Origin of the sequence: Actinomycetospora sp. NBRC 106375 (assembly GCF_030269665.1) — a bacterium.
Taxonomy (GTDB): domain Bacteria; phylum Actinomycetota; class Actinomycetes; order Mycobacteriales; family Pseudonocardiaceae; genus Actinomycetospora.
Map to the genome: position 1 here is coordinate 1 of NZ_BSTS01000016.1, position 57,222 is coordinate 57,222.

A 57,222-nucleotide genomic window follows, 5' to 3' on the forward strand; every position below is an offset into this window, starting at 1 on the left:
GACCCCGACCCGCTGCCTGACCAGCATCTTGACCTGGTCACTCTGGCGACGACGCCACCAAGCCCGAGCCCGCGCATGCCACTACCGCACCCGAGCCGGACGACTACAACTCAGGCTGTAGTACTAGGCTCGCCGCGACGATCACACGCGCGGGGGAGACGACCACATGGGCGACCGGCTGATCTTCCAGTTGGGCACCAACAACTGGCAGCGCGACGGCGAGTTCGCCCCGGGCTCGGGGATCCTCCACGAGGCCCACCACCGCGCGTACAACGAACTGCCCGGGGTGCGCGACTACTCGATGTACCCGTCGCGGGTGCAGCGGACCCGGGCGGGCGAGGACGACGTGCGGGTGTTCGCCCTCGAGCACGACATCCCGATCTGCGAGTCGATCTCGCCGGTCTCGAGCTACCGCTGGCACGCGATGGATCCCGACGAGGTCGCCGCCTACCGGGCGCGGCTGACCGCCGAGGTGACCGCGTTCATCGACGACGTCGAGGCCGCCAGCGGCGAGCAGTTCACGCTGGCCATCGCCCACCACGCGTTCATGAACGCCGTGGTGATGCGCGACGTCATCCGCGCGCGGGTCGCCGCCGGCCGCCCCCGGATCCCGCTGCTGGACTTCGCGCACGGCACCGAGCTGAAGATGTACGTCCAGGAGCAGCGCGGCGACAACCCGGCCGAGTTCCCGTGGCGGTTCCTGCCGTTCATCCAGCAAGAGAAGATCTTCGACTGGTCGGCGGGCCCCGAGCACGGCGTGGACGTCGTCGCGGCGATCTCCTCGGAGCAGATCGACGCGTTCTCGTCGGTGTTCCCGGAGTTCCCGCGCGAGCGCATCGTGCTGTCCCACAACGGCTACAACCAGCAGGCCTTCCACCCCGCGCCGGAGCTCTACGCCGACCGCGAGCGGGCGCTGGCGGGCTTCACGACGCAGCCGCCCGCCGGCTCCGACCGCTCGCCCGAACCGGTGGCGCCCGAGGGCGGGTTCGACGCCGTCGTCGCGTTCGTCGGGAAGTTCGCCGACTGGAAGCGCCTCGACGCGCTGCTGCGGGCCGCCGCGTCCTACGAGCGCGGGGAGCGGCGGGTGCTGACGCTGGTGGCGGGCTCGGGCCCGGTCGAGGAGCAGGTGCGGATGCACGACCTCGCCGCCGAGCTCGGTCTCGAGCGGACCTACTTCCTCGGGCCACGCCAGCAGGAGGAGCTCGCGACGATCTTCGCCTGCGCCGACGTGGGCGTCTTCCCGTCGTACCGGGAGCCGTTCGGGCTCGTGTTCCTCGAGTGCATGGCATGCGGGACGCCGGTGATCGGCGCCGACTCCGGCGGGCCGCGGGACTTCGTCACCGACGCGGTCGGGACGCTGGTGCCCGAGACCGACGACCGGCAGGCGCTCGCGGACTCCCTGACCGCCGCGGTGAACCGGTCGCTGGACGAGGGCTGGAAGCAGACCAAGGGCCCGGAGGCGGCCCGCTACGCACGCGAGGGCTTCAGCGTCGTCAAGCAGGTGTCGGACCTGCTCACCGAGGTGGACCGGCTCACCGCGGGCTAGATCTGGGTGTAGCGGTCGACCAGCGCCGAGGTCGCGACCATGGTGGTGAGCCGCGCGACGCCGGGGACCCGGGCCAGGGTGCGGCGCAGCAGGACGTCGAGGGCCGCGACGTCGGCCAGGTCGACGCGGATCAGGTAGTCGACGTCGCCGGTGACGTGGTGGCAGCTGACCAGGCCGTCGAGGTCGACGATGTGCCGCTCGAACCGGCCGACCGTGTTGGCGGTGTGGTCGACGAGCGTCACCGACAGGTGCACGACCAGCGCGCGGTCGACGGCCTCGGGGTCGAGCACCGCCCGGTAGCCGCGCACGACCTGCTCGGTCTCGAGGCGCCGCAGCCGACGCTGCGCCGATGACGGCGAGATCGACACGGCCTCCGCGAGGTCCGCGAGGCTCGACCGCCCGTGGTCGGCGAGGTGGTCGAGAATCCGGCGGTCGAGGCGGTCCAGCGACGGTTGGGCGGATCGTGCACGCTTCGGCGCGGTCATGACGACATCATGCGCTGCATCGGCGATCGACTCCGTAGATCGCCCGACATCGCCCGCGCCTCCGGGCGCAACGTGGAGGCATGACGAGGCGGATGGCTCTGGCGGCGATGGTGATCGCCGGCGCGGGCTGGGGTGCGGTGTTCATCGCGCCCGAGCTGGCGCCGCTCGCGCCTGCGCTGCTGCTGGCGATGGGTCGGTTCGTGGCCTTCGGGGCGGTGTCGCTGCCCCAGGTGCGACGGGTGCTGCGGGCGGACGTCCCGTGGGCCCGCGTCGTGGCGCACGCCCTCACGGGCTCGGTCGTCTACTACGGCCTCGTCGCCCTCGCCGTCCGCCTGGCCGGCCCGACCATCGCCGTCGCGACGATCGGCATCGTGCCCGTGGTCATGGCGCTGATCTCCGCCCGGCACCGGGGGCGCGCGGGCCTGGTGGCCCTCGCGCCGGCGCTCGTGCTGGTCGGTGTCGGGCAGGTGCTCGTGCACACCACCCCGACCCCGGGCCCGGGTGGGTGGTCCGCGCTGGTCGGCACGGCGCTCGCGCTCGTCGCGGTCGCCTCCTGGAGCTGGTACGGGCTCGACTCGCACCGTCTGCTGCACGACCGCCCCGACCTCGGCCCGGTGCTCGCGGGCGCCCAGGGGCTGGCCGCCGGCGTGCTGGCCCTGCCGATCGGCGCCTGGCTCGTCGCGACCCAGGGCGTGCCCGCCGAGCCGGTGCGCGCGCTGCTCGTCGTGCTCTTCCTCGGCCTCGTGTCGTCGTGGCTCGCGGTGCGCCTGTGGCACGCCGCGGCCGCGCGGCTCTCGCCGGTGCTCGTCAGCCAGCTGATGGCGCTGGAGACCGCGTGGGGCTTCGTGTTCGCCGCGGTGCACGCCGGCGCGATCCCCGGCCCGCTGGCCCTGCTCGGCGAGGTGGCCCTCGTCGCGGGCGTCGCGCTCGCCGTCGTGACCGACGGGCACCGGGAGCGGCGGGCGGAGCGGGCGCAGCGGGCGGACGGGGCTCGCGAGGACGATCAGCCTGGCGTCCACGCTGACACCGAACGTCAGGAATTCCCCCGCGGTCACGAGCCGGTACCCGGCTCGTCGGCGAGCACCGCCCGCGCCGCACGCAGTGCGGCGTCGCGGATGCGGGAGGTGCGCGCGTCCTCGGAGGTCGCGTGCGCGACCGCCTCGAGCAGCGCGCACACCTCGAACCCGGCGTAGTCGCCGGCGAGACCGGCGTAGCGGCCGAGCGCGACCCGCCGGCGCAGCACCGCCGCGGCGCGGTCGATGGTCTCGGCGTCGAGCCGCGCGCGGGCGCGGCGATGGTCGGCGTGGGTGGTCACGGCGGCTCCCCTCGGGCAGGACGGACGCTGCGCCGCGGGGGAAGCGCGACACCGACCAGTGTGCCCGCGACCCCCGACAACGGCGCCCGTTCGAGGTCGGCGGGCGGGGGAGGAGCGAGGGCGTCCCTGGCTGCGTGCGAGGCAGCGAGGGTGACCCTCGCTCCTCCCGAGTCCAGGCGACCGGCGCGGCTCCGAAGGGAGCGAGGGCGTCCCTGGCTGCGTGCGATGCAGCGAGGGTGACCCTCGCTCCCACCACCGAGGCAAGGAGGCGCGTCGCGGGGCTCAGGCCGCCGGCCAGCGCACCACCAGCCGCGTCCCGCCGTCCGGCGACGTCGTGGCCCGGGTCGTCCCGTCGCGGCCCGCCACCAGCCGGGCGACCAGGGCCAGGCCCAGGCCGCTGCCGTCCCCGGCCTCCGGCCGCAGGCGGGTGAAGCGGTCGAACACCCGGTCGCGGTCCTCCGGTGCGATGCCCGGCCCGTCGTCGTCGACGAGCAGCCGCACCCACCGGCCCGCCGGGACCACCGACACGTGCACCACCGTGGCGGCATGACGCCGGGCGTTGGCGAGCACGTTGTCCAGCACGATCGCGACCTCCGCGGGCGTCGCGGCGACCGCCACCGGCATCGGCGCCCACAGCGTGGTCGCTATCGCCGTGTCGTCGGGCAGGCGGGCGAGCGCCTCGCCGACCGCGTCGACGAGATCCACCGACCGGGCCGGCACCCGCTCGCCCGCGTCGGCGCGCGCCAGCGCGAGCAGGTCCGCGACCAGCGCCGACAGCCGTTCGGCCTCCCGGGCGACGGATCGCCAGGTCTCCTCGCCGCCCGCCCGGTCGGGGTGTGCGACGGCCACGTCGGCCTGGGCGCGCAGGGCGGCGATGGGGGAGCGCAGCTCGTGGGCCGACTCGCTGGTGAAGCGCTCGAGGCGGGCCACCGCGTCGTCACGTCGGGCGAGCAGGGCGTTGATCTCCACGGCGAGAGCGGCGAGCTCGTCGCGGGCGGGCGGGACCGGCAGGCGCTCGCCGGGCGGGAGCGAGGCGGCCGCGGCGCGCATCCGGTCCACCGGGCGCAGCGCCACCCGGGTCGCGACCCACGCGGCGGCGCCGACCCCCACGGCGCCGAGCAGGGCCGTGACCACGAGCCCGCGGGCCGCGTCGGCGAACAGGGCGGCGACGCCGTCCAGGTCCCGCGACGCGAGGACAAGGCGCGGGGACCCGTCGGGCGCCGGGACCGGCACGGCGACCCAGCGCCGGGGCCCGGGATCGCCGACGGCCACGACGGGCTCCCCGGCGGCGAGGCGCCGCACGGCGTCGGGCCCCACCGGTCCCGGCCCCCGCCCGTCGACCGGGGCGCCCGCGACGTCGACGACCCGCACGTCGCCCGGCACCGCGGTCCCGGCGGCCACCGCCCGGGCGGCCTCGGCGGCGCGGTCGGTGAGGGCGGCGTCCCCGCTCGAGACCAGCGCGGAGAACAGCAGCCCGCCCGCCACCCGCCCCAGCGCGAGCAGGGCGACGACCGCGACCACCCCGACGACGAGCGTGATCCGCGTCCGCAGGCTGCGCCGCGTCCACCAGCCGCGGACCGACGGGCTCACGCTCCGGCGCCCAGCCGGTAGCCGCGGCCCCGCTCGGTGCGCACGAGGTCGCCGGCCCCGACCGCCGCGAGCTTGCGACGCAGGTAGCCGACGTACACCTCGACGACGTTGCGGCTCGCCGACCCGCCCCCGCCCCAGACCGCGGTGAGCAGCTCGTCCTTCGTCAGCGCGGCGTCCGGGCGCAGCGCGAGCGCGTGGAGCACGTCGAACTCGCGCGCCGACAGCTCGACCTCACGGCCGTCCCAGCTCACCGAGCGCGTCGCGGGGTCCAGGCTCAGCGCGCCGCGCACGATCCGGGCGGTCGCCGGACCCGAGCGTCGCAGCAGCGCCCGCAGCTGGGCCACGAGCACGACGAAGGAGAACGGCTTGACCAGGTAGCCGTCCGCGCCGAGGTCGAGACCGTCGGCCTGGTCGACCTCGCCGTCCTTCGCCGAGAGCAGCAGCACGGGGGTGGTGACCGCTTCGGCGCGCAGCGCCTCGAGCACCCGGTAGCCCGACAGGCCCGGCAGCATGATGTCGAGGACGACGGCGTCGTAGGCGCCGGTCGCCGCCTCGCGCAGGCCCTCGTCGCCGTGGGCGACGGCGTGCACCTCCATGCCCTCGGCGCCCAGCCCGCGGGTCAGGGCGTCGCGCACCCCGGGCTCGTCGTCGACCACCAGCACCCGCGGCACGCCCTCGACGGTAGGGCGTTCCGCGGCGACGGACACTGAGACCGTCTCAGCGGGCCGCGTCCATGATGGAGCCATGGGACGCAGGAGCTGGGTCGGGGCAGGGCTGGGGGCGGCGCTCGTGGGGGCCGTCGGCGTGGGTCTGCTCGTCGCCCCCGCCGGTGCGGCGGCCGCACCCCCGCTGCCGCCGGTCAGTCCGGAGGACCTCGTCTCGTCGGTGATGACGGCGCGGCCGGGCGCGTTCGCCGGCGAGGTCGACGTCGACAACGCCCTCGGTCTGCCGGCCGTCCCCGGGGTCCCGCAGCTCGCGAACGGCACCTCGACGATCCGGGTGTGGTCCGGCGGCGAGGGACGCGGCCGGGTCGCGATCCCGTCGGGCGACAGCGAGCGCACGCTCGTCTCGGACGGGACGACGCGCTGGTCGTACGACTCCCGCGACCGCACGGCGACCCGCGCGCCCGCCGGCGGCGGCCGCGGCGGGCCGCCGGGCGACGCCGGGGCCCAGGACCCGACGGCCGCGGCGACGCAGGCCGTGGCCACGCTGCGCCAGTCGAGCACGGTCACGGTCGACGGCACGGCCGAGGTCGCGGGGCGGGCGGCCTACCAGCTCGTCCTGACGCCGCTGCCCACCGAGCGCACGCTGCTGCGGGAGGTCCGCGTCGCGGTCGACGCCGAGACGCGCCAGCCCCTGGAGCTCACCGTCCTCGCCCAGGGCTCCGGGGAGCCCGCGCTGCAGGTCGGCTTCTCGCAGATCACCTACGGCCCGCAGGACCCGGCGCTGTTCACCTTCACGCCGCCGCCGGGCACGACGGTGCGGGGAGCGCCCGGCCCTGACGGCCAGCACCGCGACGGGCAGCGGCCGGGCGGCGACGGGCAGCGGCCCACCCGCGTCGGCGACGGCTGGGACACGGTCCTGATCGGCCGGGCGCCCCAGCCCCAGCAGGGCCAGCAGCGTCCCGACGGCGCGCCGGACCTCTCGACGCTGGGCACGCCGGTCAGCGGGCCCTGGGGCGCCGGCCGCGTGATCACCACGGCGGTCGCCACGGTGATCGTCACCGACGACGGCCGGATCGCCGCGGGCGCCGTGCCGCAGCAGGTGCTCACCGAGGCCCTCGCCCGGTGACGGCGGCGACCTCGGCCCCGCAGCCGGTGACGGCGGCGCCGGGCGATGCGGTGGCGGCGCGGGTCCGCGGGCTGCGCAAGACCTTCGGCGCGACCGTCGCGATCGACGACGTCGATCTCGACGTCCCCGCCGGGGCGGTGCTCGGGATGCTCGGGCCGAACGGGTCGGGCAAGACCACGCTCATCCGGATGCTGCTCGGGCTGACCCGCCCGACCGCCGGGACGGTCGAGCTCCTCGGGCACACCGGATGGGACCTCGCGGCCGCCCTGCCCGACGTCGGGGCGCTCGTCGAGGGCCCCGGCTTCCACCCGTTCCTCACCGGGCGCGACAACCTGCTGCGCTGCGCGGCCGCCGAGCCCCGCCTGGTCGGCGACGCGCGCGGTCCCGTCGACGCGGCCCTCGAGCGGGTCGGGCTCGCGGACGCCGCGCGGCGGCGCTACCGCGGTTACTCGCTGGGCATGAAGCAGCGCCTCGGGCTCGCCGCCGCGCTGCTGGTCCCCCGGCGCCTGGTCGTGCTCGACGAGCCGACCAACGGGCTCGACCCGGCCGGCACCCGCGACGTCCGGCGGGTCGTCGCCGAGCTGCGGGACGCCGGGGCCACGGTGCTGCTCTCCTCGCACCTGCTCGCCGAGGTCGAGGCGGTCTGCAGCCACGTCGCGGTGCTGCAGACCGGCACGCTGCTCGTCGCCGGCGAGCTCGCCGCCCTGCTCGACGCCGACGCCGGCGGGCTGGTCGTCAGCACCCCCGACGTCGACGACGCGATCGCCGCACTGCGGGCCGCCGGGGCACCGGCGCACCGCGCGGAGGGCGGGGTCGCCGTCCCGCCCGGGCCGCTGGAGGCGCCGCAGATCGTGGCGGCCCTCGTCGGGGCCGGGGTCGCGGTGTGGGAGGTCCACCGCCGACGTGCCCACCTCGAGGAGCTGTTCGCCCGGCTGACCGAGGAGGACGCGTGACGACGGTCGAGCAGGCCCGCACCACGGCGCCGTTCGGCAGGCTGGCCGCCGCCGAGGTCCGCTGGGTCCTGCGCCGTCCCCGCACGCTGGTCCTGTTCGCGCTCCTGGCGCTGGTCCCCGTGGCGATCGGGGTGGGTATCGCGCTGACCGGCGGCCCGGGCGGGGGCGACCGGGACGGCCCGGGCCTGGTGGCGGCCGTGGCGGGCAACGGCCTGGTGCTCCCGATCGCGGCGCTCTCGCTCGCCCTCGCGCTGCTGCTGCCCCTCACCGTGGCCACCGCGGCCGCCGACGCGCTGGCCGGCGAGGCCGCGCACAGCACGCTGCGCGGGCTGCTGCTGGCACCCGTCGGGCGGACGCGGCTCGTCGCGATGAAGGGCGTCGGGGTGCTCACGGTCGCGGTCGTCGCCGTCCTCGCCGTCGCCGTCGTCGGCGTGGTGACGGGATGGATCGTGGTCGGCGGGCCGAGCGGCACGATGATCACCTTGTCCGGCACCACGCTCGGGCTCGGCGAGGCGCTCGGCCGGGTGGCGCTCGTGGCCGGGTGGACGATCGTCCAGCTCCTCGCGGTCGCGGCGGTCGCCCTCGCGGTCTCGGCGTTCACCGAGCACCCGCTCGTCGTGCTCGCCGCGGTCCTCGGCGGGCTGATCGTCTTCGGTGTCCTCGCCGCGATCCCGTCGCTGGAGTGGCTCCAGCCCCTCCTGCTGACCTCGGGCTGGGGCGCGGGCACCGACGCCCTGCGCGATCCGCTGCCTCTCGACGGGCTCGCCTCGAGCACGCTGCGCGCGCTGGTCTACCTCGTCCTCGGCGCCGCGGTCACCGTGTGGCGGATGCGACGGCGCGACGGATAGGGCCCGCCCGTCAGGCGAAGGCGTCGCGGTGGTCGTGCGCCCACTGCGCGAAGGTCCGCCCGGGCCGGCCCAGGATCGGGGTCACGTCGTGGACCGGCTGGGGCACCCCGTCCGCGGGCGCCCACAGGTGCAGCAGCGAGTCGGCGACCCACGCCGGGGCGTACCGGCTCATCCGCTCGCGGTACTCGTCCTCCGCGAGGCCCACGACCTCCACGTCGCGGCCGACCTCGGCTGCGATGGTGGCCACCTGGTCCCGGAACGACAGCGACGCCGGCCCCGAGAGGGTCGGCGCGGTGCCGCGCACGGCCCCGCCGGCCAGGGCCGCCACCGCGACGTCGGCGATGTCCGCCTCGTGGATCGGGGTGACGTGGCTGTCGGGGTAGGGCAGCTCGACGACGCCGGCGCGCACGCCCGCGGCCCAGTCGAGGGTGTTCGCCGCGAAGGCCCCGGGCCGCAGCAGCGTCGCGGTCAGGTCGGCGTCGACGAGGGGCTTCTCGGCCTCCCGGTGCATCTCGCCGATCCGGTCGGCGGGGTCGTGGTGGGTGCTCGACATCGACGACAGCAGCACCACGTGCTCGACACCGGCCGCGTCCGCGGCGTCGGCGAGACCGGACGTGTCGCCCTGCGCGTAGAGGAGCACCTGCTCGACGCCGTCGAGCGCGGGCACCAGCGTGGCGGGGTCGGTGAGGTCCACCGCGACGGGCTCCACTCCGGGCGGCAGGTCGAGCCGGCTCGCGTCGCGGCCCGCGCCGCGGATGTCCCCGGCGGGGACCCCGGTCGCGAGCAGGGCGTCGATGACGGCGCGGCCGACGCGGCCGCGGGCTCCGGTCACCAGGATCACGGGTACCTCCTTGACGAACGTCGTTCGTGACGAACACCGTACGCCACGAACACCGATCGTCAAGCTAGGGTGGTGGCCGTGCCCGCGAGCCCCCGCACCCGCCCCGCGAAGTCCGCGCTGAGCCGCGAGGCCGTCGTGGCGGCGGCGCTCGCGGTCGTCGACGAGGTCGGGGTCGACGCCGCGAGCATGCGGCGGGTCGCCGCGGCGCTGGACACGGGCCCGGCGTCGCTCTACGTCTACGTCGCCGACCGGCGCGAGCTCATGGAGGCCGCGCACGACCTCGCGCTGGCCGGGGTGGAGCTGCCGACCGCGGGCGACTGGCGCGACCGCCTCGAGCAGCTGGTCGCGCGGGTCGTCGCGGCGCTCGCGGAGCACGGCGATCTCGCCATGGCGGCCATCGCCGCCGTACCGCTGGGGCCGCACTTCCTGCGGATCACCGAGGAGATGCTGCGCCTCCTGCGCGAGGGCGGGATCGCCGATCCCGCGTGCGCCTGGGCGGTCGACCTGCTCGTGCAGTACGTCGCCTCCTCGGCGCTCGAGCAGGGCCCGTGGAACCGCGCGCAGCGCGAGATCGCCGACCCGGCGCGGGCCACCGTCGAGGCGATGGGTGCCGACTTCGCCGGCCGGATCGACGCCGTCTACGCGGGCCTCGACCCGGAGGCGTTCCCGGCGATCACCGCGCTCCGCCCGCTGCTGACCACGGGCGGCGGGGACGAGCGTGACGCGTGGAAGCTGCGCGTCGTCGTCGACGGCCTCCTCGCCCAGGGGTAGACGCGCGGGCCGTCCGAGCCACGCTCATCATGGGCGCCATGACGCTGCTGGCTGCGCTGCTCGACGGGGCCCTCGACGAGCCCGAGGCGATCCGGGTCGGCGACACCACGATGTCCGGTCCCGAGCTGCTCGGCGCCGCGGCGGTCGTGGCCGACCAGATCGCCGAGCGGCCCGACGAGGGCCCGGTCGCGGTGCTCGCCGAGCCGACGGCGCAGACGGTCGTGGCGATGGTCGGCGGCCTGCTCGCCGGCGCGCCCGTCGTCCCCGTCCCGCCGGACACCGGACCCGGCGAGCGCGGCCACGTCCTGGCGGACTCGGGTGCCTCGTTGTGGATCGGGGAGCGGCCGCCGGAGATCACGCTCCCGGTCCGCAAGGTCGACCTGACCCGCCGCAGCGGCGACGTCGCCCGCGAGGCCCCGCACGACGGCCCGGCCCTCGTGCTCTACACCTCGGGCACGACCGGACCGCCCAAGGGCGTGCTCCTGTCCCGGGCGGCGATGGCCGCGGGGCTCGACGGTCTCGCCGACGCGTGGGAGTGGACGCCCGGGGACACGCTCGCGCACGGCCTGCCGTTGTTCCACGTCCACGGGCTCGTGCTCGGGGTGTTCGGGGCGTTGCGGGTCGGGTCGCACCTCGTGCACGTCGGGCGCCCGAGGCCCGAGGCGTACGCCGCCGCCGTCCGCGACCACGGCGCCAGCCTGCTCTTCGGCGTCCCGACGGTGTGGTCGCGCGTCGCCGCCGACCCCGACGCCGCCGCCGTGCTGCGCTCGGCCCGGCTGCTCGTCTCCGGCAGCGCGCCCCTGCCGGTCCCGGTGTTCGAGAAGATGCGCGAGCTCACCGGGCAGGCGCCGATCGAGCGCTACGGCATGAGCGAAACGATGATCACCGTGTCGGTGCGGGCCGACGGCGAGCGCCGCCCGGGCTGGGTCGGCGTCCCCGTCGCGGGGTTCGAGACCCGCCTGGCGTCGACGGACGAGGAGACCGAGGGCGAGCTCCTCCCGCACGACGGCGAGACCATCGGCGAGCTGCAGGTGCGGGGGCCGGGCCTGTTCTCGGGCTACCTCGGGCGCCCGGAGGCGACTGCCGCGACGTGGACCGACGACGGCTGGTTCCGCACCGGCGACGCCGCGGTGATCGACGCCGGCGGCTACCACCGCATCGTCGGCCGGCGCAGCGTCGACCTCATCAAGACCGGCGGCTACCGGGTCGGGGCGGGCGAGATCGAGACCGCGCTGCTCGAGCACGGCGGCATCAGCGAGGCGGCGGTGGTCGGCGAGCCCGACGACGACCTGGGCCAGCGGATCGTCGCCCACGTGGTCGTCAGCGGCGCGGCCGTCGATCCCGACGAGATCATCGCCTTCGTCGCCGAACGCCTCTCGGTGCACAAGCGCCCCCGCGAGGTCCGCGTCGTCGACGCCCTGCCCCGCAACGCCATGGGCAAGGTGCAGAAGGCGCGCCTCTAGCCGCCGGTTTCGCAGCGAACGGGTATCTCGCTGCCTCTATGCGTCCGAACTCCCCGTTCGTGCCCTCTCGCCGTCGGTGACCGAGTACCGACGTACTCATGACCTTCCCTTTGCCTTCGCCGATCCTCGGGTGAGATCACCCGGCTCCGGCGTCGAAGGGACCCATCCGTGAGCGAGACGACCGCACCTGCGGAGGAGGGAACGGCCCCCGGCAGCGCGGAGACCGTCGAGCCGGCGCCGGGGTACTGGTGCGCCGACCACCTCCAGGCGTGCCCGCCGCTGTGCCCGACGCTGATCGGGTGGCGGGAGACGCACGGGCTCCCCGACGACTGGCAGCCCGGCGGGGACGACGGGACGGATCCGTGGCAGTGGCACCCCCGGGACAGCCCGCACTGCTGGGAACCGGTGCACAACCCGTGCGGCTACCACCCTGAGTACCAGCCCGACTGCTGGCACCCGGACGGCAACCCGGACGGCTACCACCCGGACTACAACCCGGACTGCTGGCACCCCGACTACAACCCCTACGGCTGGCATCCCGAGGTGCAGCCGTACTGCTACCACCCGACCGCACAGCCCTACGGCTGGCACCCGATCGCCCAGCCCTACGGGTGGCACCCCGTCTTCTCCCCGTGTGGTTACGACCCGCACGTCAACCCGGGCGGCTACCACCCCGTGGAGAACCCCGACGGCGACGCCGACCCCGACGGCCCGTACATGCCCGACGATGCGACCGGGACCGAGCCGCCCTCACCGGAGCCGGAACCCGAGCCGGAGCCGGAGCCGCGGTCGATCGAGGACATCGAGAGCGAGCTCGCCGAGCAGCTGGCGATCGCGGAGCGAGCACGGTCGTACGGGCTCGACTCGCTCGGCGAGGAGACCGAGACCCGGATCCGCGAGCTGGAAGCGGAGCGGCAGGAGGCGCAGGACCGCCAGGCGGCGACCCCGGAAGCGATCCGCGCGGACCTCGACCACCGTCTGGAGGGGCTGGAGCAGGACCGGCGGGTCGCGTCCGACCTCGGGGACGAGGACGCGGTCCGGGCGATCGACGACCGCATCCGCGAGCTGGAGGACCGGGCTCGGGAGCTGGGGCCCCCGGCCGACCCGGCGGACCCGGCCGATCCCGACCCGGCCGATCCCGACCCGGCGGATCCCGACCCGGCGGATCCCGACCCGGCGGAGCCGGAGGACCGGGCGGGCACGGAGGAGGAGACCCCGGAAGAGATCATCGAACGGCTCCACCGGGAAGGCAGCGGCGAGCCCGAGGCAGGAGCCGAGCCCGAAACCGAGCCCGAGCCCGAGCCCGACGCCGAGCCCGATGTCGACGACGCGGCGTCCCAGGTCGAGTTCGCCGGCACGCGCAGCACACCGTCCGAGGACGCGGAGGCCGATCGGAGCGCCGACGACGACACCGCGGGCGACACCGCCGAGGACACGGCTCGCGACACCGACGCTGCCGAGGAGGCCCAGCCCGCGGAGCGCGAGTCCTCCGCGAGCGAGGCCACCGCCAGCAGCGCGGACGACAGCGGCGGCGACTCCGGCGGTGGCTCCGACGGCGACGACTCCGGCGGGGACGACGGAGGCTCGCTCACCGGCTGACATCGACCGCGGCGGCCCCGCCCATGTGAGCCAACTTCGGTGCTGTAGCACCGAAGTTCGCTCACGTCGGACGGCGAGCGCGCAGGACCGCGTCGGACAGGAAGGCGGGGCGGCCGTCGGGCTGGACGCCGGTGCGGGCGCGGCGCTCGGCGACCTCGATGGTCCAGCCGTCCAGGGCGTCGCCGAGCTCGGCGACCAGCTGCTCGGCCGTCGCGAAGAACTCCGGCGGGTGGTGGTGGGCGAACTCCTCGGGCATGCCCTCCGGGTCGTGCCCGACGAGCAGCAGCCGCCCGCCGGGTGCCACGGCTCCGGCGAGCCCGGCGAAGATCGTCGGGCGCACCGCGGTCCACAGCTGCATGAAGTGCGCGGTGACGAGGTCGTAGGAGCCGGGGACGTCGTCGTGGAGGAGGTCGACCACGGTCGTCGTCACCCGGTCCGCGACGCCGTCGGCCGCGGCGCGGGCCTCCACCCGGGAGAGCCCGACCTCCGACACGTCGATCGCCGTGACGTGCCAGCCGCGGGTGGCGAGCCAGACCGCGTCGCCGCCTTCACCGCTGCCGACGTCGAGCGCGGTACCCGGCGTCAGCCCCGCGGCCTCCTGCACCAGCACGGCGTTGGGCTCGCCGCTCCAGAGCTTCTCGCTCGTGCGGTAGCGCTCGTCCCAGAACGCGGCGGTGAACTGGTCGTGGGTGCTCATGCGAGCGCTCCTTCCCGGTGGCGTGCGACGGCGCGGGCGATGTCGTCCTCGACGAGGTCGGCGTTGATGCGCGCCCCCGCGAGGGTGCCCTCGGCCGCGGCGGCGACGACCTGCGCCGACAGGTTGCCGACGTTGCCCGCCACCCACACCCCGGGCACGGCTGTCTGTCCGCTGATGTCGACGGTCGCGACGTATCGCCCGAGGGGGTTGTCGAGGACCTCGACACCGAGATCCTCCAGCACCGCGCTGCGGGCGACGAAGCGCGGTCCGACCACGAGGGTCTGGCGCGCCACGACCCGGCCGTCGACCAGGCGCGCGCCGACCAGGCGGCCGTCCGCGATCTCCAGCGCGGTCACCTCCTCCTCGATCACCGCGACGTCGAGCGCCGCGAGCTGCTCGGCCTCCGCGTCGGTCAGCGCCGGAGCGTGGTGGCGCAGGTAGACGAGGTCGTCGGTGAGCTGCGAGAAGAGCTTCACCTGGTGCAGGGCGTTCGGCCCGGTGCCGAGCACCGCGATCGCCCGGTCGCGGACCTCCCACCCGTGGCAGTACGGGCAGTGGATCACGTCGTGACCCCAGAGCTCGCGGACGCCGGGGACGTCGGGCAGCTCGTCGACCAGGCCGGTGGCGACGAGCAGGCGGCGCGCGCGCAGGGTCGTGCCGTCGTCGGTGTCGACGGCGAACAGGTCGCCCTCGCGACGGGCGGCGACGGCCGTGCCGGATCGGATGCGCCCGCCGTACGACTCGACCTCCGCGCGCCCCAGGCGCACGAGCTCGGCGGGCGGCAGGCCGTCACGGGTGAGGAACGCGTGCACGCCGTCGGCCGGCGCGTTGCGGGGCTCGCCGGCGTCGAGCACGAGCACGTCGCGGCGGGAACGGGCGAGGGTCAGCGCACCGGACAGGCCGGCCGCACCGCCCCCGAGGACGAGGACGTCGAGGGGTTCTGGTGACATGCCACGAGCCTGCTCCGGCCGCCACCACGCGGCGAGGATTCTTGCCAGAATGGCAAGCATGGACGACGTCCTCGAGGGCCTCGGGGTCCGGCTGGCCACCCGGCGGAAGCGAGCAGGCCTCGGGCTCGCCGAGCTGTCCGCGTCGACCGGCATCTCGATCAGCACGCTCTCCCGCCTCGAGACCGGCGGGCGGCGCGCCACCCTCGAGCTGCTGCTGCCCCTGGCCACGGTCTACGGCACCGGGCTCGACGAGCTCGTCGGCCTGCGCGAGAGCGCCCCGGCCCGCGACGAGCCGGTGTCGCGCACCGCGGACACCGTCATGTACCGGCTCTCGCGCAGCCCCGGCCAGCCCGCCGCGTACAAGTTCGTCTTCTCGCCCGCCCGCAGCCGGCCGCCGGACGACCTGCCGACCCACCTCGGCTGGGAGTGGGTCTACGTCCTCGCCGGCCGCCTCCGTGTGATCAACGGCGACGACGACCTCCTGCTGCGCCCCGGCGAGGCCACCGAGATCGACACCCGCCGCCCCCACTGGCTGGGCAGCACCGGCGACGGCCCGGTCGAGGTGCTCGCGCTCTTCGGGCGCCAGGGCGAGCGCGTGCACATGCGGGGAACGCGAACGGGGACTTCGCGCGCCTAGAAGCAGCGAGCGCCACGTTCGCTGCAACCCCGAGGGCGCCTTCTCGAACGATTCCGGTCGCTCGCGGTGGTGGTCTGTCGCACGGAGCGAAACCGGTCGGGGCTGACCGCTCTACGATCCCGCGCATGGCATCGGGCACCACGGATCTGGACGAGGCCCCCGACGAGCTGACCCTGGCGGCCGAGTTCGAGACCCCGACGCGCGAGCAGTGGCGCGAGCTGGTCGCGGGGGTCCTGGCGAAGTCGGGCCGCGAGGTGTCGCCGGACGAGGCCGAGGCGGCGCTGGCCACGGTCACCGACGACGGCATCGCGATCGGCGCGCTCTACGCCGCCGAGGACGCACCGCCGGCCGCGACCGGGGTGCCCGGCCTGTCGCCGTTCGTGCGCGGCGCGCGGCCGGAGGGCCAGGTCGCCGAGGGATGGCTGGTCCGCCAGCGCCACGCGTTCGCCGCCGACACGGACGCCGCCGACGCCCACGACGTCCTCATGGCCGAGCTCGAGGGCGGGGTCTCGTCGCTCTGGCTGGTGCTCGGCGACGCCGGCGGCCCGCCCGTGGCGGCCCTCGACGGCCTGCTCGAGGGCGTGTTCGTCGACCTCGCCCCGATCGCGCTCGAGGCCGGCCGCGACACCCCCGAGGCCGCCGCGGCGCTCCTGAAGATCGCGGAGCAGGCCGGGTCCGGCGCGATCCCCGGGTCGCTCGGCTACGACCCGGTCCTCGACCGCGCCCAGGGTGGGGCGGCGCTCGAGCAGGGGTACACCGACGCCCTGGTCGAGCACAGCCGGACCGCCGCGCAGCACCACCCGCAGCTGCGCACCGTCGTCGCCGACGGGCTGCCCTACCACCGCGCGGGCGGCAGCGACGCCCAGGAGCTGGGCGCGGCGCTCGCCGCCGGGGTCCACGCCGTGCGCCTGCTGACCGAGGCCGGCCTCGGCACCGACGAGGCCTTCGCGAGGATCGAGTTCCGCTTCGCCGCCACCGCCGACCAGTTCGCCACCCTCGCCAAGCTCCGGGCCGCACGCCGCTGCTGGGACCGCATCGGCGAGGTCAGCGGCGCCTCCGAGCAGGCGCGGGGGATGGTCCAGCACGCGGTCACGTCGCCGGCGATGATCACGAAGCGCGACCCCTGGGTGAACATGCTGCGCACGACGGTCGCCGCCGTCGGTGCCGGGCTGGGCGGGGCCGACGCGGTCACCGTCCTGCCGTTCGACAGCGAGCTCGGCCGCCCCGACGAGGCCGCCCGCCGGCTCGCGCGCAACACCCAGGCGCTGCTGCTCGAGGAGTCGCACCTCGCGCACGTGATCGACCCGGCCGGGGGCTCCTGGTACGTCGAGTCGCTCACCGACGCGCTGGCGCACGCCGGGTGGGACCAGTTCACGCGCATCGAGCGCGACGGCGGGATCGCCGCCGCCCTCGACGGGGGCAGCCTCGCCGCCCGGCTCGAGGAGACGTGGGAGCAGCGCTCGCGGCGCCTGGCACACCGCCGGGACCCGATCACCGGCGTCAGCGAGTTCCCGAACCTCGCCGAGGAGCTCCCCCGCCGCGACCCACGCCCGGACACCGACCACGAGGGCGGCCTGCCGCGCCGGCGCTATGCGGAGGTCTTCGAGACGCTGCGCGACCGCGCGGACGCGGTCGCGAGTCGACCGACCGTCTTCGTCGCCTCGATCGGCACGCTCGCCGAGTACACCGCGCGCGTCTCGTTCGCCGCGAACCTGTTCGGCGCCGGCGGCATCGCCACCACCGACGGCCCCGGCGGCACCGACCCGCAGGAGATCGCCGCGGCCTTCCGCGAGGCCGGGACGTCGGTCGCGGTGATCGCGTCGTCGGACAGGAACTACGACCAGCACGCCGCCGACGTCGCGGCCGCCCTGCGCGAGGCGGGGGCGAGCCGCATCCTGCTGGCGGGGACGAAGGACGTCGACGGCATCGACGGCACCCTCTACGCCGGGTGCGACGCCGCCGCCGTCCTGCAGGACACCCTCGACGCCCTGGAGGTCCGATGAGCATCCCGAACTTCGGCGACGTCGAGCTCGGCACGCCCGAGGGTCCGTCGGGCGACTGGGAGGCCGCGCTCGAGGCGGCGACCGGCAAGGGCGCCGAGGACCTCGTGTGGGAGACACCGGAGGGCATCGGCGTCAAGCCGCTCTACACCGACGCCGACCTCGAGGGCCTCGACTTCCTGCGGACCTACCCGGGCATCACGCCGTTCCTGCGCGGGCCCTACCCGACGATGTACGTGACGCAGCCATGGACGGTGCGCCAGTACGCCGGGTTCTCGACCGCCGCGGAGTCGAACGCCTTCTACCGCCGCAACCTCGCCGCCGGGCAGAAGGGACTCTCGGTCGCGTTCGACCTGCCCACCCACCGCGGCTACGACTCCGACAACCCCCGGGTCTCCGGCGACGTCGGCATGGCCGGGGTGTCGATCGACTCGATCCTCGACATGCGCCAGCTGTTCGACGGGATCCCGCTGGACCGCATGTCGGTGTCGATGACCATGAACGGGGCCGTGCTCCCGGTGATGGCGCTCTACGTGGCCGCCGCCGAGGAACAGGGGGTGTCGCCGGAGCAGCTGGCCGGGACCATCCAGAACGACATCCTCAAGGAGTTCATGGTCCGCAACACCTACATCTACCCGCCCAAGCCGTCGATGCAGATCATCTCGGACATCTTCAGCTACACCTCGGAGAAGATGCCGAAGTTCAACTCGATCTCCATCTCCGGCTACCACATCCAGGAGGCCGGCGCGTCCGCCGACCTGGAACTGGCCTACACGCTGGCCGACGGGGTGGAGTACCTGCGGGCCGGGAGCAACGCCGGGCTGGACGTGGACAGGTTCGCGCCGCGCCTGTCGTTCTTCTGGGGCATCGGCATGAACTACTTCATGGAGATCGCCAAGCTCCGCGCCGCGCGGCTGCTGTGGGCGAAGCTCGTGTCGTCGTTCGGCGCGACCAACCCCAAGTCGCTGTCCCTGCGCACGCACAGCCAGACGTCCGGCTGGTCGCTGACCGCCCAGGACGTCTACAACAACGTCGTCCGCACCTGCGTCGAGGCGATGGCCGCGACCCAGGGCCACACGCAGTCGCTGCACACCAACGCCCTGGACGAGGCCCTGGCGCTGCCGACCGACTTCTCCGCCCGCATCGCCCGCAACACCCAGCTGCTGCTGCAGCAGGAGTCGGGCACGACGCGCACCGTGGACCCGTGGGGCGGCTCGGCGTACGTCGAGCGGCTGACCCAGGAGCTGGCGCAGCGGGCGTGGGCCCACATTCAAGAGGTCGAGTCCACCGGCGGCATGGCCCAGGCGATCGACGAGGGCCTGCCCAAGATGCGCATCGAGGAGGCCGCCGCGCGCACGCAGGCGCGGATCGACTCCGGCCGCCAGCCGCTGATCGGCGTCAACAAGTACCCGCTGACCTCGGGCGAGGACGTCGACGTCCTCAAGGTCGACAACGCCGACGTGCTGCGCCAGCAGGTGGAGCGGCTGAAGGAGCTCCGCGCCGACCGGGACGACGACGCCGTCCGCTCGTCGCTGGAGGCCCTGACGAACGCCGCCCGCGCCGCGTCGGAGGGGACCCGAGGCAACGACCTCGACAGCAACCTCCTCAAGCTCGCCATCGACGCCGCGCGGGCCAAGGCGAGCGTCGGCGAGATCTCCGACGCGCTCGAGGAGGTCTACGGCCGGCACCGCTCGGACGTCCGGACGATCTCCGGTGTCTACCGTGACGAGGTGGGCGAGAACTCGGCGGTGGAGAACGCGCGCGCGGCGGCGCAGCGCTTCGAGGAGGCCGAGGGCCGCCGCCCGCGCATCCTCGTCGCGAAGATGGGCCAGGACGGGCACGACCGCGGCCAGAAGGTCATCGCCACCGCGTTCGCCGACCTCGGCTTCGACGTCGACGTGGGCCCGCTGTTCCAGACGCCCGGCGAGGTCGCGCGGCAGGCGGTCGAGTCGGACGTGCACGTCGTCGGCGTCTCGTCGCTCGCGGCCGGCCACCTCTCGCTGGTTCCGGCCTTGCGCGACGAGCTGAAGGAAGCGGGTGCCGAGGAGATCCTCATCGTCGCCGGCGGCGTCATCCCGCCCGGGGACCACGAGGAGCTGCTCGCCAACGGCGCCGCCGCGATCTTCGGGCCGGGCACGGTGATCGCCGACGCCGCGACCCAGCTGCTGGAGACCCTCGCGAAGCGCCTGGGGCACGCGAAGTCCTGACTTGACCAGGTCTGACCAGATAGACTGCCGTCGTGGCCGACCAGGTGAACGTCTACGAGGCGAAGACGCAGCTCTCGAAGCTGCTCGAACGCGTCGAGGCGGGCGAGGAGATCGTCATCGCCCGCAACGGGCGGCCGGTCGCGCGGTTGGTGCCGTCGCAGCGGAGCGGTCAGCAGGAGCCGCGACGGCTCGGCGGACTCGAAGGAAAGATCTTCTACTCTGGCGACATCAATGACGGCGACGACGAGATCGAGGCGCTGTTCTATGCCGAGCCCATCGAGCCGCCCGGCCTCTCTGAATGAGATTGCTCCTCGACACCCACGTGGTTCTGTGGTCGGTGGAGGCGCCGCAACGACTCGGTCCAGCCGTGCGTGCTGATCTCTCCGATCGCTCTCACGAGGTCCTGGTCTCGGTCGTCTCGCTGTGGGAGCTCGCCACGAAGCGCGCGATCGGGAAGCTGCAGGTCGATGTCTCCGAGATGGTGGAGGAACTGCGTTCACAGGACATCGACCTCCTTCCTGTCCGCCCGGAGCACGCCCGGACTGTCGCCGACCTCCCCCTCCACCACCGCGACCCGTTCGACCGGATGCTCGTGGCGCAGGCTCGCCACGAGGGCCTCACGCTGGTCACGGCCGACCGGCGACTCGAGGCCTACTCCGTGGCGGTCCTGCGTGCGGACGCGTGAGGAGGGAGATTCCGTGAGCGACATCGACCTGGAGCCCTACGTCGAGGGCGTCCGGTCCGGGTCGCGGCTCTGGATCGGCCGGGCGATCACGCTCGTCGAGTCGACGCGCCCCGACCACCGCGACGCCGCACAGGAGCTGCTCGTCGAGCTGCTGCCGCACGCGGGTGGCGCGCGGCGGATCGGCATCTCCGGGGTGCCCGGAGTGGGGAAGTCGACGTTCATCGGCGCCCTGGGCTCGACGCTGACGGCGTCGGGGTCGAAGGTCGCGGTGCTCGCCGTCGATCCGTCGTCCACCCGCAGCGGCGGCTCGATCCTCGGCGACAAGACCCGCATGGACGAGCTGGCGACCGACGACGACGCCTTCATCCGACCCTCCCCGACGGCCGGGACGCTGGGCGGGGTCGCCAAGGCGACGCGCGAGACCATGGTCGTGATGGAGGCGGCGGGCTACGACGTCGTCATCGTCGAGACGGTCGGCGTCGGCCAGTCGGAGACCACCGTCGCGCAGATGGTCGACTCGTTCCTCTTCCTGACGCTCGCGCGCACCGGCGACTCCCTGCAGGGCATCAAGCGCGGCATCCTCGAGATCGCCGACGTCATCGCCGTGAACAAGGCGGACGGCCCGCACGCCCGCGAGGCGAAGCGGGCGGCGCGCGAGCTCGGGCAGGCGCTGGCGATGCTCCGCGGGGAGCGGGAGACGTGGAAGGTCCCGGTGCTGACGTGCAGCGCCGCGGAGCGGACGGGTCTCGACGACGTGTGGTCGGCGCTCGTGCGGCACCAGGAGCACCTCGAGGCCGAGGGCGGCCTGGCCGGGAAGCGCGCCCGCCAGCAGGTCGACTGGACCTGGCAGATGGTGCGCGACCGCCTGCTCGGCCGGCTGCAGGACCACCCGGCGGTCAAGGGGATGCGCGGCGAGCTGGAGCACGAGGTCGAGGCGGGGGAGCTGACCCCGGCGCTGGCGGCCGACCGGATTCTCGGAGCGTTCCTCGACGGTGTTTGATGAGTATTGGCTTATATAAGCCGGTCTCGTAGGTTCTCGGGCATGGACGTCCAGTACGAGGTCACCGCCACCCGCCGTGTCGTCGGCACCCGCACGCTCGCGGCCGGGGAGGCGGCCGTCGTCACCCTGAGCCGCGCGTTCCCCACCGACGTCGACGACCTGTGGTCCGCGTGCACCGAGGCCGACCGCATCGCCCGCTGGTTCCTCCCGGTCAGCGGCGAGCTGCGCCTGGGCGGGCGCTACCAGCTCGAGGGCAACGCGGGTGGCGAGGTTACCGCCTGCGACCCGCCGCGCGGCTTCGACGCCACCTGGGAGTTCGGCGGCGGGGTGAGCTGGATCGAGGTGCGGCTGACGCCCGAGGGCGCCGACGGCGCGCGCTTCACTCTCGCCCACATCGCGCACGTCGACGACGACCACTGGCGCACCTACGGCCCGGGCGCCGCGGGGATCGGCTGGGACCTCGGGCTGCTCGGGCTGGGGCGCCACCTCGGGTCGGGCGCCGGCGTCACGCCGGAGGACGCCGAGGCGTGGTCGGCGTCCGACGAGGGACGGGACTTCATCACGCGGTCGGGGCGGGCGTGGGCCGCGGCGAGCGCCGCGTCGGGCCTGGACGCCGCCGACGCCGAGGCCCGGGCGGACCGGACGATCGCGTTCTACACCGGCGCGGAGGTCTGAGACGGTCGCGGGACGGGTCAGCCGAGCTCGCGCAGGGCCGCGAGGACGACGTCCGGCGCCTCTTCGGGCAGGAAGTGCCCGGCGTCGACGGGGCCGCCGCGGACGTCGTCGGCCCACTGCCGCCACACCGCGAGCGGGTCGTACCAGGCCTCGACCGCGCCCGTCGCGCTCCAGAGCACGTGCACGGGACAGCGCAGGTTCCCGGCGCCCCGGTCGGCCTCGTCGTGCTCGACGTCCGCGGTCGCCGCCGCGCGGTACTGCGCGCAGATCGCATGCACGCGCCCGGGGTCGCGGAACGTCGCCGCGTAGCGCTCGCGCAGCCACGGCGGGAAGGCGGCGGGGTCGTCGGACCAGGAGTCGAGCATGTGGTCGACGAGGACGTCCGGGGCGCCGAGCACGAGGCGCTCGGCGACGGGCTCGGGGGCCGCGAGCATCGACCAGACCCAGTAGCCCAGCGCGAACTCGCGGTCGGCGCGGGCGAACGCCTCCGCGGTGGGGACGACGTCGAGCACGGCGAGCGCCGTCACGTGGTCGGGGTGGTCGAGGGCCAGGCGGTAGGCGCAGCGGGCGCCTCGGTCGTGGCCGGCGACGGCGAAGCGCTCGTGGCCCAGCGCCCGCATGACGGCGAGCTGCTCGGCGGCGAGCGAGCGCATGCTGTGGTCGTCGCCCGTCCCGACGCCGCTGCCGCCGTAACCCCGCAGGTCGGTGACGACGACGGTGTGGTCGGCGGCGAGCGCGGGCGCGACGTCACGCCACATCAGGTGGGTCTCCGGGATGCCGTGCAGGAGCAGCAGCGGGGGCCCGGTGCCGCCCACGCGGCCGTGGATCGTCGTGCCGCCGACGGTCACGTCGACGACGTCGAAGCCGGGAAAGAGGGACACGCGCGACCTCCTCCGGTGGACGAGGCCAGGAGGAGCTCTCCGGGACGCGGCGTCCAGCACGCCCGCCCGTGACCTTACGGGAGCGGGGCGTTGACAGGGTTCTCGGCGCGTCCCGACCCTGGTCGCACGCCGCCGCGTCACCCCAGGGGCGGTCGGACCCCCGGGAGGTCGTGCCGATGTCCTCCGTCGCGCCCACCGCCGACTGGGTCGATCCGCCGGCCATGCTGCGGGACCCCTACGAGACCTACGCGCGGTTGCGCGCGCTCGGGCCGGTGGTCCGGGTGCCGGCGATGGGGCGCTACCTCGTCACCGGGTCCGCGGCCTGCCGGGCCGTCGAGGCCGACCAGGCCACCTACTCGGCCGACGTCAGCGGCGGCGGCGCGACGATGGCCCGGGCGCTCGGCGCGAAGCCGATGTTGCGCAAGGACGACCCGGAGCACGCGGTGGAGCGGGCCCCGGTCAACGCGGGCCTGCGCGCGAAGAGCGTCCGCGCCGCCTGGGCGCCGCGGTTCGAGCACAACGCGCGGACGCAGCTCGACGTCCTGCGCGGGCAGGGGCCCGAGCGCGCCGAGCTGAACCGCGACTACGCCGCACCCGTGGCCGCGCGGAACCTCGTCGACCTGCTCGGGCTGCCCGAGGCCACGCCCGAGGCGATGGAGCGCTGGTCGCACGCCTTCATCGCGGGGATCGGCAACCTGCACGACGACCCGGACATCTGGGCGCGCTGCGACGCCGCGCAGCGGGAGGTCGACGACCACCTCGACGCGCTGCTCCCGCAGCTGCGGCGCCATCCCGACGCCTCGATGACGTCGGCGCTGGTCACCAGCGGGCTCCCCGAGCCCGCGGTGCGCGCGAACGTGAAGCTGACGATCTCCGGGGGCATGAACGAGCCCCAGCACATGATCACCAACATGGTCTGGGCGCTGAGCCGGCATCCCGAGCAGCGCGACCGCGTCCTCGCCGATCCGTCGCTCTGGCCGGTGGTGTTCGACGAGGCGCTGCGGTGGCTCCCGCCGATCGGGATGTACCCGCGGGAGACGACGCGCGCGACCGTCCTCGACGGCGTCGCGCTGCCGGGCGGCGCGATCCTCGGCGTCGTGATCGGCGCGGCCAACCGCGATCCCGCCGCGTTCGACCGTCCCGAGCACTTCGACATCGCCCGGACGCGGCGCGCGCACCTCGGGTTCGGGAGCGGGGTGCACCTCTGCGTCGGCCACTGGGCGGCGCGCATCGCGATCGGCGAGATCGCCGTCCCGCGGCTCTACGACGCCCTGCCCGGCCTGCGGACCGACACCCGCCGCGACGAGGCGTGGTTCGGCTGGGTGTTCCGGGGCCTGACCGACCTCCCCGTCACCTGGGACTAGTTGCTGATCGCGGGCGCCGCGCCGACGAAGCGGTCGTCGGTGAGCTGGTCGACGAGGAACGCGGCGACGTCGGTGCGCGCCATCGGCGTCCCGACGCGGTCGCGGCCGAGGAACCCGGCGCGCAACGTGCCGTTCGAGGGGATGTCGATCGGTGCGGTCATGCGCGCGAGCGTCCAGTCCAGGTCCGACGTCGTGACGACCTCGCTCATGCCCTGGACCTCGCGCAGCGCCCCCGGGATGAGCAGGCCGATCCCGACGGGGACGAGGCGGTCGAACAGGCTCGGGCGGTCGCGCGGGTCGGGGACGCTGACGGTGGCGAGCGCGATCAGGCGGCGCACCCCGGACTCGTGCATCGCGTCCACGATGGTCCGCGTCGCCGCCGTGAGCGGGCCGCTGCGCAGGAACGGGTCGATCGGCGGGCCGAGCGCGCTGATCACCGCGTCGGCACCGTCGACGGCCTTGCGGATCGCGGGCGCGTCGTCGAGCTCGGCGACGATCACCTCGAGGTCGTCGTCGGTGACCTCGAGCTTGTCGGGCGAGCGGACGAGCACGGTGACGTGGTGCCCGGTCGCGAGCAGCTGCCGCACCACGTGCCGGCCGATCTTGCCCGTGCCCCCGAACACCGTGACGTCCATCCGGCCGGATACCCCGCGTGCGGGCACCCGGTCCGTGGCGGCGCTCACGTCTCCGCTGCCCATGTGAGCGAACTTCGGGGCTATAGGCCCGAAGTTCGCTCACGTACCGGTGCGGACCCCGCGGGAGAGGGTCGGCCAGAGCGCGTCGGGGCCGCCGGCGGCGAGCGTGCGACCGAGGTCGGTGGCCCAGGCCCGCTCGCCGCCCCACTCGTCGCGCCAGGACCACAGCCGGCGGGTGAGCACGCCGAGCGCGAACTCGCGGGTCACGCCCATCGCGCCGGTGGCCTGGTGCGCGGCGGCGGCGACGAGCCCCGCCGCCTCGGACGCGACGGCGGCCGCCGCGGCGACGTCGAGGGCGTCGGGTTCGCCCTCCCCGGCGCCCACGGCGGCCGACCGGGCGGCCATCGCGGCCATCTCGGTCTGCTCGGCGATGCGCACGAGGTGGTCGGCCACGGCCGGGAACCGCGACACCGGGCGGCCGAACTGCACCCGCTCGCCGGTGTAGGTCACGGTCACCTCGAGGACCCGGCGGGCCGCCCCGGCGATCAGGGCGGCGCGGGCCAGGGCCCCGCGCCGCGCCAGCAGCTCGCGGGTGTCCGGCGGGACGGACGCGATCGCCTCGGGGACGACGCCGTCGAGGTCGACGGACTCCCGGGGCTCGCCGGCGAGGTTGTGGCCGGGGGCGATCCGCGTCGTGGTCGGGTCGACCAGCGCCACCACGGCCCCGTCGGGACCGTCGGCCAGCACGGCGATCCGGGTCGCCGCGGACGCCCACGCCACGCGGGCGAGCTGGCCGCTCAGCGCGCCGCCGGTCAGGGTCACCGCGCCCGTGCCCGTCGTCAGCGGCCCGTCGGGGAGAGGGAGGCCGGCGGCGGCGAGGAGGCGCCCGGCGAGCAGGCCCGTCTCGGCGAGCGGGACGGGCGCCGCGGCCGCACCGGCCGCCTCGAGCACCGAGCACGCCTCGGCCACCGAGCCGCCCGCGCCCCCGGCGGCCTCGGGCACCCCGACCGTCGTGAAGCCCCCGGCGTGCAGCGGCTCCCAGACGGTCGCGGCCCAGCCGTCGCGCTCGGCGGCCTCGAGGATCTCGGGCGTGACGCGATCGGTGAGCAGGTCGGCGACGGCGTCACGGACCTCGGCCAGATCGTTCGTCGCCGTCATCAGGACCCCTTCGTGAGCGCCTTGGCCGCGATCCCGCGCAGCACCTCGGTCGTGCCGCCGCGCAGCGTCCACGTCGGTGCGTTCAGCACGCACTCGGCGAGCAGCCGGTCGAACATCGTCGGGCCGTCGGGGTCGATCTCCCCGCCCGCCGCGTCGCGGAGCGCCTCGACCACCTGCTGCTCGAACGTGGTGCCGATGTCCTTGACCAGCGAGGCCTCGACGGCGGGCGCCTCGCCCTGGTCGAGCGAGCGCGCGACGGCCAGGGACAGCTGGCGGATCGTCCAGAGCTGGGCGCCGATCCGCCCGATCGCGGCGGCGCGGGCGTCGTCGGGATCCCGGCCGTAGACGTCGACGAACGCGCGGTAGAGCCCGAGGATCGACAGGTAACGGTCCGGCCCCGAGCGCTCGTGCGCGAGCTCGGCTGTCACCTGCGCCCAGCCCTGCCCGACCTCGCCGAGCACGCGCTCGTCGGGCACGAACACGCCGTCGAGCACGACCTCGTTGACATGCTCCTCACCGTCGATCAGCGGGATCGGGGAGACGTGCACGTCCTCGTCGGCGAGGTCGACGATGAGCTGCGAGAGGCCCGCGTGCCGGTCGCCGGCCTCGGCCTGGGGCGTGGTCCGGCACAGCATCGCGGCGAAGTGGTTGAGGTGCGCGTTCGTCGTCCACACCTTGGTGCCGGACGCGCGCCATCCGCCCTCGACGGGGGTCGCGGTCGTGCGCACCGAGGCGAGGTCGGAGCCGGCGTCGGGCTCGCTCATGCCGAGCGAGAACCAGCACTCGCCGGCGGCGATCCGCGGCAGGAACCACTCCCGCTGCTCCTCGGTGCCGAAGCGCAGGAAGGCGGGCGCGGACTGGCGCTCGGCGATCCAGTGGGCGGCGATCGGGGCGCCGGCGGCCAGCAGCTCCTCGATGACGACGAACCGGCGCACCGTGCTCGCGCCGGCGCCGCCGTAGCGCGTCGGGATCGACATGCCGACCCAGCCGCGCTGCGCGAGCGTGCGGGTGAACTCCGGGTCGTGGCGGCCGCCGAGGCCCAGACCGGGGCGGAAGTCCGGCGGGAGGGTCTCGGCCAGGAAGCCGCGGACCTCGTCGCGCAGCTTCTCCTCGTCGGCGGACAGGGCCGTGGGTTCGAAGATCACTGGGTCCCCCTGCGTCGCTGGCTCCACATCTGGGTGGCGCGTTCGAACTCCACCGCCGCGTCCCACGGCAGGCCCGGCGGCCCGGTCTCGGTGCGGAACGAGCGGACGGCCTCGCGGGCGAGGTCGGGGTCCTTCGCCGGGACGGCGGCCAGCGCGAGGGCGGTGTCCTCGACCTCGGCGTCGTCGACCGCGCGCCACGCCAGGCCCAGCTCGGCGGCGCGCGTGCCGTCGATCTCCTCGCCGAACAGGCCCAGCGCCGACGCCGCCTCGCGCCCGGCGGTGCGGTGCGCGATCGTGAAGAAGCCGCCGCCGGGGTGCAGGCCGATGCGCAGGAACCCCGCGATCAGGCGCGCGTTGCGGGCGACCACCCGCAGGTCGGTGGCCAGCATGAGGTTGAGGCCCGCCCCGACCGCGGCGCCGCGGACGGCGGCGATCGTCGGGACCGCGAGCGTGCCGACGCGGCGGAAGGCGCCGTAGACCGCGCCGGTGTCGCGGAACGCGCCGTCCTCGGCCTGGTCGGCGCCGGGGTTCCAGGTGCGGCGGTCGGCGCCGCTGCAGAACGTCCCGGCGGCGCCGCGGACCACGGCCGCGCCGACGCCGCGGTCGGCGTCGACGGTGTCGCACGCGTCGGCGAGCTCGCGGCCCATCGCCGGCGTGAGGCCGTTGCGGACCTCGGGCGCGTCGACGGTCAGCACCGCGACGCCCTCGCTGATCTCGAGACCGATGCTGCCCACTATCTCTCCGTCCTCAGCACGTCGACGGCGACGGCGTGTCGCGGATCCGAGCGTGTGGCGATCCTGGCCTCAGACGCCAGGAAAGCCGCATTGCTCGAACTCCCGGGCGGCAGGAGGACCAACGGGTTGACCTCCAGTTCGCCGAGCCCGGGGACGGTGGCCGCCCGGGAGATGCGCACGACCGCGTCGACGGCCGCGTCGAGGTCCACCCCGGGCGCCCCGCGGAGGCCGGCGAGCAGCGGCCAGCAGCGCAGCGAGCGGAGCAGGGCCCGTGCGGTTGCCTCGTCGACCGGGGCGAGGGCGTGCGCGACGTCGTGGTGGACCTCGGTCGCCGTGCCACCGTGCCCCACCGTGAGCACCGGGGGCCAGCCCTCGCGCCCGCCGTCGACGGCGACGAGCAGTTCGACCCCGGACGGGACCTGCTCCTGGACGAGCACCCCGGTGACGCCGGGCAGGCCGGTGAGCTCGGCGTGCACGGCGGCGGCGTCGTCGCTCCGGACGCCGAGGCGCACCGCGCCGGCCTCGGTCTTGTGGTCGAGTCCCTCGGCCTTGAGGACGGCGAGACCGCCGAGCTCGTCCACCGCGGCGGTGACGTCGGGCGAGCGCGACGACCGCGGCCGCGCGACCCCCAGCGCGTCGAGCAGCGCCCAGCCGTCGCCGGGCACGGGGTCGCGGGCGTCGGCGGGAGCCGGGCCCGGCGCGGGCTCCCGGGCGACGGCGTCGAGGACACGGACCGCGAGCGTGATCGAGGAGAACACCGGGATGCCCGCATCGCGGAGCACGGTGCGCGCCGGTCCGGTGCCGTCCTCGCCGGCCATCCAGGCCACGGCGACGGGCGGGGCGTCGGGACCCTGCTCGGCGACGGTCGCGACCAGGTCGCGGGCGAGCGCGGTGGCGGTGTCGCCGACGAGCATGGTCAGCAGCACGAGCACCGCGTCCACGGCGCCGTCCGCGCGCACGAGCCCGCAGACCTCCCCGAAGCCCCCGCCGACGTTGAACAGCTGGGCCGTGACGTCCACCGGGTTGCCGACCGCGCCGAACGCCGGGACGAGGCGGGTGAGCTTCTCCTGGGTCTCGGCGGTCAGCTCCGGGACCTCGAGCCCGGCCTCACTGGCCCGGTCGGCGGCGAGGATGCCCGCGCCGCCGGAGCTGGTCACCAGCCCGAGGCGCCGCCCCGCCGGTGCGCGACGCCCGCGGAGCAGGACGGCCGCGGCGAGCAGCTCCTCGACGTCGTCGACGAGCACGACGCCGTGGCGGCGGGACACGAGCGTGAACGCGGTGTCGTCGCCGAGCATCGCCCCGGTGTGCGAGACCGCCGCCCGTCGGCCCGGCGCCGAGCGCCCGGAGCGCAGCACCACCAGTGCGGTCCCGTGCGCGGCGGCCTCGGCGGCGAGCGCGGCGTAGTCGTCCGGGTCGGGCAGCGACTCCGCGTAGACCGTGAGGACGTCGACCGCGGGGTCGGCGACGAGGTGGCGGCCGACCTCGGTGAGGCCCACGTCGGCCTCGTTGCCGGTGGAGACCCAGGCGGTGAGGTCGAGCCCGCGCTCGGCGGCCGCGTCGAGCACCGAGCCACCGATCGCCCCGCTCTGGCCGACGTAGGCGATGCCGCTCGAGCCGGTCAGCGGGCGCTCGCCGGCGCTGGTGAACGTCGCGAACAGGCGGCTGCGGGCGTCGTAGATCCCCTGGCAGTTCGGGCCGAGGACGCGGGTGCCCGCGGCCCGGGCGGCCACGACGAGCTCGTCCTGGAGCGCGCGGCCCTCCGGGCCCACCTCGGCGAAGCCCGACGCGAACACGATCACCAGGGCCGCCCCGGCGGCGCCGGCCTCGGTGACCGCGGCGACCGCGCGCTCCGCGGGCACCAGGGCGAGCACGAGGTCGACCCCGCCCGGGATGTCGGCCAGCGACGCGGCGCACGGGACGCCGCCCAGCTCGGCGTACTTGGGGTTGACGGGGTGCACGGCGCCCGTGAAGCCGCGCTCGACGAGCCAGCGCAGCGGGCGGGCCATCGGGTTGTCCGCGCGGCCCGTGGCGCCGACGAGGGCCACCGAGCGCGGCGCCAGGACGCGTGCCCAGTCGGTGGGCGCCGGTGCATCCGTCACGACCCGAACCTAGGTCGGCGGGTCGGCGAGACACAACCGATCGAACATCATTTGGTATCCAATCCCCGCGACGGCGGGACGGAACTCCCGCGGCACGCGTGCGCCACTACGCTCGGCGCCCGGGGGTGGTGCGCCGTGACCGGGACCGACGTCGAGCCCGCGCGCCGGGCGACCAGCGTCCAGCGCGCCGTGTCGGAGATCCGCCGGATGCTGCGCTCGCGCGAGCTCGTGCCCGGCCAGCAGGTGCGCCAGGAGACCCTGGCCGCGCGGCTCGGGGTCAGCCGCATCCCGGTGCGCGAGGCGCTCAAGACGCTCGAGGCCGAGGGCGTCATGCGCCACGAGCCGCACGTCGGCTACGCCGTGGCCCGGCTCAACGCCGACGAGCTCGCGCAGGTCTACCTCATGCGCCGCGCGCTCGAGACCGAAGTGCTCCGCGCCCTGCCCCGGCTCACCGGCGACCAGCTCCGCCACCTCACGACCCTCAACGAGGCGATCACCGAGCAGGTCGAGAACGTCGACGTCGCCGGCATCGTCGCGGCCAACGTGGCCTTCCACTTCGCCATGTTCCGGCTCTCCGGCCTCGACCTGGTGGTCGACGAGATCGACCGGCTCTGGCGGCGCAGCGAGCCCTACCGCACGGTGCACCTCTACGACTCCGCCGGGCGTGCCCGCGTCGTCCGCGAGCACCGCAAGATGATCACCGCGCTGCGGCGGGGAGACAACGCCGCGGTGGTCGCGCTGATGGACGCCCACCGCGAGGTGACGGTGGCCGACCTCCACGCGGCGCTCGGCCTCCCGCCCCACGCGTAGCCGAGATCGTATCCAATCTTCTCTGGACTTCCGCCGTGTGACCCACCTAACCTCCGCCGGGTGACGGCGTGACGACGCGCGGTCACGGGGAGGAACCCATGACCACCGAGCAGGACCGCCCGGACGCGCCCGTCGGCACGGCGACCGCCGCGCCGCCGGAGTACACGCCGGGCGACCGGCGGCGGATCCTCGGCGCCGCCTGCCTGGGCTGGGGCATGGAGTACTTCGACTTCATGCTCCCGACGCTGCTCGCCGGCGCGATCATGAAGTTCTACGGCGTCTCGGCCGGGGTGTTCGGTGTCGCGATCGCGGGCCAGCTCGTCGGCTCCGCGATCGGCGGCGTGCTCTTCGGCTGGCTCGGCGACCGCTACGGGCGCCGGCGCACGCTGATCTGGTCGATCCTCATCTACTCCGTCGCCACCGGGCTCGTGTTCCTCGCGCCGAACTTCGCCGTCTTCCTCGTGCTGCGGATCCTCGCAGGCGTCGGCACGGGCGGCGAGTGGGCGGTCGGGTTCGCCTGGCTCAACGAGGCGTGGGCGCCGAAGCGCCGCGGGCTCGGCGGCGGCCTGGTGCAGGCGTCGCTGTGGCCGGCCTACGCGCTCGCGGTGCTCGTCGCCCAGGTCGTGGTCGACTGGCGGTGGGCGTTCCTGGTCGGCGTCGTGCCCGCCCTGGCGTGCGTGTGGATCCGCTACGCGTGCCGGGAGTCGCGCCAGTGGGAGGAGCTCCAGGCGCGCAAGGCGGCGGGGCTGCTCACCGAGGCCACCGCGGCGAAGGCCAACCGGTCGACGTGGCGTCAGTTGGTGTCCCGGGACTCGCTGCCGATCGTGCTCGTCGGCCTCGTCGTCGCCTTCGGTGCGCAGTGGGTGCCCTACACCGCGACGGCGTGGATGCCCTCGATGCTCAAGAGCGACCTCGGCTTCGACGCGGGCTCGGCGAGCCTCGTGCTCTACATCGCGTCCGCGGTGTCGTTCGTCGGCTTCATCCTCGCGGGCTGGCTCTCGGACCGCTGGGGTCGCCGGCCGGTGTTCGTCGCGTTCGCGGCCCTGCAGACCGTGACGTTCGCGGTGATGCTCGCCCTCGCCCTCGGCGGCACCGGCCTCGGGAACTTCGTCTGGCTCTACCTCGCCTCGAGCCTGTTCCTCGGCTACTTCGGCATCTTCGGGGTCTGGTTCGGCGAGCTGTTCCCGACGCGCATCCGCTCGCTCGGCTCGGCGTCGGCCTACAACATCGGCCGGGGCCTCTCGGGCATCGGGACGATCATCGGCGGCGTCGTCGCGACGAGCGCGGGCTACGGGATCGCCGTCGGCATCGCCGTCGTGGGCGCCGCGATCGTCACCGTCGCCGCCCTGTTCCTGCGCGACCGCGCCGGCCGCGTCATCACCGCCGACGAGTGAGGGAGACCGGCACCGTGCCCGAGCCGCACTACGAGGTCCTGGGTCCGCTGGGCCCGCGCACCGTCGGCGAGGTCGCCGAGCACGAGCGCCCGGCGTCGCTGGCCGGCCGCCGCGTCGCGTACCTGTGGGACGAGCTGTTCCGCGGCCCCGAGATGTTCGAGGTGATCTCCGAGGTCGCCAGGGAACGCCACGGCGACGTCGCGTTCGTCGGCTGGGAGGAGTTCGGCAACTTCCACGCCTCCGCGGCCGAGGAGCGCCGGGTGCTCGAGGCCCTGCCCGAGCTGCTGCGCGCCCACCGCGTCGACCTCGTCGTCGCCGCGGTGGGCGCTTGAGGCTCCTGCATGCCTGCCGTGATGCGGGCAGCGGCAACCGCCGAGCGCGCCGGGGTCCCGGCGACCGCGATCGGCGGCGCGGGGTTCGAGGGCATGGGACGCGCCGTCGGGAAGTCCCTCGGTGTGGGGCACGTGCCGATCGTCAGCTACCCGGGCGTGATCCTCACCGACCCCACCGAGGTGTTCCGGACCAAGATGCGCGAGCAGGTGGCCCCGGCGGTGGTCGACGCGCTCGTGGCGGGGGACGGCGCGCGGGAGCAGGCCGGCACGCGGTCGTCGTCGGGCGACGCGCCGGCCACGGAGCCCGTCGAGCACGGGGCCACCGAGATCGTCGCCCGCGGCGAACTCGAGGAGATCACCGACCACTTCGAGGCCCGCGGCTGGACCGACGGCCTGCCGGTCGTGCCGCCGACCCCGGAGCGCGTCGCGGCGTTCCTCGCGCACACCGGCCGGGACCCCGACGACTCCCTCGGTGAGCTCGCCCCCGACCTGCGCCGGGCCACGGTGCGCAGCGTCGCGGTCAACGGGGTCATGGCCGGCTGCCGTCCCGAGGACATGCCGGTGCTGGTCGCGATCGTCGCGTGCGTCGCCGACCCGGTCTTCCGGGTGCAGGACGCCGGGTCGACGCCCGGCTGGGAGTCCCTCGTGGTGCTCTCGGGCCCGGTCGTCGAGCGGCTCGGGTTCCACAGCGGCACCGGTGCGATGCGGGTCGGGCGGCGGGCGAACACCGCGGTCGGACGGTTCCTGCGGCTCTATCTCCGCAACGTCGCCGGCCTGCGCATCCCGCCCGGGGAGACCGACCAGGGCGCGATCGCGTCGACGTTCCACGTCGCCCTCGCCGAGGACGACGCCGCCGTGCGGGCGCTGGGCTGGCCGTCGTTCCGGGCCGACCGCGGCTTCGCCGACGGCGACAGCGTCGTCACCGTCCAGAGCGTCGTCGCCGTCAGCGCACCGATCTACTCCGGCGGCGAGTCCGCCGCGGACCACCTCGACGCGCTGACGACGATCTTCGGCAACGCGATCGGGCCGTGGGCCTACACCGGCCTCGAGTTCGGCGCCTTCCACCCGCTGCTCGTGCTCGGGCCGGCCGTGGCCCGGGCGCTCGCGGGCTTCGGGGTCGACAAGGACGCGCTGCGGGCGCACCTCGCCGAGCACATGCGGGTGCCGGTGCGCCAGCTCCAGGCCTGTGCCTGGAACGTCGGCTCGACGAGCTTCGACCTCGACGCCGCCGTCGCGGCCGGCGAGCTCGACGAGCGCTACGCGGGCACCGACCCGGACCGTCTCGTGCCGATGGTGCCGCGCGCGGGCGACATCGGGATCGTGCTCGCGGGCAACCCGAGCCGGAACCAGTCGCGCGGCTTCGTGCAGAACCACGTCCAGGGCGTGCCGGTGAGCCGGCGGATCGAGGAGGACCCGCAGTGACAGCCGTGACGACCGACTGGGACGTGGCCGTAGTGGGCGCCGGTATCGCCGGCCTCACCGCCGCGCGCGCGTGCGCCGAGCGCGGGCTGCGGGTGGTGGCCCACGACGCGCTCGCCCCCGGCGGGCAGCTGATCAACCTCGGGACGCTCGCCGACTGGCCCGGCCCGGCGACGACCGGCCCGGACCTCATGAGCGCGCTGCTCACCGACGTCATGGAACGCGGCGTCGAGATCGCCTACGGCGAGGTCACCGGCCTGCGCACCGACCCGCTCACCGTCGACGCCGCCGAGGGGCCGGCGTCGGCGCGGGCGGTCGTCGTCGCCACCGGCCGGGGCCCCGGGCGCCTCGACGTCCCGGACGCCGAGGGCTGGGAGGGCCGCGGGCTCTCCCACTGCGCCACCTGCGACGGGCCGCTGCACGCCGGGCGCGAGGTGGTGGTCGTCGGCGACGACGAATGGACCGCCCACGAGGCGCTCGAGCTCGCCGGGATCGCGAAGCGGGTCACGGTGGTGAGCGCGTCGCCGACCTGGCCGGCGGCGCTCGACCGCCGGCTCACCGACGCGGTGGACGTGCGCCGCGGGACGGTCGCGTCCCTCGCGGGCGAGGGCACCCTCGCCGCCGTGCATCTCGCCGACTCCGACGTGCTCGAGGCCTCCGGGATCTTCGTCTACACCCACGCCGAGCCCCGCACGGCGCTGCTCGACGGGCTGCCCGCCGGCGCGCCGGTGTGGTCGGCAGGCGACGTCACCGGCGCCGACCGCCACCTGCTCACCGCCGCCGCGGACGGCCTGCGCGCCGGCCACGCCGTCGTCGCCCACCTCGAGGAGAGCTGATGCGCATCGTCGACCCGACGTCCGGGGCAACGTCCGAGGACACGACCGTCGCCGCGGCGGCGGGGACCACGCCGGCCGGAGCTGTATCCGGCCTTCGGCGCGGCAGCTCCGCTGCGCTGCGTGCCGCCCTGTGCGGCCTGTCCAACTCCAAGCCCGGCGCCCACGACCTCCTCGACGCGATCGGGCGGCGCCTGGCCGACGAGCACGGGCTCGGCCCGAACGGCCTGGAGGCGAAGCCGAGCGCCGCGGTCGGCGCCGACCCGGCGCTGCTCGACCACCTCGCCGCGCAGTACCGGCTCGCCGTCGTCGCCATCGGCGATTGAGGCTCGTGCTCGTCGTGGAGTCTCCACGACTCGCTCGAGCTCGAGCGCCGCGGCGTGCGCTCGATCCTCGTGGTGACCTCGTCGTTCCTGCCGCTGGTCACCGCCCAGGCGAAGGCGCGCCGTGCCGACCCGCGGCTCGTCGTCGTCGACCACCCGATCGGCGGGCTCTCGCCGGCGGAGTTCGCCGGACGCTCCGACGCCGCGTACGCCGGGGTCGTCGCCGAGCTGCGGTCGATGGGGGAGCTCGCACCATGACGGGAGACGAAGCGGAGCCGGAGCTCGACCCATGACCTCTGACGTGATCGACCTGCCCGACGTCGACGACGCCTGGGCGTGGGCGGCGGCCTGCGAGGAGCGCGGGTGGGGCGACGGGCTGCCGACGGTCCCGCCGACCGAGGAGCGGGTGGCGGCGATGCTGGCGGCGACGCCCACCGCGGTCGACCTCGGGCCCCTGCCGCCGCGCGGTGTCACGCCGACCCCGCGCTCGGTCGCGGCGAACGCGGTGATGGCCGGGTGCCGGCCCGCGGACATGCCGGTGCTGCTCGCCGCGCTCGCCGCGGTGCAGGACGAGGCCTACAACCTGCACGGCACGCTCGCGACGACTCACCCGTGCGCGCCGATGGTGATGGTCTCCGGTCCGGCGCGCGCCGCGCTGGGGTTCAACGCCGGGGGCAACTGCCTCGGGCAGGGCACGCGCGCCAACGCCGTGGTCGGCCGGGCGCTGTCGCTGGTGCTGCTGCACGTCGGCGGGGCGACCCCGGGCGTCCTCGACCGCAGCACCCAGGGTTCGCCGGCGAAGTACACGTTCTGCTTCGCCGAGTCCGACGAGTCGCCCTGGCCGTCCTCCGCGGTGCGGCGCGGGTTCGGTGCCGAGCAGAGTGTCGTGTCCGTCATGGCCGCCGAGCCGCCGCACAACGTCAACGACCACGGCAGCACCACCGGCGCGGAGATCCTGCTGACGATCGCCGGGACGATGGCCCAGCCGGGGTCGAACAACGTCTACGTCCGGGGCCCGCACCTGCTGCTGCTCGGTCCGGAGCACGCCGCGACGCTGCACCGTGACGGCTGGACGCCCGACAGCATCCGCGCGCACCTCTGGGAGCACGCCCGCATCCCCGTCGACCACGTCTCGGACGGCAACCGGCGGCAGTTCGTCGAGTGGGGCGTCGAGCCCGACGGCGACGCGTACACCGTCAGCGACGCGCCGGGGAACCTGCACATCGCCGTGGCGGGCGGCGCGGGGAAGCACTCGGCGTGGATACCGTCGTTCGGGGGGACGGAGCTGGTGTCGCGGGTCGTGCCGGGGTGAGCGACGAGGAGGACGTCGGTGACGGGCTACCGGTCGTGGCGCCGACCCCGGCGCGGGTCGCGGCGATGCTGGGGTCCACCCCGGACCCGGACGACGTGCTCGGTCTCGTGCCGCCGCTGTTCGGGGAGCTGACACCGCGCGGCGCGGCCACCGCGTGCGTGCTCGCCGGCGCCCCGGTCGGTGCGCTGCCCGTGGTCGTCGCCGCCGCCCGGGCCGCGCTGGCGTCCGAGCTGAACCTGCTCGGCGTGGCCACGACGACGGGGACGCCGGCGGTCGCGCTCGTCGTCGCCGGGCCCGTCGCCGACCGGCTCGGTCTGACCCACGGCACCGGCCTGCTCGGGCCCGGCCCGCACACCAACGGCTCGGTCGGCCGCGCGCTCGCGCTCACCCTCGCGACCGCCGGCGGCGTCCGGCCCGGCGAGACGACGATGGCCACGACGGCCCAGCCGGCCCGCTACACCTGCTGCCTCGTCGAGGACCCCGCCGGGCCGTGGGGCACGCTCGCCGCCCGCCGGGGCGCCGGCGCGGGGGACGCCGTCACCGTGGTCCCGGTCGGCGGCACGGCGGAGGTGCTGCCCCGCGACGACCTCGCCGACCCGGACGCCCTGCTCGTGCCGCTGGGCGACGCCCTCGCCGGCGCGGTCCTCGCGGCCGGCGACCTCACCCGGGGCCGCACGATGACCCAGGTGCTCGTGCTCCCGCCCGAGGTCGCGACCCGGCTGGCGCCGTCCCTGCCGACCGACGACGACCTCACCGCGGCGCTGCGGGACCGGGGCGACGCGGCGCTGCGGGCCCGCACCGGCCGCGAGGACCTGGGCGTGGCCGCCGAGATCGCCCCGGTCGTTGCCGGCGGCCCCGGCGTCAAGATGCTCCATCTGCCCGGCTGGATCGGCGGCAGCCAGGCGGTCACCGTGCCCATGTGAGCGAAATTCCCGGCTATAGCCGGGAATTTCGCTCACATACGGGTCAGGCGCGGGCCGCCGGGTCGCGGGCGGGGACGACGACGGTGGCGGCGGTGTGGGCGGGGGCGCCGCGGACGCTGACCCGGTCGACCACCTGGAAGTCCGCGCGCCAGTCGGTCGGCGTGACGGTGCTGCGGACGTAGCCCCGCCGGCGGTCGAGCACCGTGATGTGCGGGTTCTCGGCGAGCAGCGCCGCGTCGCCGGGCTCGCGGGCGCGGCCGTCGCCCCCGGAGCTGATCGAGGTGGTCACGAGCTCGGTCGCGACGACCGGGGACGCCGGGTCGCTCGGGTCGGCGTGCAGGGCGCACGCGTGGTGGGCGTGCACGTCGCCGGTGACGATCACCGGGTTGGACGTGCCCGCCGCGATGAGGTGGTCGCGCAGGGCGTCGCGCTCGACCGCGCAGTCGTCCCACGAGTCCTCGTCGAGACCCACCGCCGCGCCCGCGGTGAGGTCGCGCGGGGAGAAGAACACCTGCTGGGCGAGCACGTTCCAGCGTGCGGTCGGGCCGGCGAGCCCGTGCCACAGCCAGGCGCGCTGCTCGGCGCCGAGCATCGTGCGCGACGGGTCGCGCGGGTGCTCCGGGTCCTGGTCGCTGCGGTACTGGCGGGTGTCGAGCAGGTGGACGTCGAGCAGGTCGCCGAACGTGAGCCGGCGGTGCATGCGCATGGCCGGCCCGTCGGGTCGCTGGGTCCGGCGCAGCGGCATGTGCTCCCAGAACGCCCGGAACGCGCCGGCGCGCCGGGCCCGGAACACCGCCGGGTCGTTGTCGGGCTCGTCGTCGACCTGGGAGACGTCGGCGGCCCAGTTGTTCTCGACGTCGTGGTCGTCGAGCGTGATCGCCCACGGGAACGCGGCGTGCGCGGCCTGCAGATCGGGGTCGGTGCGGTACTGGCCGTGGCGCACGCGGTAGTCGGTGAGGGTGCTGACCTCGCGGTTCGGCAGGTGGGCCCGCCCCGGCACGCCGGTCGACGCGCTCTCGTAGATGTAGTCGCCGAGGAACGCGACGAGGTCGAGGTCGTCGCGGGCCATCGCGGCGTAGGCGGTGTAGAAGCCGTCGGGACGGCACTGGCAGCTCGCCGTCGCCATCGCGAACCGGTCGACCCGCGCCCCGGGCGCCGGGGCCGTACGCGTCCGCCCGACCGGGCTGATCTGCGGACCGGCGCGGAAGCGGTACCAGTGGTCGGCGGCCGGGTGCAGTCCCGACACCTCGACGTGCACCGCGTGCGCCTCCTCGGGCCGCGCGACGGCTGTGCCCCGGGCGACCACCCGGCGGAACGCGGCGTCCTCGGCCACCTGCCAGTCGACGAGGACGGGACGCCGGCTCATCCCGCCGCGCCCGTCCGGGGCCACCGGGTCGGGGGCCAGCCGTGTCCAGAGCACGACACCGTCGGGGACCGGGTCGCCCGACGCCACGCCGAGGGTGAACACCGCCGGCGCCGCGGGGTCGACGGCGTCGGCGGCCGCGACCCAGGGAGCGCCGAGGACCACCGCCGTGCTCGTGAGGGCCGCCGCGCCGCCCAGGAAGGTCCGGCGCGTCACCCTCGCGGGGTCGCTCACGGGCAGTCCTCCGTCCGGGCTCAGACGGGGGCGCCGGCGGGCCGGCGTCGCATCCCCCGCCCCACCAACGCATGACCCGGTGTCACCGGTTCGGACGTTCCGTGACCGGACTTCCGCGCACGGTCACCGGTCGGCGGCCGCAGCGGAGCGGAGCTGCCGCGCCGGAGGCGCGTCACGGCGATGCCGCCGCACAGCGGACACACAGGAACCACCCAGCCGGGACCTGTGGGTGGCTGGGAGGGTGCTGTGTCATGAACGCCGCGACCCGTGCCGACCTGCGGCGTCCGGACGGGACACCGGTCCGGGCGCTGGTCGTCGACGACGAACCCACGCTCGCCGAGCTGCTGTCGATGGCCCTGCGCTACGAGGGCTGGGACGTGCGCAGCGCTTCCGACGGGCTGGGTGCCGTACGCCAGGGCCGCGACTTCCGCCCCGACGTCGTGGTGCTCGACGTGATGCTCCCCGACATCGACGGGTTCGAGGTGCTGCGCCGGCTGCGCGCCGAGAGCCCCGAGGTCCCGGTGCTGTTCCTGACCGCGCGCGACGCCGTCGAGGACCGGGTCGCCGGCATCACCGCAGGCGGCGACGACTACGTCACCAAGCCGTTCAGCCTCGAGGAGGTCGTCGCCCGGCTGCGCGGACTGCTGCGCCGGGCCGCGGTCGCGACCGCGGTGCGCGGCGACGCCACCCTCGCCGTCGGGGACCTCACGCTCGACGAGGACAGCCACGAGGTCGTCCGCGGCGGCGAGCAGGTCGAGCTGACGGCCACCGAGTTCGAGCTGCTGCGCTTCCTCATGCGCAACCCGCGCCGGGTGCTGTCGAAGGCACAGATCCTCGACCGCGTCTGGAACTACGACTTCGGCGGCCAGTCGAACATCGTCGAGCTCTACATCTCCTACCTGCGCAAGAAGATCGACGCGGGCCGCGCGCCGATGATCCACACCGTCCGGGGCGCCGGCTACGTCCTCAAGCCGGCCGCCGAATGATCATGCCCCAGGTCGATGTGCGTGGCCCCGCCCGGCGCGCGCTGCGGCGCGTGCCGTCGCTGCAGAGCCGGCTGGTGCTGACGACCGTGCTGCTGCTGACCGTCGTCTTCCTCGTCGTCGGCGTGGGCGCGGCGCTGTCCCTGCGCGGCTACCTCTACCGCCAGCTCGACGACCAGGTCACCGAGGTGGCCCGCTTCCGCAGCAACCCGCCGCAGGGCGACCCGGACCGGCGCCCGCCCCCGCCCGACGCGGGCGGCGGCTTCGTCGGCGGCGGCCCCGACCGGCCGGCCAACACCCTCGAGGTCACCGTCGACGACGGGCGGATCGTGCGGGCGGTGCTGCTCGGTCGGCCGGGCACGAGCACGCCGGTGCCGGTCGAGGAGGTGGCGCCGGCGATCGCGACGACGCCGGGCCAGCGCCCCCAGACGCTCGACCTCGACGGGCTCGGCAGCTTCCGGCTCGCGGCCGCGCAGGGCGACGACGGGACGGTCACGGTGATCGGGCTGTCGACCGACGCGCTCGAGAACACCGTCGACGAGCTGGTGCTCCGCGAAGCGATCATCTTCGGGATCGGCGTCGTGCTCGCGGGCGTCACGGCGGCGTTCACCACGCGGCTGACCCTGCGCCCGCTGCACCGGATGTCCGCCACCGCCCGGCGGGTCTCGGAGCTGCCGCTCTCGTCGGGGGAGGTGGAGCTCGCCGAGCGGGTGCCCGACGCCGACGCCGACCCGCGCTCGGAGGTCGGCCAGGTCGGGGTGGCGCTCAACCGGATGCTCGGGCACGTCGGCGCCGCGCTGGCCGCCCGCCAGGACAGCGAGACCCGGCTGCGGCGCTTCGTGGCCGACGCGAGCCACGAGCTGCGCACCCCCCTGGCCGCGATCCGCGGCTACAACGAGCTCGCCGCCCGCCGCACCGGCGAGCTCCCGGACGAGGTCGCGGGCCTGCTCGACCGCATGGGCTCGCAGACCGAGCGGATGACGGCGCTGGTCGAGGACCTCCTGCTGCTCGCCCGCCTCGACGCCGGTCGCCCGCTGGCCCGCGAGCCGGTGGACCTCGCCCGTCTCGTCGTCGACGCCGTCACCGACGCGCACGTCGCCGCGGCCGGGCACCGGTGGTCGATCGACCTGCCCGGCGACGACTCCGTGGACGACTCCGTGGAGATCGACCGCGCCCCGCTCGAGGTGATCGGCGACCCCGAGCGGCTGCACCAGGTGCTCGCGAACCTGCTCGCCAACGCCCGCACCCACACCCCGCCCGGCACCCTGGTCACCGTCACGCTGCGGCCCACGACCGGCGAGGACGGGCGGGCGGTGGTGCGCCTCGACGTCGTCGACGACGGGCCCGGCATCCCGCCCGACCTCCTGCCGCACGTCGCCGAGCGCTTCGCCCGCGGCGACACCGGGCGCGCCCGCGCCACCGGCAGCACCGGCCTCGGGCTCTCGATCGTCTCGGCCGTCGTCGCCGAGCACGGCGGCACGCTGCGGATCACCAGCCGGCCGGGCGAGACGCGGTTCACGGTGGACCTCCCGGCCGCGAGCAGGACGGCCGACGGTGCTGACCTCGGTCCGGGGCTCGGCCTATCCTCCCGGCCATGACCCAGCCGGCGCCCCACGAGCAGGGAGACGACGACCAGGGAGCCTCGGCCGAGCGCCTCCCGGCGCCACCCGACCCGCCGCCGATCCGGGCCTCCGACGCCGAGCGCGAGCAGGTGGCCGAGGTCGTGCGGCAGGCGGTGTCGGACGGCCGGCTCACGATCGTCGAGGGTGACGAGCGGCTGCGTGACGTCTACGCCGCGCGGTTCCGTCGCGACCTCACGCCCGTGACCGCCGACCTCGGGCCCGTGCCGTCGGGGGAGACCGCCCCGGCGCGGCGCCCGCTCGGCCGCCTCGACCGGCCCTCGTCGACCACGTCGGTGGCGGTCCTGTCCGGGGTGCAGAAGCGGGGGGACTGGACGCCGGGGCACACCCACCGCGTCCTCGCGTTCTGGGGCGGCGCGGACCTGACCTTCCGCGACGCCCGCCTCGACGACGCCGGTCTGGTGATCGGCGCGATCGCGATCATGGGCGGCGTCAACCTGGACCTGCGCGGCATCCCCGCCGGCGTCGAGGTCACCGTCCAGGCCGTGGCGATCATGGGCGGCGTCGACGTCACGGTGGACCCGGAGACCACGGTCGTCGAGGACGGATTCGGCTTCATGGGCGCGTTCGACGACGGCTCGGGTCCGCCGCGCGGCAGCGACGGGCCCCGCGTGCGCGTCACGGGCCTGGCCTTCATGGGCGGGGTGTCGGTGTCGCGCAAGCCGCTCGCGCTCGACGGCCGCGACGACCCCGACCAGCTCGAGCGCTGAGGCCTACTTCTCCAGCAGCCGGTCGAGCTTCTCCTCGATCCGCGCCATCCGCTCGCCGAGCTCGGTGAGCGTCCGGAACGCCGTCGCGTCGGTGTTGAGGAGCGCGTCGAGCCCCGACATGCGCACCGGCGACCCGGCCACGCGCGAGGGGTGCCGCTCGGGCTCGAGCACGGCCGCGTGCAGCTCGGTGACGCGGAAGTCCAGCCACGACAGCAGGTCGCCGACGTCCATGGTGCGCCCGAAGCGGGTGCGCACCCGCTGGTGCAGGACGTCCCCTGGTCCCACCCCGCCGTGCGTGGTGCGGTGGGTCCGGTGCCGGTGGTGGTCGTCGCCGTCGAAGAGCTCGGAGACGAAGCCGTCCTGTTCCTCGTGGTGGTGGTGCACGTGGTGCTCCACCGGCGGGGGCGGAGGCGGTGGAGGTCCGGGTGGTGGTCCGGGTGGCGGCGGCTGGCCCCAGGGCTCGGTCACGATCGTCACTCTATGTGAGCGGCAGCCGGTGATCGAGAGGTCCGGACGGGTGAGAAGTAGGGCTGTCCCGCGCTCCGGGTAGGGCGCACGTGATCGTCGGGTGCGGCGGTGCCGCGGAGGCTTCTCGGTGCCCGGCCGCAGCGGTCGGGCCCGACCCGCCGAGGAGCTCCGACGATGCGCACGACCCCCCAGCCCACCCGCCCCCTCGGTGCGCCCGGTGGCCGGCAGTCGGCCCGCGTCGCCGCCGGTACCGCCGCCTCGGCGCGGGGCGTCGGTCGTGACGTCGGGGGTGACGCGGACGCGCGGGGCCGGGCGGATCGCCACGTGGGCCGTGGCCGCGGTCGCGACCGTCGTCGTCGGCGGGGCGATCGGCGGTGCCGTGGCCCTCGCGTCGAACAGCTCCTCGACGCCCGACGGCACCCAGGGGCCGATGGTGTGCGGGCCGACCGCCGCGATCGCCGCGTCCGGGTGCGCGCGGCCCGTGTCGGTCGACGGGGCGGGACCCGTGTCGGGGCCCGACGGTGGCGCGGGTGGCCCCGGCGGCGGCGTGCCCGGTGCGGGCGGCGGTGATGCGGTCGTGAGCGGCGGTTCCGTGGCGGGCGGTGGCTCCGGCCCGGGTGGCGGCGCCGGTCAGCCGGCGACGCCCGGCGGGCACGCGGAGCCCGTGACAGGCCGTTACAACTACGACGGCACGATCCTGCTGTCCGACGGGCGCGTCGTCGGGGCCGACGGTGTGGAGCGTGCGCCCGCGACGGCCCTGCCCGCCGGCGCCCACCGGGGTCCCGACGGCTCGATCGTCCTGGCCGACGGCACGGTCCGGAACGCCGACGGCACCCCGCGGACGGCGATCGTGATCCCGCCGAGCACCGTCTCCACGCCCTACGGCGGCGACGTCGCGGTCCCCGGCTTCACGATCAACCCCGACGGCACCGTGACGCCGGCCAACCCCGACCTGCGGGTCGTCTTCAACTACGACGGCACGGCCACGCTCATCACCCCGGGCGGGCACGTCGACGTCTGGCGCGAGGACGGCACCTTCGCGTCCCGCTACGACGCGAAGCCGGGCGAGACCGTCAACGACGACGGCTCGATCACCCGCGCGGACGGCACCGTCGCGAACCCCGACGGAGCCACGAGCCGCGAGCCGGTGCACCTGCCCGGCGGCGTCGCCGTCGACCCCACGCACCCCCACCCCGCGGCCCCGGAGCACGGGACCGGGACGACGACGGGCACCGACCCGGCGGACCCGACGGACCCGGCCGACGGGACCGTCGTCACCGAGCACGGCCCGACGCCCGATTCGGACGCCGGGCACCACGACCACGGCACGGCGACCGGGACGGACACAGGCACCTCGTCCGACACGGGCGCGGGCAGCGGGACCACCTCCGGCGCGGGCACCGGGTCGAGCAGCGGTCACTGACCCCGGGTGCCGCCTCCCCGGCGAGGTGTCGCCGCCCGGCTCCGCGGCCTACTGGCTGGTATCCCTCGCCAGGCGAGTGATACCAGCCAGTAACCGCCGGGGCACGGGACTCAGCGCTCGAAACGCTTCGCGACGTCGTCGGCGATCCCCGCCACGGCCCGCGCCGCGGTGCCGGCAGCCTCGCCGGCCTTCTCGCGGGCGGCGTCGGCGACCTCGCTCGCCGTCTCCCCGGCCCGCTCCGCGGCGACACCGAGCTTGTCCGACACGGACCCGGTCTCGATCGTCGCGTCCGGGCCGGGCGTCACGATGGTCTCCTCGCCGCTGTCGAACCGGACGCGGTAGGGCGGCCCGTCCTCGCCGAGCACGGCCACCACGGTGCCGACGCGGTCGGGGACGTCGGTGGTGTTGGCGTGCAGGCGGATGCGGTCGCCGACGGACGCGCTCACAGGGGTTCCTCCTCCTCGGACGGTGTCGTCGGGCAGGTACCCGGAACGAGCGAAGGGCACCTTCGCTCGATCTCCTCGATCGAAGGTGCCCTTCGCTCAGAACGGGCCGTGCGTCAGCCGGCGGCGACCGGCGCGGCCTCGGTCGGGGTCTCGGCGACCCCGAACGTCAGCTCGCCGTCCGCGACGTCGACCGTGACCGTCTGCCCGCCGTGCAGTTCGTCGCCGAGCAGCATCGACGAGAGCCGGTTGCCGACCTGGCGCTGGATGGTCCGGCGCAGCGGCCGGGCCCCGAACTCGGGCTGGAAGCCCAGCTCGGCCAGGCGGTCGACGGCGGCCTCGGTGATCGCGAACCCGATGTCCTGCGCGTCGAGGCGCTCGCGCGTCTCGTCGAGGATCAGGTCGGTGATCCGCCGCAGCTGCTCCTCGTCGAGCCGCTGGAAGACGATGACCTCGTCGATCCGGTTGAGGAACTCGGGCCGGAACGACTCCCGCAGCCGCGGCATCAGCCGCTCCTGCAGGGACTGCGCCGGGTCGACGTTCGACGGGGCGAAGCCGAGCGCCTGCGTGTTCGTGGTGATCAGCTCCGACCCCACGTTGCTGGTCATGATCAGCACCGTGTTGCGGAAGTCGACCGTGCGGCCCTGCGAGTCGGTCAGCCGCCCGTCGTCCAGCACCTGCAGCAGCGTGTTGAAGACGTCCGGGTGGGCCTTCTCCATCTCGTCGAGCAGCACCACCGAGTACGGCCGGCGGCGGATCTCCTCGGTGAGCTGGCCGGCCTCGCCGTACCCGACGTAGCCGGGGGGCGACCCGATCAGTCGCGACACGGTGTGCCGCTCGGAGTACTCGCTCATGTCGACGCGGACCATGCGGTCCTCGTCGCCGAACATCGTCGCGGCCAGGGCCTTGGCGAGCTCGGTCTTGCCGACGCCGGTCGGGCCGAGGAACAGGAAGCTGCCGATCGGCCGGTCCGGGTCGTCGAGCCCGGCCCGCGAGCGGCGGACGGCCTCGGCGATCGCGCGGACCGCGTCGTCCTGGCCGACGACCCGCTCGTGCAGCTGCTCTTCGAGCTTGAGCAGGCGGTCCCGCTCGGTCTCGGTGAGCTGGCTGACCGGGATGCCCGTCGAGCGCGCGACGATCTCGGCGATGTCGGAGACCGTCACCTCGAGCACGGCCGGGTGGTCCGACCGCCGGTCGGTGCGGGCCTGCTCGAGCCGGCTCTGCGTCTGCGTGATCTCGTCGCGCAGCGCGCCGGCGCGCTCGTAGTCCTCGTCGGCGACGGCCTGGTCCTTGTCGCGGGTCAGCGACTCGAGCTTGCGCTCGAGCTCGCGCGAGTCGGTGTGCGGGCCCTTGGCCTGCAGCCGCTTGCGCGCCCCGGACTGGTCGACGAGGTCGATCGCCTTGTCGGGCAGGAACCGGTCGGTGACGTAGCGCTCGGAGAGCTCCGCCGCCGCGGTCAGCGCCTCGTCGGTGAACCGCACCTGGTGGTGCGCCTCGTACCGGTCGCGCAGCCCGTGCAGGATCGCGATCGTGTCCGCGACCGACGGCTCGGGCACCATCACCGGCTGGAAGCGGCGCTCGAGCGCGGCGTCCTTCTCGATCGACTGCCGGTACTCGTCGAGCGTCGTCGCGCCGACGATGTGCAGCTCGCCGCGGGCCAGGGCCGGCTTGAGGATGTTGCCGGCGTCCATGCCGCCCTCCGACGAGCCGCCGGCACCGACCATGGTGTGCAGCTCGTCGATGAAGACGATCAGCTCCTGCGAGTGCTCGCGGATCTCGGCGACCAGCTTGGTCATCCGCTCCTCGAAGTCACCCCGGTAGCGGGTGCCCGCGACCATGCCCGACAGGTCGAGCTGGACGATGCGCTTGCCCTCGAGCTGCTCGGGGACGTCGCCGGACACGATGCGCTGGGCGATGCCCTCGACGACCGCGGTCTTGCCGACGCCCGCCTCGCCGATGAGGACGGGGTTGTTCTTGGTGCGGCGCGAGAGGACCTCGATGGTCTGGTCGACCTCGTCCTCACGCCCCACGACCGGGTCCAGCTCGCCGGCCCGCGCCTTGGCGGTCAGGTCGACGCCGAACTGGTCGACGGTCGGGGTGTCGGAGTCGGCGGCCTGGCCGCCGGCACCGCCCCCGGCGCCGCCGCCGCTCGGGCGCTGCCCGCCGGACGCGGCGGAGCGCTGCAGCGACTGCGGGGTGACGCCCTGGGCGCCGAGCGCGCGGCCCACCGGGCTGTCGTTGTTCGCGGCCAGCGCGAGCACGATGTGCTCGGGGCCGATGTAGCTCGAGCCGAGGGCTCGGGAGATCTGGTGCGCGTCGAGCAGGGTGCGCTTCGCCGTCGGGGTGAGCGACGGGGCCTCCGTGCGCTCCTCGCCGCGGGGCAGCTGCTCGTCGGCGGTGCGCGCCAGCGCGTCGACGTCGGCGCCGGCACCGGAGAGCAGCTGGCGCAGCGGCGGCACCTGCGTCACGACGAGCAGCAGGTGCCACGCGTCGAGGTCGGGGTTGCCCCGCTCGGCGGCCTGTTGCGCTGCGGCACCGACGAGCTGACGCGCCGGCTCGGTCATGAGCTGGGTGATGTCGATGCGCTGGACACCGCGCGGGGACGCTCCGCCCAGGAAGCTCGCGAGGAAGTCGTCGAACGGGCCGGACCCGGGACCACCGGGCCCGAAGGCGCTGGTCATGTAGCTCCTCATCAGGGTCTAGCAGAAGTTCGAGCCGGCGGTGATGCCGGCACTGACCTGGTCAGCAACATCAGCCGGACATTCATTCCTGAGTCAGGTGGACTCATGTCACACCGTGGGGGGTGAGTCACCGTGGCTCAAGTCGAGGGCTACCCGCGTCACGGCGTCGCCACCCCTGCGCGTGGGAAGCCTGGCCGCATGAGCACCGCGACCGTCACCGCCCGCGAGGTCCACCTCGTCCGCCGCCCCCACGGCATGCCCGAGCCCGACGACTTCGCGCTGGTCGACCGCGACCTCGGCGAGGCCGGGGACGGCGAGGTCCTGGTGGCCGTCCACGACTTCTCCGTCGACCCCTACATGCGGGGACGGATGAACGACGTCCCGTCCTACGTCGCCCCGTTCGCGCTGGACGAGCCGATGGACGGGCGGGCGGTCGGCGAGGTGATCGCGAGCAACAGCGGCGACGTCGCGGCGGGCGACATCGTGGTGTGCAACCTCGCCTGGCGCACCCACGGCATCGCGCCCGCGAAGCAGGTGCAGAAGGTCGCCCCGCCCGACGGCGTGAGCCACCGCGCCTACCTCGGCGTGCTCGGCGTGCCCGGCCTCACCGCCTGGGTCGGGCTGCTGGACAAGGCGTCGTTCCGCGAGGGCGACGCCGTGTTGGTCTCCGGGGCAGCCGGGGCGGTCGGCAGCCTCGTGGGCCAGCTCGCGAAGCTCAAGGGCGCCTCGCGTGTCGTCGGCAGTGCGGGGAGCGCCGAGAAGGTCTCCTGGCTCACGGGCGAGCTCGGCTACGACGCGGCGTTCAACTACAAGGACGGCCCGGTCGTCGACCAGCTCCGCGCGGCCATGCCCGACGGCCTCGACGTCTACTTCGACAACGTCGGCGCCGACCACCTCGAGGCCGCGATCGCCTGCGCCCACGACTTCGCCCGTGTGGCCGCGTGCGGGGCGATCGCGCACTACAACGACACCGACGAGGACCCGACCCCCGGGCCGAGCAACCTCTTCCAGATCGTCAAGAAGCGCCTGCGCATCGAGGGCTTCATCGTCACCGACTCGATCGACCGGATGCGGCCGTTCCTCGAGGAGGTCACGCCCTGGGTCGCCGACGGTCGGGTGACGTTCGCCGAGACCGTCGTCGAGGGCATCGACCACGCCGTCGAGGCGTTCCGCGGCATGCTCCGCGGTGAGAACACCGGGAAGATGATCGTCTCGGTGTAGCGCACTGTTTCGGGGCACGGCGGCGTCGGGGAGCCGAAGCCATGCGAGCACTCACGTGGCAGGGCCCCGGCGACGTCCGCGTCGAGACCGTGCCGGACCCGACCATCCAGGCGCCGACCGACGCGGTCATCCGGGTCACGAGCAGCGCGATCTGCGGGTCCGACCTGCACCTCTACGAGGTCCTCGGGCCGTTCCTCGCCCAGGGCGACATCCTCGGCCACGAGCCGATGGGCGTCGTCGAGGAGGTCGGCTCCGAGACCGGTGACCTGCAGGTGGGCGACCGCGTCGTCGTCCCCTTCACCATCTCCTGCGGGCACTGCTGGATGTGCGAGCGCCAGTGGTTCGCGGCCTGTGAGACGACCCAGAACCGCGACCAGGGGATGGGCGCGTCGCTGTTCGGCTTCACGAAGCTCTACGGGCAGGTCGCGGGCGGGCAGGCCGAGTACCTGCGCGTCCCCCAGGCGCAGTTCGGGCCGATCAAGGTCCCGGACGGCCCGGCCGACGAGCGCTTCCTCTACCTCTCCGACGTGCTGCCGACCGCGTGGCAGGGCGTCGAGTACGCGCGCGTCCCCGACGGCGGCAGCGTCGCGGTCTTCGGGCTCGGCCCGATCGGGCAGATGGCCGCCCGGATCGCCCGCCACCGCGGCTACCGGGCCATCGCCGTCGACAGCGTGCCGGAGCGCCTCGCCATGGCCCGCCGGCACGGCATCGAGGTGATCGACTCCGGCCGCGTCGACGACGTCACCGCCGCGATCCGCGACCTCACCGACGGCCGGGGCACCGACTCCGCGATCGACGCCGTCGGCATGGAGGCCCACGGCGGCTCCGCGATCCCGGAGATCGCGCAGAAGGTCGTCAACAGGCTCCCGGACGCGATCTCCGCGCCGATCATGCAGGTCGCGGGCGTCGACCGCACCGCCGCGCTCGTCGGGGCCGTCGACGCGGTGCGCCGCGCCGGCGTCGTCTCGCTCTCGGGCGTCTACGGCGGGACCGCCGACCCGATCAACATGCTGAAGATCTTCGACAAGGGCATCTCGCTGCAGATGGGCCAGGCCCACGTGAAGCGCTGGATCCCCGAGATCCTGCCGCTGCTCACCGAGGACGACCCGCTCGGCGTGCACGACCTGGAGACCCACCGCCTGCCGCTCGAGTCCGCGGCGCACGGATACGAGATCTTCCAGAAGAAGCAGGACGAGTGCATCAAGGTCGTGCTCGCGCCCTGAGGTGCGCTCCGCGCTCGTGAGCAGTTCGGAGTGCTCAGGCACTCCGAACTGCTCACATGCGCGTCAGCGCACCCGCAGGTCGAACGAGACGAAGTCGCGGCTCGACGGCGTCTCGTAGTGCGTCGGGGCGACCTGCTCGTCCGGGAAGAGGCGGAACGCGGGCGGGTGGGGCCCGCCGGTCGGGCGGAACCAGGAGCCCGAGACCCAGTTCGGGTTGATGTCGAGCTCCATGCCGCGCACGACGCCGGCGGAGCGGAGCAGGTCGCCGAGCGTGCACACCGACAGCGCCGGCCCGCCGACGTAGACCTCCGCGCCGTCGGCGGTGACCCCGAACGCGGAGCGGTGGATGAACGCGGCCTGCCCGACCGTGGAGCCCCACTCGGCGGTCCCGCCGGTGGCGCAGGTCGGGTTCACCGCGCCGTCGTCGACAAGCATCACGAGGTTCTGCCGCACGGCGGCGACGTCGGGACCGGAACGGACCTCGTCGCCCCAGGTCCCGACGTCGGCCGATCCGTCCGCGCGGATCACGAGGCTCGCCGCCCCGGGCACCAGCGGCCGGGCCGCGCGGCCCTCGGCGAACCAGCCGCCGTGGCTGTCGCCCTGCAGCCGGAAGCCGGCGGAGAACGCGGCGACGACGCTGCGCTGCTCGGCCGACGCGATCACGTCGGGGGTGCGCCAGGCGCCGCCGGGGTCCTCCGAACCCGGGTGCAGGACGCCGCGGACGAGGCCCGGGTCCATCCACAGCACGCCCGCGACGAGCGAGGTGTGGGCCGCGTCGGGGCGGACCGAGGCCACGCGCACCGCGTCGCCGTGCGGTGTCGTGACGACGGTCTGCCACTGCCCCTCGCCCGGCAGCGGCGCGAGTCCCGCCGGCGGCGGCAGGCGCGGCGGCACCGGACGGGTCCCGGCGCGCAGCGTCCCGGTGCCGTCCGCGCGCGGGATGCCGCCGGGCGGTTCCCCGCCCACCGGCGGCGGGTGCGCGTCGTACTCCCGGGCCTCCAGCCACGTCACCACCCCGCCGAGCCCGTGGTCCCGCCCCCACTCCGCGAGGCGCGCCGCGACCCCGTCGCTACCGGGCCGCGTCAGGGCGTGCGCGAGCGACGGGGCGGTGACCGCCGCGAGCACGAGCACCAGGACGAGCAGGACCGCCGCGACCCGGCCCAGGACGCGGAGCACCGGGCGCGGACGGGCGTGCCGCCGACGTGCCGGAGCGGGCGCGGGGTCGGCGAGGGGCACGGGTACCGAGGCTCACCGCGTCCCGGTGAGCGCCCGGTGTGGGCGTCCGGTCCGTGCCGGACGTCCCGTCCCGGGGGCCTCGCTGGGAAACGAACGGAGCTCTCGCTGCCTCGGAAGCAGCGAGAGCGCCGTTCGTTCGTCCACCGCTGGCGCAGACGGCGCAACAGTGGGGTCCGGGTGGCCGTGACTCGTTCGGACTGCCTCTGGGCGTCACGAACCGACCGCCCGGCGATCGCACGACGTCCGGCGCTCAAGGCGGACCCGGCCCCACACGGGAGGGGCGACGTCGTCTGCGTCACCGCGACGCCTCGACGAGGCCCCGTCAACGATCATGCCGAGGCGACGGCACTCACTCGTTCGGGCGGTCCGGGTGTCGCCGATCCTCACGTTCCGCCGATCTCGGGGCCGGATCCCCGGCGGTGGTGTCGTCCCGACGGTGCACCGGGACCTGGCTAGCTTTCACTCCGAGATCACGCGAGGACCGGGGGAGGGGATGTGGCGGCAGGTTCGATGCTGGACCGGTCGGGCACGACCGCGGAGACCCGCGTCCGCTCGCTGGTCGTCGACGAGATCGTCCGTGTTCCCGACGCCGACGAGGTCGTCGACCGCGGCCGCCACCGCTTCGGGGGCGAGGAGGCCAAGGAGCGGGCCCGCCGCCGCGAGCGCACGCTGAGCGTCGTCGCGGGCGCGCTCGTGGTCCTCGCGCTGCTGGCCGCCGCCGTCGTGCTCCTCGACCTGCGGGCGGCGCCGGCGCGGGCCGTGAACAAGGCGCAGCTGGCTCTCGGCGCCGAACTGACGCGGACCTGGGCCGCGCCCGGCCCCGACCCCGCGCTCGCGCGCGACGAGAGCCCGCTGAGCGAGCTGCCCGGCGACGTCCCCGCGAGCGCCGCCGCGAGCCTCGCCGTCCCCGGCGCGGCGGTCGCCCCGGTGCTCCAGCTGAGCGCGCCCCGGCTGGGCCGGATGTGGACGGTCGCCCGCGGGGTCTCGCCGGCCGCGCTGGCGGCGGGCCCCGGGCTCTACCCGGGGATGGCGCCGATCGGAACGCCCGGCAACACCGCGATCGCCGGGCGCCGGCTGCCCGCCCTGTTCGGGGACCTGCCCCGCCTCCTGCCGGGCGACGAGCTCGCGGTCCGGACCCGGACCACGGAGCTCACCTACCGGGTCCTGACCAGCGAGGTCGTCCTGCCGACCGACCTGGGCATCCTCGACTCGCGCCCCGTCGACCGCCGGCCGCAGGGCACGTCGACGCTGACGCTGACGACCCCGACGACCGTGGCCGACGAGGACCGCCGGTTCGTGGTCTACGCCGAGCTCACGGGCAGCCGGCCCCGCTAGCTCACGCCTCGCGGAGGGTGAGCAGGAGGTGGTCGCGGCCCTTCGGGCTCACCAGCTTCGCGTCCCAGCCGCCGTCGGCCGCGGCCGTGTGGAACCACGCCGTCGACGGCGCGCGGACCGGGGCCTTGAACACGACGTCGACGGTGAACGCGGGCCCGTACCGGCCGGCGAGGGCGGCCAGCGCGCGGGCCTTGGTCCACATGCCGTGGGCGATGGTGCCGGGCATCCCGAACGCCTTCGCCGCGAGGCCGTTGACGTGGATGGGGTTCACGTCGCCGGACACCGCGGCGTAGCGCCTGCCGATGTCGCCGGGGACGGTCCAGACCGCGTGCGGGAGGCGACCGACGTGCGGGTCGGGCTCCGGCGGCGCGCTGGGCTGGTCGCCGTCCGGGGCCGTGGCGCCGCGCACGAAGTAGGTGCTGCGCGAGCCCCAGATCTCCGCGCCGTCACCGTCGGTGACCGCCGTGACGAGGTCGACCTGCGCGCCCTTGGGGTGCGCGGCGAGGCGCTCGGCGTGCACGGCGACGCGCAGGGGCTCACCGACCAGCGGCGGCCGCACCTGGGTGATGACGTTGCGCAGGTGCACCATCCCCGGGGCGGGCAGGGGGAACTCGCGGTCGGTCATCAGCCGCATCTGCAGGGGGAACGCCAGCATGTGCGGGTAGGTCGGCGGCACGTCGCCGCCGACGGCGAACCCGCAGACGTGGTCGTAGTCGGCGACGAGCGAGGCGTCGATGCGCACCCCGGCGAGCTCCAGCTGCCGGTCGGGCAGGGTCTGCCCGCCCGACCGGGCCGTGAGCAGCGCGCGCCCGTAGAGCACGCCGAGGGTGGGCGACGCGTCGAGGGTCTCGGTGCCCATTCCTACGCCCCCAGGAAGTTCTGGCCGTCGACGCGCAGCACCTGCCCGTTGACCGCGTACGAGGCGCCCTGCGCGAACCAGGCGATCGTCTCGGCGACGTCGACCGGCAGCCCGCCCTGCGTCATCGACGAGAGCCGGCGGCCGGCCTCGCGGGTGCCGACGGGCATCGCGGCGGTCATCGCCGTCTCGATGAAGCCCGGCGCGACGGCGTTGATCGTCGCGTCCTTCTCGACGAGCAGCGGGGCGGTCGCGTCGACCATGCCGATGACGCCCGCCTTCGAGGCGCCGTACGCGGTCTGGCCGCGGTTACCGGCGATGCCGGCCATCGACGAGACGGTGACGATGCGCCCCCCGCGGTGGAACACGTCCGACGCCAGCAGCGCGTCGTTGATCGCGAGCTGGGCGTTGAGGTTGACGTCGATGACCGAGTTCCAGCGGTCGCGGTCCTGGTTGGCGAGCAGCTTGTCGCGGGTGATGCCCGCGTTGTGCACGACGATGTCCAGGCCGCCGTGGCGTCCGGCGTGGTCGAGCAGCGTCGCCGGCGCGTGGTCGGCGGTGATGTCGAGCTGCAGCGCGCTGCCGCCGACGTCGTTGGCCGTGCGGGCGAGCGCGTCGCCCGCGGCCGGAACGTCGACGCAGATCACCGTCGCGCCGTCACGGCGCAGCGTCTTCGCGACGGTCGCGCCGATGCCCCGCGCGGCACCGGTGACGACGGCGGTGCGCCCGGCGAGCGGCCTGTCCCAGTCGACGCCCTGGCTGGAGCCCGAGAACCCGGGCACCGTGCCGACGTCGAGGCGCTGGCCGTCGACGAAGGCAGAGCGCGAGGACAGGAAGAAGCGCAGCGTCGACTCGAGGTCGTTCTCCGCACCGTCGGCGACGTGGAGCAGGTTGACCGTCGCCCCGTAGCGGGCCTCCTTGCCCGCCGAGCGCACGAGGCCCTCGAGGGACCGGCGGGCCGCGCGCACGGCCGGGGACGTGGCCTCGCCCGGCACGTCGCCGATCACGAGGATGCGCCCGGACGGGCCGATGCGGCGCATCACCGGGGTCAGGAAGGCCTGCACCTCGGCGAGGTCGGACGGCGACGACAGGCCGGTCGCGTCGACGATGCCGGCGGCGACCTTGGACGTGGAGCTGCCGCCGCCGATGGCCGCGTGCGGGTCGTCGTGGACCTCGACGCCGACGTCGGTCAGCAGCGAGCGCACGACCTTGGCGACGCGGCCGTCGGCGGTCGCCGTGCCGAGCAGCGCGGCACCGGAGAGCAGCGGCTGCCCGGGCTCGTAGCGGCGCAGCCGCGGGACGGGCGGCAGGCCGACGGTGCCGGCGATCGACCTGCCGACACCGGAGTTGACGAAGTCGGAGTACCAGTCGTTGCTCATGTCTCAGGCCTCCAGGATCGCGACGACGCCCTGGCCGCCGGCCGCGCAGATCGAGATGAGGCCCCGGACTGTGTCCGATCCTTCCTGGGCCGACTTCTCCGCCAGCAGCTTCGCCAGGGTCGGGACGATGCGGGCGCCGGTGGCCGCGAACGGGTGGCCGGTGGCCAGCGACGACCCGGCGACGTTCAGCTTCGACTTGTCGAACGTGCCCAGCGGCCCGTCGAGGCCGAGGCGCTCCTTGCAGAACTTCGGGTCCTCCCACGCCGCGAACGTCGCGAGGATCGTCGAGGCGAACGCCTCGTGGAACTCGTAGAAGTCGAAGTCCTGCAGCGTGAGGCCCTGGCGCTCGAGCAGGCGCGGCACGGCGTAGGTCGGGGCCATGAGCAGGCCCTCGTCGCCGTGCACGTAGTCGACGGCGGCGGTCTCGGCGTCGACGAAGTGCGCGAGTACCGGCAGGTTGCGCTCGGCGGCCCACTCGTCGCTGGCCAGCAGGACGGTCGCGGCGCCGTCGGTGAGCGGGGTGGAGTTGGCCGCGGTCATCGTGGCCTCGGAGTCGGGGTAGCCCTTGGGCCGGAACACCGGCTTCAGCTTGGCCAGGCCCTCGAGGGTCGAGTCGGCGCGCAGGTTGTTGTCCTTCGTCAGCCCCAGGTAGGGCGTCATGAGGTCGTCGAAGAACCCGCGGTCGTAGGCCTCGGCCAGGTGGCGGTGGCTGGCCACCGTGATCTCGTCCTGCGCGGTGCGGCTGATGCCCCAGGCGGCGGCGGTCTGGGCGGCGTGCTCGCCCATCGCCATGCCGGTGCGCGGCTCCCGGTTCGCCGGGATCTCGGGGACGATCTGCCCGGGCCGCAGGCCACCGAGGGCCTTGAGCACGCCCGCGGTCGACTTCGCGCGGTTGGCCGCGAGCAGCACGCGGCGCAGGTCGTCGTTCACCTCGATCGGGGCGTCGCTGGTGGTGTCGACGCCCGACGCGACACCGCTCTCGATCTGGCCGAGCGCGATCTTGTTGGCGACCTGGAGCGTGGTCTGCAGGCTGGTGCCGCACGCCTGCTGGAGGTCGTAGGTCGGCGTCGCGGCCGACAGGCGGCTGCCGAGCACGGCCTCGCGGGTGAGGTTGAAGTCCCGGCTGTGCTTGAGCACGGCGCCGGAGACGACCTCGCCGAGGCGCTCGCCGGCCAGCCCGAACCGCGCGACGAGGCCGTCGAGCGCGGAGGTGAGCATGTCCTGGTTGGACGCCCGGGCGTAGGCGCCGTTGGAGCGGGCGAAGGGGATCCGGTTGGCACCGACGATCGCCGCGCGGCGGGGCAGTGGTGATGCGGAGGGCACGATTCCTCCCGATGTCGCAGGATGGCGGGGGTCCGCTGGGCGAAGGCCGCGGCGTGAGATGCGCTGCGGAGCCGTGGTTACCCGAAAGTATCAGGTACCGTCGGTAACGTGAGCCGCCGTTCCACACATCACTCCGACGCGGGCCGGGGGTCCGGGCCGGGTGTCGGCCGGGACGGCGAGCGCGATGGTGCGTCCGGGTCCCGGCCTCGCCGCGATCGGCGGTCGAGCCGCTGGGACGAGCACCGTCGGGCCCGGCGCCACGAGCTGACGGCGGCCACGATCGTGGCGATCCGCGCGCACGGCGCTGACGTCGGCATGAGCCAGGTGGCGGCGCAGGCGCGGACGAGCAAGACCGTCGTGTACCGCCACTTCGCCGACAAGAACGACCTCTACCTGGCGGTCTGCGACTGGGTGGCCGCCGTGCTCGTCGGCCAGCTGCAGGGCGCGATGCGCGACGCGGCCGAGAACCCCCGCCGCACGCTCGTGGCCGGCATCGACGCCTACCTCGGGCTGATCGAGGCCGATCCCGAGGTCTACCGCTACGTCATGCGCCCCCCGAAGCTGGACAGGCCGGAGAACGAGGACCCCGTCTCCGACCTGTGCACGGTCATCGGCGACCACATCGCAGAGATCATCTCCACCGAGCTGCGCCGTCAGAACCGCGACGCCGCCCCGGCCCAGACGTGGGGTCACGCCCTCGTCGGCATGGTCCGCGCCGCGGGCGACCAGTGGCTGGCCAACCGCCCCGAGCTGGACCGCGAGGGACTCGCCGAGCAACTCGCCGACCTCGCCTGGTCGGGTCTGTCTCGCACGGTGACGCCCGCCGCGGCGTCCTCCGCCTCCTGACGGGGCACCCGGTGATCACTTTCCGCTCCTGACGGAGGATTCCGTGACCACCCGTTCGTCCGACGTCACCGACGTCACCCCCGCCACCGTCGCGGCCGTGCAGCGCACCCTCGACGGCCGCTGGCATGCCCTCCGCGACGAGATCCGCGCCCGCGACGACTTCGCCACGCTGCGCGTCGACCCGGGCACCGACGTCGAGAGCTACCGCGCCGCGATCGGGGAGATGCTCGCCCGCCTCGCCGACGACGGGCACGCCGTGCACGGCTTCCCGACGGCGGTCGGCGGGCGTGGCGACATCGGCGGGTCGGTGGTGTCGTTCGAGATGCTGGCCTTCGCGGACCTGTCGCTGCAGGTCAAGAGCGGGGTGCAGTGGGGTCTGTTCGGCGGGGCGATCCAGGCGCTGGGCAACGCCGAGCAGCACCAGCGGTACCTGCCCGCCGTCA

52 protein-coding genes (1 of these 52 only partly in view) are annotated in these 57,222 nt (G+C 75.0%); 32 read left to right on the top strand and 20 right to left on the bottom strand.

Annotated elements, in window-relative coordinates; translation table 11 throughout:
- The first annotated feature begins 166 nt into the window (after positions 1-166).
- Positions 167-1,546, top strand: coding sequence for a glycosyltransferase (locus QSK03_RS23725; protein WP_285657383.1), 1,380 nt, complete (start codon positions 167-169; stop codon positions 1,544-1,546).
- Here the strand turns inward: QSK03_RS23725 and QSK03_RS23730 are convergent.
- Positions 1,543-2,031, bottom strand: a complete 489-nt coding sequence (locus QSK03_RS23730; protein WP_285657384.1) for an Lrp/AsnC family transcriptional regulator — start codon at positions 2,029-2,031, stop codon at positions 1,543-1,545. The two genes, QSK03_RS23725 and QSK03_RS23730, sit on opposite strands and share 4 nt — an antisense overlap.
- 80 nt (positions 2,032-2,111) lie before the next feature.
- Here QSK03_RS23730 and QSK03_RS23735 point away from each other — a divergent pair, with 80 nt between their 5' ends.
- Entirely contained in the window at positions 2,112-3,224 is a 1,113-nt protein-coding gene (locus QSK03_RS23735) for a DMT family transporter (RefSeq protein WP_285657385.1), read from the top strand.
- Positions 3,225-3,628: 404 nt separating this feature from the next.
- Here QSK03_RS23735 and QSK03_RS23740 read toward each other — a convergent pair whose 3' ends face one another.
- Positions 3,629-4,936 (bottom strand): sensor histidine kinase, encoded by a 1,308-nt coding sequence (locus tag QSK03_RS23740; RefSeq protein ID WP_285657386.1) that lies wholly within the window; start codon positions 4,934-4,936, stop codon positions 3,629-3,631.
- Positions 4,933-5,598 carry a response regulator transcription factor gene (locus QSK03_RS23745; RefSeq protein ID WP_285657580.1) on the bottom strand — a complete coding sequence of 222 codons (666 nt, stop codon included), beginning with the start codon at positions 5,596-5,598 and terminating at the stop codon, positions 4,933-4,935. The genes QSK03_RS23740 and QSK03_RS23745 overlap by 4 nt, the downstream gene beginning before the upstream one ends.
- A gap of 82 nt (positions 5,599-5,680) precedes the next feature.
- Here QSK03_RS23745 and QSK03_RS23750 point away from each other — a divergent pair, with 82 nt between their 5' ends.
- Genes QSK03_RS23750 through QSK03_RS23760 form a run of 3 tightly spaced genes read left to right on the top strand, consistent with a single transcriptional unit; the run spans position 5,681 to position 8,528 of the window.
- On the top strand, positions 5,681-6,727 hold the full coding sequence (locus QSK03_RS23750) for a LolA family protein (RefSeq protein WP_285657387.1): 1,047 nt from the start codon (positions 5,681-5,683) through the stop codon (positions 6,725-6,727).
- Positions 6,724-7,680, top strand: a complete 957-nt coding sequence (locus QSK03_RS23755) for an ABC transporter ATP-binding protein (RefSeq protein WP_285657388.1) — start codon at positions 6,724-6,726, stop codon at positions 7,678-7,680. The genes QSK03_RS23750 and QSK03_RS23755 overlap by 4 nt, the downstream gene beginning before the upstream one ends.
- Positions 7,677-8,528, top strand: a complete 852-nt coding sequence (locus QSK03_RS23760) for an ABC transporter permease subunit (RefSeq protein ID WP_285657389.1) — start codon at positions 7,677-7,679, stop codon at positions 8,526-8,528. Before QSK03_RS23755 ends, QSK03_RS23760 begins: the two co-directional genes overlap by 4 nt.
- A gap of 10 nt (positions 8,529-8,538) precedes the next feature.
- Here QSK03_RS23760 and QSK03_RS23765 read toward each other — a convergent pair whose 3' ends face one another.
- Positions 8,539-9,369, bottom strand: a complete 831-nt coding sequence (locus QSK03_RS23765) for an NAD(P)H-binding protein (protein WP_285657390.1) — start codon at positions 9,367-9,369, stop codon at positions 8,539-8,541.
- A gap of 78 nt (positions 9,370-9,447) precedes the next feature.
- On the opposite strand from QSK03_RS23765, the gene QSK03_RS23770 reads away from it, so the two are divergent.
- From QSK03_RS23770 to QSK03_RS23780, 3 genes are all read left to right on the top strand, one after another.
- On the top strand, positions 9,448-10,140 hold the full coding sequence (locus QSK03_RS23770; protein ID WP_285657391.1) for a TetR/AcrR family transcriptional regulator C-terminal domain-containing protein: 693 nt from the start codon (positions 9,448-9,450) through the stop codon (positions 10,138-10,140).
- A 38-nt stretch (positions 10,141-10,178) separates the two neighbouring features.
- Positions 10,179-11,603, top strand: coding sequence for an acyl-CoA synthetase (locus QSK03_RS23775; protein WP_285657392.1), 1,425 nt, complete (start codon positions 10,179-10,181; stop codon positions 11,601-11,603).
- A gap of 168 nt (positions 11,604-11,771) precedes the next feature.
- A complete protein-coding gene (locus QSK03_RS23780) occupies positions 11,772-13,202 on the top strand; it encodes a hypothetical protein (RefSeq protein ID WP_285657393.1) in 1,431 nt (476 codons plus the stop codon).
- A 61-nt stretch (positions 13,203-13,263) separates the two neighbouring features.
- Here QSK03_RS23780 and QSK03_RS23785 read toward each other — a convergent pair whose 3' ends face one another.
- Together QSK03_RS23785 and QSK03_RS23790 are read right to left on the bottom strand one after the other, a co-directional pair.
- Positions 13,264-13,899, bottom strand: coding sequence for an SAM-dependent methyltransferase (locus QSK03_RS23785; protein WP_285657394.1), 636 nt, complete (start codon positions 13,897-13,899; stop codon positions 13,264-13,266).
- Positions 13,896-14,849 (bottom strand): NAD(P)/FAD-dependent oxidoreductase, encoded by a 954-nt coding sequence (locus tag QSK03_RS23790; protein WP_285657395.1) that lies wholly within the window; start codon positions 14,847-14,849, stop codon positions 13,896-13,898. The genes QSK03_RS23785 and QSK03_RS23790 overlap by 4 nt, the downstream gene beginning before the upstream one ends.
- A gap of 58 nt (positions 14,850-14,907) precedes the next feature.
- Between QSK03_RS23790 and QSK03_RS23795 the strand changes: the two genes are divergently transcribed.
- The 7 genes from QSK03_RS23795 (at position 14,908) to QSK03_RS23825 (ending at position 22,053) form a co-directional block, all read left to right on the top strand.
- A complete protein-coding gene (locus QSK03_RS23795; protein ID WP_352232032.1) occupies positions 14,908-15,486 on the top strand; it encodes a helix-turn-helix transcriptional regulator in 579 nt (192 codons plus the stop codon).
- A gap of 125 nt (positions 15,487-15,611) precedes the next feature.
- Positions 15,612-17,489, top strand: coding sequence for a methylmalonyl-CoA mutase family protein (locus QSK03_RS23800; RefSeq protein WP_285657397.1), 1,878 nt, complete (start codon positions 15,612-15,614; stop codon positions 17,487-17,489).
- Positions 17,486-19,693 carry a methylmalonyl-CoA mutase gene (gene scpA, locus QSK03_RS23805; protein ID WP_285657398.1) on the top strand — a complete coding sequence of 736 codons (2,208 nt, stop codon included), beginning with the start codon at positions 17,486-17,488 and terminating at the stop codon, positions 19,691-19,693. The genes QSK03_RS23800 and scpA overlap by 4 nt, the downstream gene beginning before the upstream one ends.
- A 32-nt stretch (positions 19,694-19,725) precedes the next feature.
- Positions 19,726-19,995 (top strand): type II toxin-antitoxin system Phd/YefM family antitoxin, encoded by a 270-nt coding sequence (locus QSK03_RS23810; protein ID WP_285657399.1) that lies wholly within the window; start codon positions 19,726-19,728, stop codon positions 19,993-19,995.
- Complete coding sequence (locus QSK03_RS23815; protein ID WP_285657400.1) at positions 19,992-20,378, top strand: type II toxin-antitoxin system VapC family toxin; 387 nt, start codon at positions 19,992-19,994, stop codon at positions 20,376-20,378. Before QSK03_RS23810 ends, QSK03_RS23815 begins: the two co-directional genes overlap by 4 nt.
- 13 nt (positions 20,379-20,391) lie before the next feature.
- Positions 20,392-21,378 carry a methylmalonyl Co-A mutase-associated GTPase MeaB gene (gene meaB, locus QSK03_RS23820; protein WP_502872211.1) on the top strand — a complete coding sequence of 329 codons (987 nt, stop codon included), beginning with the start codon at positions 20,392-20,394 and terminating at the stop codon, positions 21,376-21,378.
- Between the two features lie 42 nt (positions 21,379-21,420).
- Positions 21,421-22,053, top strand: coding sequence for an SRPBCC family protein (locus tag QSK03_RS23825; RefSeq protein ID WP_285657401.1), 633 nt, complete (start codon positions 21,421-21,423; stop codon positions 22,051-22,053).
- Positions 22,054-22,070: 17 nt separating this feature from the next.
- Here the strand turns inward: QSK03_RS23825 and QSK03_RS23830 are convergent, their stop codons facing one another.
- Positions 22,071-22,934: an alpha/beta fold hydrolase gene (locus tag QSK03_RS23830; protein WP_285657402.1), complete on the bottom strand. Its 864-nt coding sequence runs from the start codon at positions 22,932-22,934 to the stop codon at positions 22,071-22,073.
- A 176-nt stretch (positions 22,935-23,110) separates the two neighbouring features.
- Here QSK03_RS23830 and QSK03_RS23835 point away from each other — a divergent pair, with 176 nt between their 5' ends.
- On the top strand, positions 23,111-24,298 hold the full coding sequence (locus QSK03_RS23835; protein WP_285657403.1) for a cytochrome P450: 1,188 nt from the start codon (positions 23,111-23,113) through the stop codon (positions 24,296-24,298).
- Here the strand turns inward: QSK03_RS23835 and QSK03_RS23840 are convergent.
- The 5 genes from QSK03_RS23840 to QSK03_RS23860 are packed head-to-tail and all read right to left on the bottom strand — an operon-like array spanning position 24,295 to position 30,069.
- The gene (locus tag QSK03_RS23840; protein ID WP_285657404.1) at positions 24,295-24,981 is read right to left on the bottom strand and encodes an NAD(P)-dependent oxidoreductase; all 687 of its coding nucleotides are present in this window, start codon (positions 24,979-24,981) and stop codon (positions 24,295-24,297) included. The genes QSK03_RS23835 and QSK03_RS23840 overlap by 4 nt on opposite strands.
- Before the next feature lie 51 nt (positions 24,982-25,032).
- Positions 25,033-26,091 (bottom strand): acyl-CoA dehydrogenase family protein, encoded by a 1,059-nt coding sequence (locus QSK03_RS23845; RefSeq protein WP_285657405.1) that lies wholly within the window; start codon positions 26,089-26,091, stop codon positions 25,033-25,035.
- Positions 26,091-27,236, bottom strand: coding sequence for an acyl-CoA dehydrogenase family protein (locus QSK03_RS23850; RefSeq protein WP_285657406.1), 1,146 nt, complete (start codon positions 27,234-27,236; stop codon positions 26,091-26,093). The genes QSK03_RS23845 and QSK03_RS23850 overlap by 1 nt, the downstream gene beginning before the upstream one ends.
- On the bottom strand, positions 27,233-27,970 hold the full coding sequence (locus tag QSK03_RS23855; protein WP_285657407.1) for an enoyl-CoA hydratase-related protein: 738 nt from the start codon (positions 27,968-27,970) through the stop codon (positions 27,233-27,235). Before QSK03_RS23855 ends, QSK03_RS23850 begins: the two co-directional genes overlap by 4 nt.
- Positions 27,970-30,069, bottom strand: coding sequence for an acetate--CoA ligase family protein (locus QSK03_RS23860; RefSeq protein WP_285657408.1), 2,100 nt, complete (start codon positions 30,067-30,069; stop codon positions 27,970-27,972). The genes QSK03_RS23855 and QSK03_RS23860 overlap by 1 nt, the downstream gene beginning before the upstream one ends.
- Before the next feature lie 135 nt (positions 30,070-30,204).
- Here QSK03_RS23860 and QSK03_RS23865 point away from each other — a divergent pair, with 135 nt between their 5' ends.
- The 7 genes from QSK03_RS23865 (at position 30,205) to QSK03_RS23905 (ending at position 37,415) form a co-directional block, all read left to right on the top strand.
- Positions 30,205-30,879 carry a GntR family transcriptional regulator gene (locus QSK03_RS23865; protein ID WP_285657409.1) on the top strand — a complete coding sequence of 225 codons (675 nt, stop codon included), beginning with the start codon at positions 30,205-30,207 and terminating at the stop codon, positions 30,877-30,879.
- 98 nt (positions 30,880-30,977) lie between these two features.
- Entirely contained in the window at positions 30,978-32,273 is a 1,296-nt protein-coding gene (locus QSK03_RS23870) for an MFS transporter (RefSeq protein WP_285657411.1), read from the top strand.
- Between the two features lie 14 nt (positions 32,274-32,287).
- Entirely contained in the window at positions 32,288-34,027 is a 1,740-nt protein-coding gene (locus QSK03_RS23880) for a UGSC family (seleno)protein (protein WP_502872212.1), read from the top strand.
- Positions 34,024-34,860 carry an NAD(P)/FAD-dependent oxidoreductase gene (locus QSK03_RS23885; protein ID WP_285657416.1) on the top strand — a complete coding sequence of 279 codons (837 nt, stop codon included), beginning with the start codon at positions 34,024-34,026 and terminating at the stop codon, positions 34,858-34,860. Before QSK03_RS23880 ends, QSK03_RS23885 begins: the two co-directional genes overlap by 4 nt.
- A complete protein-coding gene (locus QSK03_RS33450; protein ID WP_502872213.1) occupies positions 34,860-35,438 on the top strand; it encodes a UGSC family (seleno)protein in 579 nt (192 codons plus the stop codon). Before QSK03_RS23885 ends, QSK03_RS33450 begins: the two co-directional genes overlap by 1 nt.
- Before the next feature lie 31 nt (positions 35,439-35,469).
- On the top strand, positions 35,470-36,492 hold the full coding sequence (locus tag QSK03_RS23900) for a hypothetical protein (protein ID WP_285657421.1): 1,023 nt from the start codon (positions 35,470-35,472) through the stop codon (positions 36,490-36,492).
- Positions 36,489-37,415 carry a hypothetical protein gene (locus QSK03_RS23905; protein ID WP_285657422.1) on the top strand — a complete coding sequence of 309 codons (927 nt, stop codon included), beginning with the start codon at positions 36,489-36,491 and terminating at the stop codon, positions 37,413-37,415. Before QSK03_RS23900 ends, QSK03_RS23905 begins: the two co-directional genes overlap by 4 nt.
- A 43-nt stretch (positions 37,416-37,458) precedes the next feature.
- Here QSK03_RS23905 and QSK03_RS23910 read toward each other — a convergent pair whose 3' ends face one another.
- Positions 37,459-39,012 (bottom strand): alkaline phosphatase D family protein, encoded by a 1,554-nt coding sequence (locus QSK03_RS23910; protein ID WP_285657424.1) that lies wholly within the window; start codon positions 39,010-39,012, stop codon positions 37,459-37,461.
- Positions 39,013-39,263: 251 nt separating this feature from the next.
- On the opposite strand from QSK03_RS23910, the gene QSK03_RS23915 reads away from it, so the two are divergent.
- The 3 genes from QSK03_RS23915 to QSK03_RS23925 are packed head-to-tail and all read left to right on the top strand — an operon-like array spanning position 39,264 to position 42,345.
- Entirely contained in the window at positions 39,264-39,998 is a 735-nt protein-coding gene (locus QSK03_RS23915) for a response regulator transcription factor (protein WP_285657425.1), read from the top strand.
- A gap of 2 nt (positions 39,999-40,000) precedes the next feature.
- Entirely contained in the window at positions 40,001-41,593 is a 1,593-nt protein-coding gene (locus tag QSK03_RS23920) for a sensor histidine kinase (RefSeq protein ID WP_285657426.1), read from the top strand.
- On the top strand, positions 41,590-42,345 hold the full coding sequence (locus QSK03_RS23925) for a DUF1707 SHOCT-like domain-containing protein (protein ID WP_285657428.1): 756 nt from the start codon (positions 41,590-41,592) through the stop codon (positions 42,343-42,345). The genes QSK03_RS23920 and QSK03_RS23925 overlap by 4 nt, the downstream gene beginning before the upstream one ends.
- A 3-nt stretch (positions 42,346-42,348) precedes the next feature.
- Here QSK03_RS23925 and QSK03_RS23930 read toward each other — a convergent pair whose 3' ends face one another.
- Complete coding sequence (locus tag QSK03_RS23930) at positions 42,349-42,813, bottom strand: hypothetical protein (RefSeq protein ID WP_285657430.1); 465 nt, start codon at positions 42,811-42,813, stop codon at positions 42,349-42,351.
- Positions 42,814-43,102: 289 nt separating this feature from the next.
- Between QSK03_RS23930 and QSK03_RS23935 the strand changes: the two genes are divergently transcribed.
- On the top strand, positions 43,103-44,236 hold the full coding sequence (locus tag QSK03_RS23935) for a hypothetical protein (protein ID WP_285657432.1): 1,134 nt from the start codon (positions 43,103-43,105) through the stop codon (positions 44,234-44,236).
- A gap of 110 nt (positions 44,237-44,346) precedes the next feature.
- On the opposite strand, the gene QSK03_RS23940 is transcribed toward QSK03_RS23935, so the two are convergent.
- Complete coding sequence (locus QSK03_RS23940) at positions 44,347-44,682, bottom strand: DUF1918 domain-containing protein (RefSeq protein WP_285657434.1); 336 nt, start codon at positions 44,680-44,682, stop codon at positions 44,347-44,349.
- Between the two features lie 113 nt (positions 44,683-44,795).
- Entirely contained in the window at positions 44,796-47,360 is a 2,565-nt protein-coding gene (locus tag QSK03_RS23945) for an ATP-dependent Clp protease ATP-binding subunit (protein ID WP_285657436.1), read from the bottom strand.
- Positions 47,361-47,558: 198 nt separating this feature from the next.
- On the opposite strand from QSK03_RS23945, the gene QSK03_RS23950 reads away from it, so the two are divergent.
- Positions 47,559-48,581: an NADP-dependent oxidoreductase gene (locus QSK03_RS23950; RefSeq protein ID WP_285657438.1), complete on the top strand. Its 1,023-nt coding sequence runs from the start codon at positions 47,559-47,561 to the stop codon at positions 48,579-48,581.
- Positions 48,582-48,622: 41 nt separating this feature from the next.
- Positions 48,623-49,804, top strand: a complete 1,182-nt coding sequence (locus tag QSK03_RS23955; protein WP_285657440.1) for a zinc-dependent alcohol dehydrogenase — start codon at positions 48,623-48,625, stop codon at positions 49,802-49,804.
- A 63-nt stretch (positions 49,805-49,867) separates the two neighbouring features.
- Here QSK03_RS23955 and QSK03_RS23960 read toward each other — a convergent pair whose 3' ends face one another.
- Positions 49,868-51,040 (bottom strand): hypothetical protein, encoded by a 1,173-nt coding sequence (locus tag QSK03_RS23960; protein ID WP_285657442.1) that lies wholly within the window; start codon positions 51,038-51,040, stop codon positions 49,868-49,870.
- A gap of 495 nt (positions 51,041-51,535) precedes the next feature.
- Here QSK03_RS23960 and QSK03_RS23965 point away from each other — a divergent pair, with 495 nt between their 5' ends.
- On the top strand, positions 51,536-52,375 hold the full coding sequence (locus tag QSK03_RS23965; RefSeq protein WP_285657444.1) for a sortase: 840 nt from the start codon (positions 51,536-51,538) through the stop codon (positions 52,373-52,375).
- A 1-nt stretch (position 52,376) separates the two neighbouring features.
- On the opposite strand, the gene QSK03_RS23970 is transcribed toward QSK03_RS23965, so the two are convergent.
- The 3 genes from QSK03_RS23970 to QSK03_RS23980 are packed head-to-tail and all read right to left on the bottom strand — an operon-like array spanning position 52,377 to position 55,933.
- On the bottom strand, positions 52,377-53,234 hold the full coding sequence (locus QSK03_RS23970; protein ID WP_285657446.1) for a MaoC/PaaZ C-terminal domain-containing protein: 858 nt from the start codon (positions 53,232-53,234) through the stop codon (positions 52,377-52,379).
- 2 nt (positions 53,235-53,236) lie between these two features.
- Entirely contained in the window at positions 53,237-54,610 is a 1,374-nt protein-coding gene (locus tag QSK03_RS23975) for a 3-oxoacyl-ACP reductase (protein ID WP_285657448.1), read from the bottom strand.
- A gap of 3 nt (positions 54,611-54,613) precedes the next feature.
- The gene (locus tag QSK03_RS23980) at positions 54,614-55,933 is read right to left on the bottom strand and encodes an acetyl-CoA C-acetyltransferase (RefSeq protein WP_285657450.1); all 1,320 of its coding nucleotides are present in this window, start codon (positions 55,931-55,933) and stop codon (positions 54,614-54,616) included.
- Positions 55,934-56,041: 108 nt separating this feature from the next.
- Here QSK03_RS23980 and QSK03_RS23985 point away from each other — a divergent pair, with 108 nt between their 5' ends.
- Together QSK03_RS23985 and QSK03_RS23990 are read left to right on the top strand one after the other, a co-directional pair.
- Positions 56,042-56,779, top strand: coding sequence for a TetR family transcriptional regulator (locus QSK03_RS23985; RefSeq protein WP_285657451.1), 738 nt, complete (start codon positions 56,042-56,044; stop codon positions 56,777-56,779).
- A 43-nt stretch (positions 56,780-56,822) separates the two neighbouring features.
- On the top strand, positions 56,823-57,222 hold the 5' end (the start) of the coding sequence (locus QSK03_RS23990; RefSeq protein WP_285657453.1) for an acyl-CoA dehydrogenase family protein. 1,607 nt of this gene lie beyond the right edge of the window; the window shows 400 of its 2,007 coding nt (coding positions 1-400); the start codon lies at positions 56,823-56,825; its stop codon lies off the right edge, out of view.

Bases quoted from the DNA above. Each gene is read 5' to 3' on its own strand.
- QSK03_RS23725 (WP_285657383.1), top strand. From the start codon at position 167: ATGGGCGACCGGCTGATCTTCCAGTTGGGCACCAACAACTGGCAGCGC.
- QSK03_RS23730 (WP_285657384.1), bottom strand. From the start codon at position 2,031: ATGACCGCGCCGAAGCGTGCACGATCCGCCCAACCGTCGCTGGACCGC.
- QSK03_RS23735 (WP_285657385.1), top strand. From the start codon at position 2,112: ATGACGAGGCGGATGGCTCTGGCGGCGATGGTGATCGCCGGCGCGGGC.
- QSK03_RS23750 (WP_285657387.1), top strand. From the start codon at position 5,681: ATGGGACGCAGGAGCTGGGTCGGGGCAGGGCTGGGGGCGGCGCTCGTG.
- QSK03_RS23775 (WP_285657392.1), top strand. From the start codon at position 10,179: ATGACGCTGCTGGCTGCGCTGCTCGACGGGGCCCTCGACGAGCCCGAG.
- QSK03_RS23785 (WP_285657394.1), bottom strand. From the start codon at position 13,899: ATGAGCACCCACGACCAGTTCACCGCCGCGTTCTGGGACGAGCGCTAC.
- QSK03_RS23790 (WP_285657395.1), bottom strand. From the start codon at position 14,849: ATGTCACCAGAACCCCTCGACGTCCTCGTCCTCGGGGGCGGTGCGGCC.
- QSK03_RS23795 (WP_352232032.1), top strand. From the start codon at position 14,908: ATGGACGACGTCCTCGAGGGCCTCGGGGTCCGGCTGGCCACCCGGCGG.
- QSK03_RS23800 (WP_285657397.1), top strand. From the start codon at position 15,612: ATGGCATCGGGCACCACGGATCTGGACGAGGCCCCCGACGAGCTGACC.
- scpA (WP_285657398.1), top strand. From the start codon at position 17,486: ATGAGCATCCCGAACTTCGGCGACGTCGAGCTCGGCACGCCCGAGGGT.
- QSK03_RS23815 (WP_285657400.1), top strand. From the start codon at position 19,992: ATGAGATTGCTCCTCGACACCCACGTGGTTCTGTGGTCGGTGGAGGCG.
- QSK03_RS23825 (WP_285657401.1), top strand. From the start codon at position 21,421: ATGGACGTCCAGTACGAGGTCACCGCCACCCGCCGTGTCGTCGGCACC.
- QSK03_RS23835 (WP_285657403.1), top strand. From the start codon at position 23,111: ATGTCCTCCGTCGCGCCCACCGCCGACTGGGTCGATCCGCCGGCCATG.
- QSK03_RS23845 (WP_285657405.1), bottom strand. From the start codon at position 26,091: ATGACGGCGACGAACGATCTGGCCGAGGTCCGTGACGCCGTCGCCGAC.
- QSK03_RS23870 (WP_285657411.1), top strand. From the start codon at position 30,978: ATGACCACCGAGCAGGACCGCCCGGACGCGCCCGTCGGCACGGCGACC.
- QSK03_RS23900 (WP_285657421.1), top strand. From the start codon at position 35,470: ATGACCTCTGACGTGATCGACCTGCCCGACGTCGACGACGCCTGGGCG.
- QSK03_RS23915 (WP_285657425.1), top strand. From the start codon at position 39,264: ATGAACGCCGCGACCCGTGCCGACCTGCGGCGTCCGGACGGGACACCG.
- QSK03_RS23920 (WP_285657426.1), top strand. From the start codon at position 40,001: ATGCCCCAGGTCGATGTGCGTGGCCCCGCCCGGCGCGCGCTGCGGCGC.
- QSK03_RS23925 (WP_285657428.1), top strand. From the start codon at position 41,590: ATGACCCAGCCGGCGCCCCACGAGCAGGGAGACGACGACCAGGGAGCC.
- QSK03_RS23945 (WP_285657436.1), bottom strand. From the start codon at position 47,360: ATGACCAGCGCCTTCGGGCCCGGTGGTCCCGGGTCCGGCCCGTTCGAC.
- QSK03_RS23950 (WP_285657438.1), top strand. From the start codon at position 47,559: ATGAGCACCGCGACCGTCACCGCCCGCGAGGTCCACCTCGTCCGCCGC.
- QSK03_RS23955 (WP_285657440.1), top strand. From the start codon at position 48,623: ATGCGAGCACTCACGTGGCAGGGCCCCGGCGACGTCCGCGTCGAGACC.
- QSK03_RS23970 (WP_285657446.1), bottom strand. From the start codon at position 53,234: ATGGGCACCGAGACCCTCGACGCGTCGCCCACCCTCGGCGTGCTCTAC.
- QSK03_RS23975 (WP_285657448.1), bottom strand. From the start codon at position 54,610: ATGAGCAACGACTGGTACTCCGACTTCGTCAACTCCGGTGTCGGCAGG.